At 70.7% G+C, this 47,644-nt stretch carries 42 protein-coding genes; 20 read left to right on the top strand and 22 right to left on the bottom strand.

Annotation, left to right across the window (positions count from 1 at the left end; translation table 11 throughout):
• Nucleotides 1-421: 421 nt before the first annotated feature.
• Together ACFQPS_RS14750 and ACFQPS_RS14745 are read right to left on the bottom strand one after the other, a co-directional pair.
• The gene (locus ACFQPS_RS14750) at nt 422-3,388 is read right to left on the bottom strand and encodes a TonB-dependent receptor domain-containing protein (protein WP_377359984.1); all 2,967 of its coding nucleotides are present in this window, start codon (nt 3,386-3,388) and stop codon (nt 422-424) included.
• Between the two features lie 331 nt (nt 3,389-3,719).
• Nucleotides 3,720-5,048 carry a YihY family inner membrane protein gene (locus ACFQPS_RS14745; RefSeq protein WP_377359983.1) on the bottom strand — a complete coding sequence of 443 codons (1,329 nt, stop codon included), beginning with the start codon at nt 5,046-5,048 and terminating at the stop codon, nt 3,720-3,722.
• A gap of 164 nt (nt 5,049-5,212) precedes the next feature.
• Between ACFQPS_RS14745 and fabI the strand changes: the two genes are divergently transcribed.
• The 5 genes from fabI (at nt 5,213) to ACFQPS_RS14720 (ending at nt 10,307) form a co-directional block, all read left to right on the top strand.
• Entirely contained in the window at nt 5,213-6,055 is an 843-nt protein-coding gene (fabI, locus tag ACFQPS_RS14740) for an enoyl-ACP reductase FabI (RefSeq protein ID WP_377359982.1), read from the top strand.
• A 32-nt stretch (nt 6,056-6,087) separates the two neighbouring features.
• Nucleotides 6,088-7,227 (top strand): chorismate synthase, encoded by a 1,140-nt coding sequence (gene aroC, locus ACFQPS_RS14735; protein WP_377359981.1) that lies wholly within the window; start codon nt 6,088-6,090, stop codon nt 7,225-7,227.
• 52 nt (nt 7,228-7,279) lie between these two features.
• A complete protein-coding gene (locus ACFQPS_RS14730) occupies nt 7,280-7,927 on the top strand; it encodes a 3'-5' exonuclease (protein ID WP_377359980.1) in 648 nt (215 codons plus the stop codon).
• A 114-nt stretch (nt 7,928-8,041) separates the two neighbouring features.
• Nucleotides 8,042-10,108 (top strand): carbon starvation CstA family protein, encoded by a 2,067-nt coding sequence (locus tag ACFQPS_RS14725; protein WP_377359979.1) that lies wholly within the window; start codon nt 8,042-8,044, stop codon nt 10,106-10,108.
• A 4-nt stretch (nt 10,109-10,112) separates the two neighbouring features.
• Nucleotides 10,113-10,307: a YbdD/YjiX family protein gene (locus ACFQPS_RS14720; RefSeq protein WP_377359978.1), complete on the top strand. Its 195-nt coding sequence runs from the start codon at nt 10,113-10,115 to the stop codon at nt 10,305-10,307.
• Here ACFQPS_RS14720 and ACFQPS_RS14715 read toward each other — a convergent pair.
• Both ACFQPS_RS14715 and pabB read right to left on the bottom strand, forming a co-directional pair.
• Nucleotides 10,282-11,085, bottom strand: a complete 804-nt coding sequence (locus ACFQPS_RS14715; protein ID WP_377359977.1) for an aminotransferase class IV — start codon at nt 11,083-11,085, stop codon at nt 10,282-10,284. The genes ACFQPS_RS14720 and ACFQPS_RS14715 overlap by 26 nt on opposite strands.
• Entirely contained in the window at nt 11,082-12,530 is a 1,449-nt protein-coding gene (pabB, locus tag ACFQPS_RS14710; protein ID WP_377359976.1) for an aminodeoxychorismate synthase component I, read from the bottom strand. The genes ACFQPS_RS14715 and pabB overlap by 4 nt, the downstream gene beginning before the upstream one ends.
• 263 nt (nt 12,531-12,793) lie before the next feature.
• Between pabB and sppA the strand changes: the two genes are divergently transcribed.
• The gene (gene sppA / locus ACFQPS_RS14705) at nt 12,794-14,581 is read left to right on the top strand and encodes a signal peptide peptidase SppA (RefSeq protein ID WP_377359975.1); all 1,788 of its coding nucleotides are present in this window, start codon (nt 12,794-12,796) and stop codon (nt 14,579-14,581) included.
• 65 nt (nt 14,582-14,646) lie between these two features.
• Here the strand turns inward: sppA and ACFQPS_RS14700 are convergent, their stop codons facing one another.
• The gene (locus ACFQPS_RS14700) at nt 14,647-15,396 is read right to left on the bottom strand and encodes a TlyA family RNA methyltransferase (RefSeq protein ID WP_377359974.1); all 750 of its coding nucleotides are present in this window, start codon (nt 15,394-15,396) and stop codon (nt 14,647-14,649) included.
• 55 nt (nt 15,397-15,451) lie between these two features.
• Here ACFQPS_RS14700 and ACFQPS_RS14695 point away from each other — a divergent pair, with 55 nt between their 5' ends.
• Genes ACFQPS_RS14695 through ACFQPS_RS14685 form a run of 3 tightly spaced genes read left to right on the top strand, consistent with a single transcriptional unit; the run spans nt 15,452 to nt 16,378 of the window.
• Nucleotides 15,452-15,607, top strand: a complete 156-nt coding sequence (locus tag ACFQPS_RS14695; RefSeq protein WP_377359973.1) for an entericidin A/B family lipoprotein — start codon at nt 15,452-15,454, stop codon at nt 15,605-15,607.
• Between the two features lie 55 nt (nt 15,608-15,662).
• Entirely contained in the window at nt 15,663-15,992 is a 330-nt protein-coding gene (locus tag ACFQPS_RS14690) for a nucleotidyltransferase domain-containing protein (protein WP_377359972.1), read from the top strand.
• Nucleotides 15,989-16,378, top strand: coding sequence for a HEPN domain-containing protein (locus ACFQPS_RS14685; protein WP_377359971.1), 390 nt, complete (start codon nt 15,989-15,991; stop codon nt 16,376-16,378). The genes ACFQPS_RS14690 and ACFQPS_RS14685 overlap by 4 nt, the downstream gene beginning before the upstream one ends.
• A gap of 92 nt (nt 16,379-16,470) precedes the next feature.
• On the opposite strand, the gene dxs is transcribed toward ACFQPS_RS14685, so the two are convergent.
• The 5 genes from dxs to ACFQPS_RS14660 form a co-directional block, all read right to left on the bottom strand.
• Nucleotides 16,471-18,399: a 1-deoxy-D-xylulose-5-phosphate synthase gene (gene dxs / locus ACFQPS_RS14680; protein WP_377359970.1), complete on the bottom strand. Its 1,929-nt coding sequence runs from the start codon at nt 18,397-18,399 to the stop codon at nt 16,471-16,473.
• A gap of 44 nt (nt 18,400-18,443) precedes the next feature.
• Entirely contained in the window at nt 18,444-19,343 is a 900-nt protein-coding gene (locus ACFQPS_RS14675) for a polyprenyl synthetase family protein (RefSeq protein WP_377359969.1), read from the bottom strand.
• 14 nt (nt 19,344-19,357) lie between these two features.
• Nucleotides 19,358-19,609 carry an exodeoxyribonuclease VII small subunit gene (locus ACFQPS_RS14670; protein WP_377359968.1) on the bottom strand — a complete coding sequence of 84 codons (252 nt, stop codon included), beginning with the start codon at nt 19,607-19,609 and terminating at the stop codon, nt 19,358-19,360.
• Nucleotides 19,610-19,667: 58 nt separating this feature from the next.
• Entirely contained in the window at nt 19,668-20,594 is a 927-nt protein-coding gene (locus ACFQPS_RS14665; protein ID WP_377359967.1) for a histone deacetylase family protein, read from the bottom strand.
• Nucleotides 20,595-20,705: 111 nt separating this feature from the next.
• Nucleotides 20,706-20,936 (bottom strand): sulfurtransferase TusA family protein, encoded by a 231-nt coding sequence (locus tag ACFQPS_RS14660; protein WP_377359966.1) that lies wholly within the window; start codon nt 20,934-20,936, stop codon nt 20,706-20,708.
• Between the two features lie 98 nt (nt 20,937-21,034).
• Here ACFQPS_RS14660 and ACFQPS_RS14655 point away from each other — a divergent pair, with 98 nt between their 5' ends.
• Entirely contained in the window at nt 21,035-21,391 is a 357-nt protein-coding gene (locus tag ACFQPS_RS14655) for an ArsR/SmtB family transcription factor (protein WP_377359965.1), read from the top strand.
• A gap of 18 nt (nt 21,392-21,409) precedes the next feature.
• On the opposite strand, the gene ACFQPS_RS14650 is transcribed toward ACFQPS_RS14655, so the two are convergent.
• Genes ACFQPS_RS14650 through rocD form a run of 3 tightly spaced genes read right to left on the bottom strand, consistent with a single transcriptional unit; the run spans nt 21,410 to nt 24,230 of the window.
• Nucleotides 21,410-21,907, bottom strand: a complete 498-nt coding sequence (locus ACFQPS_RS14650; protein ID WP_377359964.1) for an Lrp/AsnC family transcriptional regulator — start codon at nt 21,905-21,907, stop codon at nt 21,410-21,412.
• A gap of 58 nt (nt 21,908-21,965) precedes the next feature.
• On the bottom strand, nt 21,966-22,961 hold the full coding sequence (locus ACFQPS_RS14645) for a dimethylarginine dimethylaminohydrolase family protein (RefSeq protein ID WP_377359963.1): 996 nt from the start codon (nt 22,959-22,961) through the stop codon (nt 21,966-21,968).
• Nucleotides 22,962-22,991: 30 nt separating this feature from the next.
• A complete protein-coding gene (rocD, locus tag ACFQPS_RS14640) occupies nt 22,992-24,230 on the bottom strand; it encodes an ornithine--oxo-acid transaminase (protein ID WP_377359962.1) in 1,239 nt (412 codons plus the stop codon).
• 382 nt (nt 24,231-24,612) lie between these two features.
• Here rocD and ACFQPS_RS14635 point away from each other — a divergent pair, with 382 nt between their 5' ends.
• The 4 genes from ACFQPS_RS14635 to ACFQPS_RS14620 all read left to right on the top strand — a co-directional run bounded on the left by ACFQPS_RS14635 (nt 24,613) and on the right by ACFQPS_RS14620 (nt 29,308).
• A complete protein-coding gene (locus tag ACFQPS_RS14635) occupies nt 24,613-25,866 on the top strand; it encodes a murein hydrolase activator EnvC family protein (protein ID WP_377359961.1) in 1,254 nt (417 codons plus the stop codon).
• Nucleotide 25,867: 1 nt separating this feature from the next.
• Nucleotides 25,868-27,238: a S41 family peptidase gene (locus tag ACFQPS_RS14630; RefSeq protein ID WP_377359960.1), complete on the top strand. Its 1,371-nt coding sequence runs from the start codon at nt 25,868-25,870 to the stop codon at nt 27,236-27,238.
• A 19-nt stretch (nt 27,239-27,257) separates the two neighbouring features.
• Nucleotides 27,258-28,559 carry a divergent polysaccharide deacetylase family protein gene (locus tag ACFQPS_RS14625; RefSeq protein WP_377359959.1) on the top strand — a complete coding sequence of 434 codons (1,302 nt, stop codon included), beginning with the start codon at nt 27,258-27,260 and terminating at the stop codon, nt 28,557-28,559.
• Nucleotides 28,560-28,651: 92 nt separating this feature from the next.
• A complete protein-coding gene (locus ACFQPS_RS14620) occupies nt 28,652-29,308 on the top strand; it encodes a biliverdin-producing heme oxygenase (protein ID WP_377359958.1) in 657 nt (218 codons plus the stop codon).
• Between the two features lie 7 nt (nt 29,309-29,315).
• On the opposite strand, the gene ACFQPS_RS14615 is transcribed toward ACFQPS_RS14620, so the two are convergent.
• From ACFQPS_RS14615 to ACFQPS_RS14595, 5 genes are all read right to left on the bottom strand, one after another.
• The gene (locus ACFQPS_RS14615) at nt 29,316-29,756 is read right to left on the bottom strand and encodes an NUDIX hydrolase (protein ID WP_377359957.1); all 441 of its coding nucleotides are present in this window, start codon (nt 29,754-29,756) and stop codon (nt 29,316-29,318) included.
• 281 nt (nt 29,757-30,037) lie between these two features.
• The gene (locus ACFQPS_RS14610) at nt 30,038-31,093 is read right to left on the bottom strand and encodes a phosphotransferase (protein WP_377359956.1); all 1,056 of its coding nucleotides are present in this window, start codon (nt 31,091-31,093) and stop codon (nt 30,038-30,040) included.
• 14 nt (nt 31,094-31,107) lie between these two features.
• Nucleotides 31,108-31,893 carry an SDR family NAD(P)-dependent oxidoreductase gene (locus tag ACFQPS_RS14605; RefSeq protein WP_377359955.1) on the bottom strand — a complete coding sequence of 262 codons (786 nt, stop codon included), beginning with the start codon at nt 31,891-31,893 and terminating at the stop codon, nt 31,108-31,110.
• Nucleotides 31,894-31,970: 77 nt separating this feature from the next.
• A complete protein-coding gene (locus ACFQPS_RS14600; RefSeq protein WP_377359954.1) occupies nt 31,971-32,735 on the bottom strand; it encodes a glucose 1-dehydrogenase in 765 nt (254 codons plus the stop codon).
• A 146-nt stretch (nt 32,736-32,881) separates the two neighbouring features.
• A complete protein-coding gene (locus ACFQPS_RS14595; RefSeq protein WP_377359953.1) occupies nt 32,882-33,907 on the bottom strand; it encodes an NADP-dependent oxidoreductase in 1,026 nt (341 codons plus the stop codon).
• Between the two features lie 234 nt (nt 33,908-34,141).
• Between ACFQPS_RS14595 and ACFQPS_RS14590 the strand changes: the two genes are divergently transcribed.
• Nucleotides 34,142-36,238, top strand: a complete 2,097-nt coding sequence (locus tag ACFQPS_RS14590; RefSeq protein ID WP_377359952.1) for a 3-hydroxyacyl-CoA dehydrogenase NAD-binding domain-containing protein — start codon at nt 34,142-34,144, stop codon at nt 36,236-36,238.
• 128 nt (nt 36,239-36,366) lie between these two features.
• Here ACFQPS_RS14590 and ACFQPS_RS14585 read toward each other — a convergent pair whose 3' ends face one another.
• Both ACFQPS_RS14585 and phaR read right to left on the bottom strand, forming a co-directional pair.
• Nucleotides 36,367-36,648, bottom strand: a complete 282-nt coding sequence (locus ACFQPS_RS14585; protein ID WP_377359951.1) for a hypothetical protein — start codon at nt 36,646-36,648, stop codon at nt 36,367-36,369.
• Between the two features lie 117 nt (nt 36,649-36,765).
• Nucleotides 36,766-37,365: a polyhydroxyalkanoate synthesis repressor PhaR gene (gene phaR, locus ACFQPS_RS14580; protein ID WP_012565772.1), complete on the bottom strand. Its 600-nt coding sequence runs from the start codon at nt 37,363-37,365 to the stop codon at nt 36,766-36,768.
• A 465-nt stretch (nt 37,366-37,830) separates the two neighbouring features.
• Here phaR and ACFQPS_RS14575 point away from each other — a divergent pair, with 465 nt between their 5' ends.
• Nucleotides 37,831-39,072 (top strand): alpha/beta fold hydrolase, encoded by a 1,242-nt coding sequence (locus ACFQPS_RS14575; RefSeq protein WP_377359950.1) that lies wholly within the window; start codon nt 37,831-37,833, stop codon nt 39,070-39,072.
• Between the two features lie 31 nt (nt 39,073-39,103).
• Here the strand turns inward: ACFQPS_RS14575 and ACFQPS_RS14570 are convergent, their stop codons facing one another.
• Entirely contained in the window at nt 39,104-40,774 is a 1,671-nt protein-coding gene (locus ACFQPS_RS14570; protein ID WP_377359949.1) for a methyl-accepting chemotaxis protein, read from the bottom strand.
• Between the two features lie 210 nt (nt 40,775-40,984).
• Nucleotides 40,985-41,425, bottom strand: a complete 441-nt coding sequence (locus tag ACFQPS_RS14565; RefSeq protein ID WP_377359948.1) for an HIT domain-containing protein — start codon at nt 41,423-41,425, stop codon at nt 40,985-40,987.
• A 365-nt stretch (nt 41,426-41,790) separates the two neighbouring features.
• Between ACFQPS_RS14565 and ACFQPS_RS14560 the strand changes: the two genes are divergently transcribed.
• From ACFQPS_RS14560 to ACFQPS_RS14545, 4 genes are all read left to right on the top strand, one after another.
• A complete protein-coding gene (locus ACFQPS_RS14560; protein ID WP_377359947.1) occupies nt 41,791-44,418 on the top strand; it encodes a glycosyltransferase in 2,628 nt (875 codons plus the stop codon).
• A 418-nt stretch (nt 44,419-44,836) separates the two neighbouring features.
• On the top strand, nt 44,837-46,210 hold the full coding sequence (gene egtB, locus ACFQPS_RS14555; RefSeq protein ID WP_377359946.1) for an ergothioneine biosynthesis protein EgtB: 1,374 nt from the start codon (nt 44,837-44,839) through the stop codon (nt 46,208-46,210).
• 84 nt (nt 46,211-46,294) lie between these two features.
• Nucleotides 46,295-46,711 (top strand): nuclear transport factor 2 family protein, encoded by a 417-nt coding sequence (locus ACFQPS_RS14550; protein ID WP_377359945.1) that lies wholly within the window; start codon nt 46,295-46,297, stop codon nt 46,709-46,711.
• Nucleotides 46,712-47,206: 495 nt separating this feature from the next.
• On the top strand, nt 47,207-47,536 hold the full coding sequence (locus ACFQPS_RS14545) for a hypothetical protein (RefSeq protein WP_377359944.1): 330 nt from the start codon (nt 47,207-47,209) through the stop codon (nt 47,534-47,536).
• Nucleotides 47,537-47,644 lie beyond the last annotated feature (108 nt).

Raw genomic sequence — 47,644 nt, 5'->3', positions numbered from 1 at the left:
GAATGCGCAAACTTCTTCACCGCAGCAGGCTATGAGCCAGAGTGAGCGGAAAACGCTCTAGAACCACCGGACACCCATACAACGGCGTAACGGCAGCAATAAACTGCTGTGCAGATGAGGGACTTGACGCGACGTGATCCTTTACAGAAATAACCGCGAATGTGACGCCCTTCTCTTTGACGATTGCATGTAAGACGGGGTAGCGCATTGTCGTGCTCTCCGTATATCAGGGAGAACAGCCTATAGCGGCAACCCGAAAGAGTCGAATCGCTAACCCGTTAGTACCTTCGCGCGAATTCGAATGTATGCACGGCCCTTTCCGCACCTTCATGTGGGCTGGGTTTGCGAAGTATATAATAGCCATAAAAAAAGCGGCGGGACCGAAGTCCCGCCGCCAGTCGATCAGCGAAGGCTGCGCCGATCAGTACTTGGCCGTCAGACCGACGAACACGTAGCGGCCCATGGCATCCTGGTAGACCTGCGGCCAGGTGTTGCCGTTGCAGGGGCCGGTCGGGCAGTTGGCACTGCCGGTCAGCGGCGGGTCGCGGTCGAAGATGTTGTTGGCGCCGATACGCAGCGTGTACGACTCCAGGAACTGATAGGTGATCGTGGCGTCGAAGTAGTTCTGCGTGCCGAGCTTCAGGTCGGTGCCGGCGACCTGGGCCGGGTTGTTCAGGCCCGGCTGGTCGGAGGTCGCGTCCAGCTCAGCCTTGGAGTAGTAGCGCCACTGGGTGGACAGGGTCAGGCCGGTGATCGGGGTGGTCCAGGTCAGGCGGGCCTTGTGGCGCCACTCCGGATTCGGCGTGCCGCAGACCGTGCCGTAGTAGCCGGTGCAGTCATAGGCCTTGTCGTTCGGCAGCGGCTGGGTCTTCAGCGTGTCCAGCCAGGTGCCGGCCATGGTGAAGGCCAGCGAGCCGGCATTGTTCAGACCGACATCCTCCAGGTCGAGGGAGTAGTCGATGTTGACGTCGATGCCGGTGGTCTTCAGCGAGCCGGTGTTGAGCGTGGTGTTGGTGATGTAACCCTGGTCGGACAGCCACAGCGAACCGTTGGCGTCGCGGTTCACCAGACCGCAGAAGTACGGGTCCAGGGTCTCAAGGCAGCGGGAGATGATCAGGTCGGCGCCGATGCCGCTGATGTAGTCCTCCACCTTGATGTCGAAGTAGTCGAACGACACGGTCAGGCCCGGGGCGAACTCGGGGGTCAGCACCACGCCGATCGAGTAGGTGTCGGAGGTTTCCGGATCGAGGTTCGGGTTACCGCCGTTCTTACCGTTGTACTGGGAGGCCGGGTTCTCCTCGATGGCCAGCACCTGGGCCGCCGTCAGACCGAACGCCTGGGCGCACCGGGCGACCAGAGAGTCACCCGCGGACAGGCCGGCGCAGGGATCGGTCGAACCGTCGAGCTGCACGACCTGCGGATCGTACAGTTCGAGGATGTTCGGCGCACGGACGGCGCGCTGGAAGCTGCCGCGGAAGCGGAGATCGGAGACGGGCGACCAGATCAGGCCCGCCTTGTAGGCGTCCGTCGAACCGACCGAGGAATACTCCGAGTACCGGAAGCCGGCATCCAACTCCAGCGACTGGGCGAAGGGCTTGTCCTCGACCAGCGGGATACGGATTTCGCCGTAGATTTCCTTCGTGTCGAAGTCGCCCTCGACCGGCAGGCTGGCGCCACCCGACCCGTTCAGCAGGCCGGCGGCCGCCGTGTAGTCGGAGGCGGAGTCGAGATACTCGCTGCGGTATTCGATACCGAACGCCACGCCCACGCCGCTGGTCGCGAAGGGGGACACGACGCCGTAGTTGGTCAGATCACCCGCCAGCGAGCCGCTGATGATCATCTCCTCGGTGTTGCCGGTGGCGTAGCTGGGGGTCTCCAGATAATCCAGCGCCTCCTGCGTCACGCCACCGATCTTGAAGATGTTGTACGGCACGCAGCTCGTATCGGAACCGTCGATCGCCGCCTGGCAGACGATGTTGCCGTTGGCGTCGCGCCGCGCGATCAGCGCGTTGCGGATCTTCTGGGTCTGGAAGAAGCCGGTCTGTGCCCGGTTGAACGAGGTGGCGCCGTATTGCAGGTAGGCGTCGTAGTTCCACTCGTCGGTGATGTCGCCGCGGACACCCGTCACGAACCGGTAGGCGGAGTGACGCATGTCACCCTGGCGGCCGCCGCCCTCGATGTTGCGGCGGGCGATCGTGCCGGTGAAGTTGTTCCGGGTTCCCGCATTCGCGCCGCAGAGCTGCTGCTGCTGCGTCGGGGTCATGAACGGGTTGTCGCAGTTCACCGAGAAGGTGCCGGCGAAGATGCCGCCCGGCGCGATCTGGTAGATCGAGCGGTCGTCCATGTACATGACATCGGCATAGACGTCCGCCCACGGCTGGATCTCGTAATGGGCGAAGGCGCCCAGCACGTAACGCTCGTCCGGGCGCTGGTAGTAGTTCGTCGGGCCGAAGTTGTAGACGTCGGTGCTGGCGTTGCGGGGGCGGAAGGTGTTGCCCGGGCCGGCCGGATCGACGACCCAGCTACCGAAGCGGGCCGGATAGGCCGTGCCGGAACCGCCGCAGGTGAACACGTCGCCGGAATTCAGCGAACAGGAGCTGAAGTCGCGGTCGCCCTGGAGAACCGCCTTGATCTCGCGGTAGCCGGCATAGGCCGTCACGTTGCCCTTGCCGTCGGCGCTGTTGGCACCGATCACCAGGGTCGCCTCGGACTGCTCACCGTCCGTCACGTTGGAATCGGGAACGGCGAAGTCCGTCGGGACCGAGGCGGAAGCGGACTTCGCCCGGATGATCGACTGGATGCCGTCGCTCTCGTTGTGATGCATGTAGAAGCCATGCTGCACATCGACGCGGACGCCCTCGAAGTCGCGCTCCATGATGAAGTTCACGACGCCGGCGATGGCGTCGGAACCGTACACCGCCGAAGCGCCGCCGGTGTTGACATCAACGCGCTGGACCAGCGAGGACGGAATGAAGTTCAGGTCGGGCGACGGGACCGAGGGGTCGCCCGGCATCAGGCGCCGGCCGTCGATCAGGACCAGGGTGCGGGACGAACCGAGGCCGCGCAGGTTGACGGTCGCCGTACCGGTGGAGCCGTTGGAGACCTGCCCGCCCTGAGCGGCGAACGCCTGCGGCAGTGAGTTCACCAGGTCCTCGACGCGGGTCACGCCCTGGGCCTTGATGTCCTCACCGGTGACGGCGGTAACGGGGCTGGTGCTGACGAGGTTCGGCGCGCGGATGCGCGACCCCGTGACGACGATCTCCTCAAGAGCGCCCGCTTCCTGGGCGACCGCATGGACCGGGACCATCGCAGGCATGGCGATCGCGACGGCCGCGCCGGCCAGAAGGGCCGCGCGCCGCACCCGGCGTTGCGTGTCAGTCATCTTCATCCGTTCTTTTCCCTTTCCGTGAAGTCCACTGTCGCTCTCCATCCGCCGCTTGGGCGCGACGTTCGGGGGAGCTGTGGCTGCGGCTATACGCGCGGAGGGGTTCATGCCCCCCACATTCCGCATAGCTGGCTGCCTGAAATATCAGACGATCTTCACGTAGGCGCAACGCTTCGACAGAAGCCATAAGCAGATCCTGGGAAAGCGTTGCATTTTTGCATACCGGGAGGCGCTGTTTGTTTCTCCAACCCACCCGTCCGGGCAAGAGACGGCATGCGCCGGGCCGAACGGACCGGATCGCTACTTCTGATTGATTGAAACGATTGCGGGGCGGTCAGCCACGCCCCGGGGGCGCCGCCCGGCGGGGCAGCCGCCCGGCTGCTTCGGACTGCCCGGCGGGCGGATCGGCGAAAAGGTCGGCGAAACAGACGTCCAGAACCTCCCGGTCGGCCGCCTCGGCCCGGTCGAACAGATCGGCCAGCCGGTCCTGCCAGGGGGCGCTGAGATGGCCGACCGAGCGCAGGTTGCCCCGGATCGCCATGCCCAGGCTGTGGCGCAGGTCGTCCACGGTGGCATCGGAAAGGTTGCGCGTCGCCACCCAGGCGCCGGCACGGGTCCGCGCCACCCAGTGCGCGGCCTGGAGCTGCTCCAGCATGCCGTCGATGACGTTGGCACCCACCGGCACGCGGGTGGCCAGCGTGCCGCGGCGGACGCCGACGCCCAGGCGCGCGGCCCGCTGCAACTCGTGCAGGATCGCCACCGCGACGACGATCCGCTGCGCCGAGAGCAGACCCTCCGGGCCGACCTGGGTGATCTTGCCGGCCCGCCATTCCGGAAGCGTGGCCGTGATCTCCGCCCCGAACAGGACGACCGTCCAGACCGTGTAGAGCCAGAACAGGAAGATCGGGATGACCGACAGCGCGCCGTAGATCGTCTCATAGGTCGGGAAGGCGGCGATGTAGAGCGCGAAGCCGACCTTCGACACCTCCATGAGCACTGCCGCCGCGACCCCGCCGACCAGGGCGTCGAACCACTGCACCTCCCGATTCGGGAGCATCAGGAACATCAGCGTGAAGGCGGCCGCCTCCAGCAGGCCCGGCAGCATGAAGCGCAGAACGGTGACCGCGTCCCGCCCTGTGACCTGGAGATCGGCGACGACGCCCGAGGTGACGGAGAGGCTGGCCCCCAGCAGCAGCGGCATGATCGTCAGCACCGCCCAGAAGGACAGCAGGCGGATCACCAGCGGCCGCGGCTCGGTCGCGCGGAAGATCACGTTCAGCGCCGCCTCGACGGAGAAGAACAGCAGGATGGAGGTGATCGACAGGCCGATCACCCCGAACCCGGTGAGCGCCGCGGCGTTGCTGATGAACTGGTCGAAATAGGCCTGCACCTCGTCGCTGACGGACGGGGCCAGACTGTCGAAGATCAGCGCCCGCGCCGTGTCGCGCAGCCGCCCGTAGGCCGGAAAGGCGGAGAAGATGGCGAAGGTGACGGTCAGCAGCGGCACCAGCGCCAGCAGCGTCGTGTAGGTCAGCGAGGCGGCGATGGCGAAGCCGTTGTTGTTCCAGAAGCGCGGCACGGCATGGCGGACCACCCCGATGGCGTCGGGCAGCCGGCCCGGCAGCCGCCGCAGCAGCCCGCGCAGCCGCCCGGATGTCAGCACCGCCGCCCCCCGGCGGCATCCCCCGCCCCGGCCTGCGACCGCCGGGCGGGCGGCATCTGTTTGACCCCAAAGGACGTTCGTGTAGGATGCGCGCCGCTTTTCCGGGCCGGTTTCCGCGAAACGGCCCGCGCCAGGGCGATTCCACTCCCAGCGGAGCGCATTTTATGACGACCAGTTCCAGCCTCATGGCCGGCAAGCGCGGCCTGATCATGGGCGTTGCCAACGACCGTTCGATCGCCTGGGGTATCGCCCAGGCGGTGCGGGCCCAGGGGGCGCAGCTCGGATTCACCTATGTCGGCGACGCCCTGCTGAAGCGGGTCCGGCCGCTGGCCGAACAGGCCGGATCGGACCTGATCCTGCCCTGCGACGTGACCGACGAGGCCAGCATCGACGCCGCCTTCGCCGCCGTCAAGGAACGCTGGGGCGGGCTCGACTTCGTGGTGCATGCGATCGCCTTCTCCGACAAGAACGAGCTGGACGGTCTCTACCTCAACACCACCCGGGCCAATTTCGCCCGGACGCTGGACATCTCCTGCTACTCCTTCACCGCCGTGGCGCAGCGCGCCGTGCCGCTGATGCAGCCGGGCGGCAGCCTGCTGACGCTCAGCTACTACGGCGCCGAGCAGGTGATGCCGCACTACAACGTGATGGGCGTCGCCAAGGCCGCGCTGGAATCCAGCGTCATGTATCTGGCGAACGACCTCGGGCCGAAGGGCATCCGGGTCAACTCGATCTCCGCCGGCCCGATCAAGACCCTGGCCGCCAGCGGCATCGGCGACTTCCGCTTCATCCTGAAGTGGAACGAGCTGAACGCGCCGCTGCGCCGCAATGTCACCATCCAGGATGTCGGCAACGCGGCGCTGTTCCTGCTGTCCGACCTGGGCGGCGGGGTCACGGGCGAGAACCTGCACGTCGATGCCGGCTACCACACGGTCGGCATGGCCGCCGTGGACAGCGCGGCGGAGACGGCGAAGCTGCTCCAGAGCCTGGGCGGCGACGCCGGCTGATCCCGGCGGCCTGACACAAGGAAACCGCGACCGTGGCCGGCAACAGCTTCGGCACCCTGTTCCGCTTCACCACCTTCGGCGAGAGCCATGGCCCCGCCATCGGCTGCATCGTGGACGGGGTGCCGCCGCGCCTGCCGCTGGACGAAGCCTTCATCCAGGGCTTCCTTGACCGACGCAGGCCGGGCCAGTCCCGCTTCGTCACCCAGCGGCAGGAGCCGGACGCGGTCCGCATCCTGTCGGGCGTGTTCGAGGGGCTCACCACCGGCACGCCGGTGATGCTGGAGATCGTGAACCAGGACCAGCGCTCCCGCGATTACGGGGAGATCAAGGACAGGTTCCGGCCCGGCCATGCCGACTGGACCTATCAGGCCAAATACGGCATCCGCGACCACCGCGGCGGCGGCCGCTCCTCCGCGCGGGAGACGGCCAGCCGCGTCGCGGCCGGTGCCGTCGCCCGGCGGGTGCTGGAGACCGCCCCCGCCCCGCTGACGGTCCGCGGCGCCCTGGTCCAGATCGGCCCGCACAAGGTGGACCGCTCCCGCTGGGACTGGGCCGAGGTGGAGCGCAATCCCTTCTTCTGCCCCGACGCCGACACGGCGGCGCTGTGGGCCGACTATCTGGACGGCGTGCGCAAGGCAGGCTCCTCCATCGGCGCGGTGGTCGAGGTGGTGGCCTCGGGCGTGCCGGCCGGCTGGGGCGAACCGATCTACGACAAGCTGGACGGCGATCTGGCCCGCGCCATGATGACGATCAACGCCGTCAAGGGCGTGGAGATCGGCGCCGGCTTCGCCGCGGCCGAACTGTCGGGGGAGGAGAACGCCGACGAGATGCGGGCCGGCCCCGACGGGCGGCCGCTGTTCCTGTCCAACCGGGCGGGCGGCATCCTGGGCGGCATCAGCACCGGCCAGGACATCGTCGTGCGCTTCGCGGTGAAGCCCACCAGTTCCATCCTGACACCGCGCCGGACCATCGACACCGCCGGCCACGAGACGGAGATCGTCACCAAGGGCCGGCACGACCCCTGCGTCGGCATCCGGGCCGTACCGGTGGGTGAGGCCATGATGGCCTGCGTGCTGGCCGACCATTTCCTGCGCCACCGCGCCCTGGTCGGCGCCCCTGGCCCGGTCGGCGACGGCAGCCCGCTCGGCGACGGCGATCCGGTCGGCGGCTGACGCGGACGGCGCTTCCCTTCCGCGGCCCGGTCGGGTGTATGCTGGACCGGTCATGCCTGCCCCGCCTCCCCTCGTCGCCATCGATTTCGAGACCGCCAACGAACAGCGCGCCAGCGCCTGTTCCATCGGGCTGTGCCGGGTGGAGAACGGGCAGGTGGTGCGGACGGCCGAGTATCTGATCCGGCCGCCGGAGCTGCGCTTCACCCCCTTCACCATCGCCATCCACGGCATCCGGCCGGAGGACGTGGCCGACGCGCCGGAGTTCCCGGATGTCTGGGACGCCCTGCGCCCGGACCTGGAAGGGGCGGTCCTGCTGGCCCACAATGCCAGCTTCGACATGGGCGTGCTGTGCGCCATGCTGGGGACCTACGGGCTGGCAGTGCCGGTCCACGGCTATCTCTGCACCCTGGTGGCGGCACGGCGGGCCTGGCCGGATCTTGAGAAGCACAGGCTGAACCATCTGGCCCGGCAGTTCGGCATCGAGCTGGAGCATCACCGCGCCGGCAGCGACGCCCGCGCCTGCGCCGGAATCGCGCTGCGGGCCATGGCCGACTGCGGCGCCGCCGACCCGGCGGAACTGGCGGCGGTGCTGGGGATCGGGCTCGGCGCCCTGGGGCCGGACGCGCACCAGCCCTGCCGCGCCCTGCCCCGCCGGGCCCAGCCTGCCGCGAGGCCTGTCCGCACAGCGGTGACGCACTGAGCCGCCGCGGGTGGTCAGCCATGCCATGGCGTCGCACCTTCCATCCCTGTAGCCTGTTCTACCCTGGATGACCCGCGACGTCGGGCAGGCCGTAGGGAGAGGAACGGAACGATCATGTCTGCGGTGATGCGCAATCTGGTCTGGGTCATCATCGGCGTGCTGGGCGCCGTCTGTCTGGGCGTCATCGCCCTGAACCGGGGGGAGACGATCAACGCCTTCTGGTTCATTGCCGCGGCGGCGGGTGTCTACGCCGTCGCCTACCGTCTCTATGCGGGCTGGATCGCCGCCCGCGTGATGTCGGCCGACCCCGGCCGCGCCACCCCGGCGCATCTGCTGAACGACGGGCGGGACTATGTTCCGACCCACCGCTGGATCACCTTCGGCCACCATTTCGCCGCCATCGCCGGCGCGGGTCCGCTGGTCGGCCCGACGCTGGCGGCGCAGTTCGGCTACCTGCCGGGAACGCTGTGGCTGCTGGCCGGCGCCGTGCTGGGCGGCTGCGTGCAGGACATGATCATCCTGTGGTGTTCGACCCGGCGCAACGGCCGCACCCTGGGCCAGATGGCGCGCGACGAGATGGGGCCGATTGCCGGCACCGCCGCCCTGATCGGCACGCTGCTGATCATGGTGCTGATCGTCGCCGTTCTGGGGCTCGTCGTCGTCAACGCCATGAAGCACAGCCCCTGGGGCACCTTCACGGTGGCGATGACCATCCCCATCGCCATCCTGGTCGGCATCTACATGCGCACCATCCGCCCCGGCCGGGTGCTGGAAGGATCGCTGATCGGCCTCTTCCTGCTGCTGGCGGCCACGGTCGGCGGCGGCTGGGTGGCGCAGCATCCGGTGCTGGGGCCGCTGTTCGACTTCGACGGGCCGGAACTGGCGCTGATGGTGATCGGCTACGGTCTGGTGGCCGCCATCCTGCCGGTCTGGCTGCTGCTGGCGCCGCGCGACTACATCAGCACCTTCATCAAGATCGGCGCCATCCTGCTGCTGGCCTTCGCCGTCGTCATCCTGCGGCCGGACATGCACATGCCGGCCCTGACCCGCTTCGTGGACGGCACCGGCCCGGTCGTGGCGGGCAGCATCTATCCCTTCCTCTTCATCACCATCGCCTGCGGTGCCGTCTCCGGCTTCCATGCCCTGATCTCCTCCGGCACGACGCCGAAGATGATCGCCAACGAGGCCGACCTGCGGCTGGTCGGCTACGGCAGCATGGCGATGGAGAGCTTCGTCGGTATCATGGCCCTGGTCGCCGCCTGCGTGCTGGAGCCGGGAGTCTACTTCGCCATCAACAGCGCCGCCGGCGTCGTCGGCGCCACGGCGGAACAGGCCACGGCCACCATCACCGGCTGGGGCTTCCCGGTGACGCCGGAACGGATGCACGAGCTGGCCGCCGCCATGGGCGAGAGCACGCTGTTCCACCGCACCGGCGGCGCACCGTCGCTGGCGGTGGGCATGGCGACGATCTTCGCCGGCGCCTTCGGCCAGGGCCTGCTGGCCGTCTGGTACCACTTCGCCATCATGTTCGAGGCGCTGTTCATCCTGACGGCGGTGGACGCCGGCACCCGCGTCGGCCGCTTCATGCTCCAGGACATGCTGGGCAACATCTGGCGGCCGCTGGGCGACACCGCCTCCTACCCGTCCACGGTCCTCTGCTCGGCCGTGTTCGTCGCCATGTGGGGCTATTTCCTCTATATCGGCGTCATCGACCCGCTGGGCGGCATCAACATCCTCTGGCCGCTGTTCGGCATCTCCAACCAGATGCTGGCGGCCATCGCGCTGGCCGTGGCCTCCACCATCCTGGTGAAGTCGGGCAAGCTCCGCTACGTCTGGGTCACGGCGGCACCGGCCGCCTTCCTGGCGGTGACGACGACCGTCGCGGCCTGGGAGAAGCTGTTCTCCGCCGACCCGCGCGTCGGCTTCCTGGCCGGGGCGGACGCGCTGGCGGCGAAGCTGGCGGCCGGCACCCTGCCGGCGGCGCAGCTCGCCGCCGCACCGAAGCTGATCTTCAACCAGCGGCTGGACGCGGCGCTGACGGTCTTCTTCGTCATCGTGCTCTGGGTCACCATCGTGGAGGCCGTCCGCATCTCCCGCCGGCACATCGCCGGCCGGTCTGTGCCGCCGCTGACGGAGACGCCGCGGGTGCCGATGGGCGCCGTTCCGGCGGCGGGGGACTGACCCCATGGCGATGGCGGGGCCGGCCTCCTTCCTGCGCACGGCATGGCAGGCATTGCGGGAGATCTCCGGCGACGATGCCTATGACCGCTACCTGGAGCGGCACGCCGCCACCCACCCCGAGGAACCGCCGCTGGACCGGGAGGCCTTCTACCTCTCGGAGCTGGACCGGCGGTTCAGCGGGGTGAGCCGCTGCTGCTGAGCGGCGGGGCGCCGGGCGGAAGGGCGGTGTCCGACAACAGCCCCGCCACCTCGCGCACGCCCAGCGCCGTGGTCAGGACGATGGCATCGGCGCGGTGCAGGTCGGCCACGGTCACCGGCCGCTCCGCCGCGTCCCAGGCCTCCGCCAGCACGGCGCGCATGGTGCCGGGCAGCGCCCCCTCGCTCACCGGCGGGGTGACCCAGCCGCAGTCCAGCCGCAGGAACAGGTTCGCGGCACTGGCCTCCGCCACCCGTCCGGCGGTGTTCAGCAGCACGGCGTCGTCCGCCCCGGCCGCCGCCGCCTCCCGCCTTGCCAGGATGGAATCCAGGTAGTTCAGGCTCTTCACCCGGCTGAGCGGGGAGTGCTCGTTGCGCCGGGTGGTGCGCGCCACCAGCAGCCGCGCGGGCGGCGGGGGTGGCGGCAGCGGACCCGCCGTCAGCAGCAGCGTCGGCCGCGGCGGCACCGGCCGCGGCAGCCCGCGCGGTCCCGGCCCGGCCGTCAGCGTCAGCCGCACCGCCGCGTCCGCCAGCCCGTTGGCCCGCACCACCTGCTCCAGCGCATCGGCCAGGGCGTCGTCGCCGGCCGGCACCGGCAGGCCGAGGATGTCCGCACCCGCCCGCAGCCGGGCAAAGTGTGCCTCTAGCCGGAGCGCCCGGCCGCCGCGGACGCAGATCGTCTCGAACAGCCCGTCGCCCAGCAACAGGCCCCGGTCCCCCGGATCGACCCGCGCCTCCCCCGCCGGCCGCAGGCACCCGTCAAGCCAGAGGATGGGGGTCATTCCGCCGCCTCCTGCCCGCCGGCGGCCGCGGCGGGGGGCCAGGGCGCGGGGGGCCAGGGCATGGTGGGGTCGAGGGCGAGCAGGACGGCGCGGGCCTTGGTCAGGCTCTCCTGGTATTCCGCCTCCGGGTCGCTGTCGGCGACGATGCCGCCGCCGGCCTGGACCTGCACCCGGTCACCGGCGGCGCAGAGGGTGCGGATGACGATGGAGCTGTCCATCGCCCCGTCCCAGCCGATCCAGACGACCGAGCCGCAGTAGGGGCCGCGGCGGGCGGGTTCCAGCTCGCGGATGATCTGCATGGCCCGGATCTTGGGCGCCCCGGTGATGGAGCCGCCGGGAAAGGCGGCGCGCAGCAGGTCCACCGGCCCCAGGCCGGGGCGCAGCCGCGCCTCCACCACCGAGACCAGATGGTGGACCGTGCGGTAGCTCTCCAGCGCCATGAGGGCGGGCACGCGGACGCTGCCCACCGCCGCCACCCGCGACAGGTCGTTGCGCAGCAGGTCCACGATCATCAGGTTCTCCGCCCGGTCCTTGCCGCTGGCCAGCAGGTCGGCGGCAAGGGCTGCGTCGGCCTCCGGCGTGGCCCCGCGCGGGCGGGTCCCCTTGATCGGCCGCGTCTCGATGCGGCCGTCCGCCGTGAGCGAGAGGAACCGCTCGGGCGAGCCCGAGGCCACCACCCGGCCGCCGCCGAGGTCGAGACAGGCGCTGAACGGTGCGGCGGTGCGCCGGCGCAGGGCGCGGTAAGCCCGCCAGGGCGTCGCCCCCGGCGCCAGCCGGCCGAGGAAGCGCTGGGTGTAATTGACCTGATAGACGTCACCGGCGCGGATGTAGTCCAGGATGCGGGCGATGGCGGCGCGGAACCGCTCGGGCGTCTGCTCCGCCTGCCAGCCGGGCGGGGCCAGCAGGCTCTCCCCCTCCCCGCCCCCGGCCTCGTCCGCCGCCGCTTCCGCCGCCAGGGCGGCGCCCCGCCGGAGGTCGTCCGCCAGTGCCTGCGCCCGGACACGGTCGGGGCCGATCACCCAGGCCCGCCCTGCCGCATGGTCGAAGGCCGCCGCCGTGTCGTAGAGCCCCACCGCCATGTCGGGGAACGGCAGCCCCGCGGCCTGCGGCGGCGGCAGCCGTTCCAGCCGTCCGCCCGCTTCGTAGCCCAGGATGCCGACGGCCCCGCCCTGGAAGGGCGGCAGTCCCGGCACCGCCGGCCGCCGGCCACGGGCCAGCAGCGCCTCCAGCAAGGCGAAGGGATCGGCCCCACAGGCGTCCGGGGCCACGCCGTCCAGCGTCACGCCGGCCGGCCCCGCCTCCAGCCACGCCACCGGATCGGCCACGATATAGGAGAAACGGCCGCGGTCGGGTGACGCGGCCCCGTCCAGCAGCAGGGCGCGGGGCCGCCCGGCCAGGGCGGTGAAGGCGTCCGCCGGATCGAACGGCGGCAGGTCCAGGATCACGGGGACTCCAGGATCACGGGGGCTGCGGTCATGGCGGCGACCTTAGCCGCGTGGCCCCGGGCCGCCAAGCGCCGCCGGGACGCCCGCCTGCATGCCTGGGGACACGCCAACTGCGCGACGAGCGAAACCGTTCGGCAACCGGCGCGTAACCGAACGGGGCTGGCGTGGTCCGCGCCTTTGTGGTGGGATGTCCCCGCCGGAAGAGGAACCAGTCCAGGTCCGGCCCCGCCCGCCCTTTCCAACCGGATACGACATTACCCGCCATGATGAAGGTCATCGTCAGGATATTCGCCGTGATCGGCCTGCTTGCCGTCCTGCTGGTCGGCGGCGCGGTCGCCATCGGCATGATGCTGTCGCCGGGCCGTCCGACCCTGCCCGACAGCGTCGTGCTGGAACTGGATCTGGAGAAGCCCCTGTCGGAACAGGCGCCGGGCAACCCCTTCGCCGCCCTGTCCTCGGACCAGAAGGCCACCCTGCACGACGTGGTCGCCACCCTGGACCGCGCCGCCCGCGACCCGCGGGTGAAGGGGCTGATCGCCCATGCCGGTACGGCCGAGGGCGGCGTCGCCACCCTTCAGGAGCTGCGCGACGCCGTCGAGCGCTTCCGCGCCGCTGGCAAGTTCGCCCTGGTCCATGCCGAGACGTTCGGCGAATTCTCCCCCGGGATGCAGTCCTACTATCTCGCCACCGCGTTCGACGAGATCTGGCTGCAACCGGTCGGCACCCTGGGCATCACCGGCGTCCTCTCGGAGCGGCCGCTGCTGCGCGGCACGCTGGAGAAGCTGAAGATCGAGCCGCAGATCGACAAGCGCTACGAATACAAGACCGCGGCCGAGCAGTTCATGGAGCGGGAGCCGACCCCGGCCAACAAGGAAATGACGGAGTCGCTGATCGGCGATCTCTACGAACAGATGGTCGCCGGCATCGCGGCCGACCGCAAGCTGCCCATCGACGCCGTGAACGCCGCCGTGGACCGCGCCCCCCTGCTGGACAAGGAGGCGCTGGAACTGAAGCTGGTGGACCGGCTCGGCTACTATGACGAGCTGGTGGACGCGGCCAAGGAGCGCACCCGCTCCGACAAGGGCACGGCGAAGACAGTGGCGCTGACCGACTACCGCGACGCCGCGGAGGAGACCGACGCGCAGGCCCCGGTCGTCGCCCTGGTCGTGGGCGAGGGCGGCATTACCCGCGGCGAGAGCGACAGCAACCCGGTGACGGGCAGCGAAGGCTTCGGCGCCACGGATGTCGCCAAGGCGATCAACGCCGCCGCCGCCGACAGCAGCGTCAAGGCCATCCTGTTCCGCGTGAACAGCCCCGGCGGCTCCGCCGTCGGGTCGGAGGTCGTGCGCCGGGCGGTGAAGCGGGCGCGCGAGCAGGGCAAGCCGGTGATCGTCTCCATGGGCGATCTCGCGGCCTCGGGCGGCTACTGGGTGTCGATGGACGCCGACCGCATCGTGGCCCAGCCGGGCACCTTCACCGGCTCCATCGGCGTGCTGGGCGGCAAGATGGTCACCAGCGGGCTGACGGACATGCTGGGGGTCAGCTACGGGATGACCTCCCGCGGCAAGAACGCCACCATGTGGACGACGCAGCAGCCCTACACCCCGGCCGAGCTGGACCGCCGCGCCGCCCTGCTGGACGACATCTACGTCCAGTTCACCGCCGGCGTCTCGGCCGGCCGCAACCTGCCGCTGGAGAAGGTGCAGGAGGTGGCCAAGGGCCGTGTCTGGACCGGCCGGCAGGCCAAGGAGATCGGGCTGGTCGATGCGCTGGGTGGCTACGCCACGGCGCTCGCCCAGACGCGGGAGGTCATGGGGCTGAGCGCCGACGCGCCGGTCCGGGTCGCCCTCTTCCCGAAGCCGAAGTCGCAGTTCGAGCTGATCATGAGCCTGTTCGACGGCGGGGCCCGGGTGCAGCTCGGCCAGTGGGTGCTGGCCGACGCGCTGGCCGAGTACCGGCCGCTGCTGACCCAGGTGGAGCCGCTGCTGCGGGCCACCCGGACGGAGGAACAGACCGTGCTGATGCCACCGGTCGGCATCGCCGGCCACTGAGGTCACGGCTGACCGCCCCGCCGGGACCCGTCCCGGCGGGGCGGTGGCGCCTCTGCGCCCCTGCCCTATCCGTCCCGGCGGCCGCCGATCAGGAACTCGCGGTTGCCCTCCGGTCCCTGGATCGGGCTCTCCGCGATCCCCAGCACACGCCAGCCCGGCAGCCCGGCCAGCCAGCCGCCGATGCGCTCGCAGACCTCCTGGTGCAGCTCCGGCTCGCGCACCACGCCGCCCTTGCCGACACGGCCCTTGCCGACCTCGAACTGCGGCTTGATCAGCGCGACCAGCCCCGCCCCCGGCCGGGCCAGCGCCAGCGGTGCCGGCAGCACCGTCTCCAGCCCGATGAAGCTGGCATCGCAGACCACCAGATCCACCGGCTCGGGCACCTGCTCCGCCGACAGGTGACGGGCGTTGGTCTTTTCCAGCACGACAACGCGCGGGTCCTCGCGCAGCTTCCAGGCAAGCTGGCCGTGGCCGACATCCACGGCGTAGACGCGCGCCGCCCCGCGGGAGAGCAGCACGTCCGTGAAGCCGCCGGTGGAGGCGCCGACATCCAGGCAGACCAGACCCGTCGGGTCGATCCCGAAGGTGTCCAGCCCCTTCACCAGCTTCAGCCCGCCGCGGCTGACCCAGGGATGCTCCTGTCCCTTCACCGTCAGCGGCTGGTCCGCCGCCAGCGTGTCGCCGGCCTTGTCGATCCGCCGCGTGCCGGTGAAGACGAGACCGGCCAGGACCAGCGCCTGGGCCTTGCTGCGGCTTTCCGCGAGGCCGCGGTCCACCAGGGCCTGGTCCACCCGTGTCTTCGGCACTTTGGACATGGTTCGCACGTTCGTGGTAAGGGGGCCGTTCGGGTTTCCATCCGCCGGGACAGCCATGCAGCGCACGCCACGCCCCCGCATCGCCGCCGCCCTCACGCTGGCCGCGGCCATCCTCGCCCTTGCCGCCTGCAACACCGTCGAGGGCATCGGCAAGGATATCCAGAAGGCCGGACAGGCCATCGAGGGCGCCGGGCAGAAGGGGAAGAAGTAGCCGGCCGCCGGGACCCGGTCAAACCCGCGTCTCCCCGCGCCGGGGCAGCGGTGCTATGCTGCGCCCCATGGACGCGCGCATCCGCCCCATCCTGGACGAACTGAAGGCCGGGCTCGTGGAGCTGTACGGCGACCGGCTGGACCGCGTCATCCTCTACGGCAGCCAGGCCCGCGGCGACGCCCGCCCGGACAGCGACATCGACGTGCTGGTGGTGCTGCGGGGGGCGTTCGACCGGGCGGCGGAACAGCGCCAACTCGCCCGGCTGGCGGTGCCGATCGAACTGCGGGACAGGGTCATCATCTCGCCCGTGCTGCGGACGGTGGATGAGATTGATCAGCACCATCCCTTCTACCGGAACGTCCTGCGCGACGGGATGCGGCTGTGACGACCGGGCCGTCCGTCCAGCTCCTGCTGGCACGGGCGGAGCAGACCCTGGCGGCGGCCCGTTACACCCTCGCCGGCGGTTTCGCCGGGACCGCACTGAACCGGGCCTACTGCGCCATGTTCTATGCGGCGTCCGCGGCGCTGGCCGCTCTGGACCTGTTTCCACGGACGCATGCCGGGGTGCGGACCCTGCTGGGCCAGCGGCTGGTGCTGACCGGCCGTCTGTCGCTCGACGCCATGGAACGCTACAGCGCCGCCTTCGCCGCCCGGATGGAGACTGACTATTCCGGACGCGATCCTTCGGAGCAGGAGACGCGGAGCTATGTCGAGGATGCGACGCTTTTCCTGGCCGAAATCCGGGCTCTGCTGGCGGCGGACGGCCGCTGACCGGTCTCCCGGCACGACAAAGGCCGCGCCGGAGGGGGCCGGCGCGGCCTTTGCGCATCCGATGAAGCGTATCCGTTGACGCCGGAACCCGGTCAGGCCCGCGCCGCCGGGGCCTCCGCCGCCAGACCCGTGCCCAGCGCCTTCAGCGCCGTCTCCACGATGTGGCGGGCGTTCAGCCCGGCCTCGTCGTACTGCTTGGCCGGCGCGTCCTGGTCCTGGAAGATGTCGGGCAGCACCATCGGCCGCACCTTCAGGCCCTGGTCGAGGAGGCCGGCCTGCGCCAGGAAGTGCAGCACGTAGCTGCCGAACCCGCCGATCGAGCCCTCCTCGATGGTGATCAGCACCTCGTGCTCCTGCGCCAGCCGGCGGATCAGCGCCTCGTCGATCGGCTTGGCGAAGCGGGCGTCCGCCACGGTGGTGGAGAGGCCGCGGGCGTTCAGATCCTCCGCCGCCAGCAGCGCCTCCTGCAAGCGGGTGCCGAGCGACAGGATGGCGACCTTCGTGCCCTCCTTCACGATGCGACCCTTGCCGATCTCCAGCACCTGGCCGCGCTCCGGCATCTCCAGGCCGACGCCCTCCCCGCGCGGATAGCGCACGGCGATGGGGCCGTGGTCGTAGGCCGCCGCGGTGGCGACCATGTGCTTCAGCTCGGCCTCGTCCGCCGCCGCCATGATGACGATGTTCGGCACGCAGCCGAGATAGGCCACGTCGAAGGCGCCGGCATGGGTGCAGCCATCCGACCCGACCAGACCGGCGCGGTCGATGGCGAAGCGCACCGGCAGGTTCTGGATGCAGACGTCGTGGACCACCTGGTCGTAGGCGCGTTGCAGGAAGGTCGAATAGATGGCGCAGAACGGCTTCAGCCCCTCCGACGCGAGGCCGGCGGCGAAGGTGACCGCGTGCTGCTCGGCGATGCCGACATCGTAGGTGCGGTCGGGGAAGCGCTTCTCGAACAGGTCCAGGCCGGTGCCCGACGGCATGGCCGCCGTGATGGCGACGACGCGGCTGTCGGCCTCGGCCTCCTGGATCAGGCTGTCGGCGAAGACCCGGGTGTAGCTCGGCGCGTTCGCCTTCGCCTTCGCCTGGGCGCCGGTGATGACGTCGAACTTGCTGACGGCGTGCAGCTTGTCGGCGGACCGCTCGGCCGGGCCGTAGCCGCGGCCCTTCTGGGTCACGGCATGGATCAGGACGGGGCCGGTGCCCTGGTCGTCGCGGATGTTCTCCAGGACCGGCAGCAGGTGGTCCAGGTTGTGACCGTCGATGGGCCCGACATAGTAGAAGCCCATCTCCTCGAACAGCGTGCCGCCGGTGACGAAGCCGCGGGCGTACTCCTCGGCCCGGCGGGCGGCCTCCTGCAAGGGCCGCGGCAGCCGCTCGGCCACCTGCTTGCCCAGCTCGCGCAGACCGCGGTACTGGCGCGACGAGATCAGCCGCGACAGGTAGCCGCTCATCGCGCCCACGGGCGGGGCGATGGACATGTCGTTGTCGTTCAGGATGACGATCAGGCGGCTGTTCATCGCGCCCGCGTTGTTCATGGCCTCGTAGGCCATGCCGGCGCTGATGGAGCCGTCACCGATGACGCAGATGACGTGGTTCTTGTGGCCGAGCTGGTCGCGCCCCACCGCCATGCCCAGGGCAGCGGAGATGCTGGTCGAGCTGTGCCCGGCGCCGAACGGGTCGTACTCGCTCTCCGCCCGCTTGGTGAAGCCCGACAGGCCGCCGCCCATACGCAGGGTGCGGATGCGGTCGCGCCGCCCGGTCAGGATCTTGTGCGGGTAGCACTGGTGACCGACGTCCCAGATCAGCCGGTCCGCCGGGGTGTTGAAGGCATAGTGGATGGCGACGGTCAGCTCGACCACGCCCAGCCCGGCACCCAGATGGCCGCCGGTCACGGAGACGGCGTTGATCGTCTCCGTGCGCAGCTCGTCCGCAAGCTGCCGCAACTGCGAGGGGTCGAGCTTGCGCAGATCCTCCGGCGTATTGACCGTATCGAGCAACGGCGTCTTCGACTCCACCATCATCCCATTCCTTCCACCAAGCGCCGGGCCGCCGTCTGCGGGGGGCATCACGAACGCCGATCGACAACGTAGCGGGCGACCTGCTTCAGCATGTCCGCCCGGCCCTCGAAAATGTCCAGGTGCGCCATCGCCTGGTCGGCGAGGCGGCCTGCCTGCTCGCGCGCCCGTTCAACGCCCAGGATCGAGACGAAGGTGGCCTTGTTGGCGCCCTCGTCGCGGCCCACGGACTTCCCGGTCTCGGCCTCGGTCCCCTCGACGTCCAGCAGGTCGTCGGCGATCTGGAAGGCGAGGCCCAGGTCGTGCGCGTATGCTTGAAGCGCATGATGCTGCGGCGGGGAAGCGCGACCTAGGATCGCACCGGCCGTCGCGGAGAAGGCGATCAGCTCCCCGGTCTTCAGGCGCTGCAACCGGGTGATGGCGCCGATGTCGAAGGTCTGGTGCTCGGCCATCAGGTCCAGCATCTGGCCGCCGACCATGCCGCGCGGGCCGGCCGCCTTGGCCAGGGCGGAGACGAGACGGCAGCGCACCTGCGCATCCTCGTGCGTCTCCGGATCGGCCAGAATCTCGAAGGCCACGGTCAGCAGGGCGTCGCCCGCCAGGATCGCCGTGGCCTCGTCATACTCCAGATGCAGGGTCGGGCGGCCGCGGCGCAGGTCGGAATCGTCCATGGCCGGCAGATCGTCATGGACCAGGCTGTAGCAGTGGATGAACTCCACCGCCGCGGCGGCGCGCAGGGCGCAGGCCGGGTTCACCCCGAACAGGCGCGCGCTTTCCATGACCAGGAAGGGACGCAGCCTCTTGCCACCGCCGAGGCAGCCGTAGCGCATCGCCTCGAACAGGCGGGCTTCGGGCAGGTCGACACGGGGCAACAGGACGTCGATGGCGGCTTCCACCTGTTCGACGGTGTCGGCCATGGCGGCGGTGAGGGTCTTGGACAAGCTGGGCATCCGGAAAAAAGGCGTCAGTCGAGCCGCGCCGGTTCGGCGGCAAGCGCGCCGTCGGCCGCGACGGTGATGCGGTCCACCTTCTGCTGCGCATCGCGGAGTTTCATCTCGCAATGCCGCTTCAGGAGCGTCCCGCGTTCATAGAATCGAATGGCGTCGTCCAGCCGGGCCTTGCCCTCCTCAAGCTGGCGCACGATGCGCTCCAGCTCGGTAAGGGCGTCCTCGAAGGACAGGGCCGCGATCTCGGACGGCAGACTGGAATCGGTCATGTCGGCAGGTTCCGTTGCGGAGCCGGAGACTCTATGACCACTGGCGCATCACCGCAAGCTAGACCGCCATCAGCGCCTTGACGTGGACGGCGGCGGAGTTGGCCAAGGCGCGCAGATCGTAGCCGCCTTCGAGGACGGACACCATGCGACCTGCTGCGTGCTTCGCCGCCATCTCCCCCAGCTTCTCCGTCACCCAGGCGAAATCGTCCTCCATCAGATGCAGGCCGGCCATGGGGTCGCGGCTGTGCGCGTCGAACCCGGCGGAGATCAGCAGAATCTCCGGCCGGAAGGCGTCCAGCCGCGGCAGCAGCTTGGTCTGCACCGCGTGGCGGAACTCCGGGCTGCCGGACATCGGCCCCAGACAGGCGTTCACCACGTTCTCGTAGTCGCCGTGCTCCCGTGCGGAGCCCGTGCCGGGATAGAGCGGCCACTGGTGGGTGGAGAGATAGAGCAGGGACGGGTCGTGCTGGCAGTAGGTCTGGGTGCCGTTGCCGTGGTGGACATCGAAGTCGATGATGGCCACCCGGCGCATCCCGCGGGCCCGGGCATGGGCCGCCCCGACCGCGACATTGTTGAACAGGCAGAAGCCCATGGCCTTGTCGGGCTCGGCATGGTGGCCGGGCGGGCGGACGGCGCAGAAGGCGTTGCGGGCCTCCCCCGCCAGCACGGCGTCAATGGCGGCGCAGACGGCGCCGGCCGAGCGCAGCGCGGCTTCCCAGGAGCCGGGAGAGACCAGGGTATCGGCATCCAGGGTGGCGTAGCCGCTCTGCGGCATCGCCGCTTCCAGACTGTCGAGGTAGCTGGCCGGGTGGACGCGCTCAAGCTGCTCCCGCGTCACGCGGGGAGCCTCGCGCCGGTCCAGGAACATGAAGGCCTCATCCTCCAGCGCCCGCAGCACCGCCCGCAGCCGCTCCTGGCATTCGGGATGCCCCTCGCCCGTGTCGTGATCGAGACAGGCGGAGTGGGTGAACAACGCCGTATGCATCGTTTTTCCTGGGTGGCTTCCTCCACCCGCATCATCCCGCAAACGGCGTCGGGATTCATGAAGAATCTGTGATGGGCCCGGGATGGCCCCGACGGCCGTCGGGGCCGGACGTCAGCCGCCGCGCCGGATACGGAAGCCGAAGACGCCGTCCCGGTCCTCCCGTCCCAGCAGGACATGGCCGGCGGCGGCACAGAACGCCTCGAAGTCGCGCGGGGCGGCGGGATCGCTGGCACTGACCGCCAGCACCTGGCCCGGCGCCATGCCGCTCAGCACCTTGCGCGCCCGCAGGACCGGAAGCGGGCAGACCAGGCCGGTGCAGTCCAGGCTGCGGTCGGCATCCATCGGGGGGAGTTTCCCTTGTTTCTGTTCGCGCGAAGGATGTTTCTCTTAATTTTTCCGGACCCGCTTGACCGGACGGCCATGCGACCGATTTCCCTGACATGAATGTGAACGTCCTCAAAGTCAACGCACGCCGGGCCGCCGCCTTGCTCAAGGCGATGGCGAACGAGCGCCGCATCCTGATCCTCTGCCACCTCATGGAGCAGGAGCGGTCGGTGGGTGAGCTGGAACGTCTGGTGGGCCTCTCGCAGTCGGCCCTGTCGCAGCACCTTGCCCGGCTGCGCCGGGACAAGCTGGTGCGGACACGCCGCAGCGCCCAGACGATCTACTACTCGCTGAACGGCGACGCCGCCCCGCTCATCATGGCCTCGCTCCTGGAGCTGTTCGGGAGCGAAGGCGCGCGCGCGCGCCGCGACGGCAAGAGCCCGCCCTGCGCGCCGGAGCCGGTGGGGTTCTGACCCCGCCCGCTCCCGGCCCTATCCCGCGGATGCCGGTCCCTCGGCGGCGAAGATGGGATAGCGGCCGAAGTCGCGCACCGGCCGCAGCACCACGTTGGTGACGATGCGGGCGACCCCCAGTTCGGGGTCGTCGATCCAGCCCGTCGTCAGGTCCTGATAGGCGTCCAGGTCCTCGCACACCAGCTTGGCGATGTAGTCGAAGGGGCCGCTGACCTCGAAGCACTCGATCACCTCGGGCGTGTCGCGCAGGCGGCGCTCGAAGCGGTGCCGCGCGTCCCTGCCCTGCTTCTCCAGCGCCACCTGGGCCAGCACGAAGACGCAGGACTGCAACTTGCGCACGTCCACCAGCGCCTGGTAGCGGACGATCAGCCCCTCCTTCTCCAGCCGGCGCACCCGTTCCAGGCAGGGGCGGGGCGACAGCCCGACCCGCTCGGACAGGGCCTGGTTGGTGATGCGCCCGTCGTCCTGGAGTTCCTGGAGGATTCTCAGGTCGATCTGGTCCAGCCTGCGTCGCATGGTCCCCCGTCGTGCCGCACCGCCGCCACGGGGAGCGAGCTTGTCCGATGCCGCCGGATCAGTCCAGCAGTGCCGGCTGTACCGCCACCTCGGCCACCGTCTCCGGCGCCGCCGCGGCAGCCCGGACCGAGCGGCGGTCGAGCCGCAGGGTCAGGCAGAAGGCGGACCCGCCGGACAGCCCGAAGCTGCGGATCGGCACCTCGTGGACGCGGTAGCCGCGCTCGGCCAGTGCCGCCTTGAGATCGTCCGACGCCTCGGCCAGCACCACGTCGCGGCCGAGATTGACGGCGTTGGCGGCCAGCCGCACGGCATCCGCCTCCGGCACCGCGATCAGCCGGTCCGCCCCGATCCGCTCGCGCAGCCGGCCGCGGCCCTCGGCGGAGAAGGCGCCCGGCACGTACAGCACCTCGCCTCCCGAGAGCGGACAGAGGGCCGTGTCCATGTGGTAGAAGCGCGGGTCCACCAGTTCCAGCGGCTCCACCTCCTCCCCGAACAGGTCGGCCACGACCGCGGCGGCCTCCCGGTCGGAGCGGAAGCCATGGCCCAGGAAGAAGACGCCCCGCCCGGCATCGTGGACGCAGTCGCCCGCCCCCTCCAGGCAGAGGCCCGGCGGCATGTCGTGGACCGCATCCAGCAGGCCGCGGCTGGCCAGCCCGTCGAAGAAGCGGCGGAAGTGCGGCTCCTCCGGCCGGCGCTCGGGATGGCGGAAGCGGGCGACCAGCGCCTTGCCGTCCAGCACGACCGCGGCATTGGCGGTGAAGACCAGATCGGGCAGGCCGGGGTGCGGGGCCACCAGCTCGACGGCCGCGCCGAGCTGGTGCAGGCGGTTGCGCAGCGCCGACCAGCCGGCGGCGGCGGCCCCGCTCAGCTCCGCCCGCCGAGACTCCCACTCGTCGGGGCGCATCCAGGGATTGATGGTGTAGCTGACCTCGAAATGGTCGGGGGCGCACATGATGATCCGCGGCCGGGCGGGCTCGGGCCAGGCGGACTCAGGCCGGGCGGACTCAGGCTGGGCGGAAGGCCACAGGCCGGGGGCGGTCGCGTCGATGGTCACGGTCGTCCTCGCGTCGGAAGGGGGGCCGGGTCAGGTCACGTCGGGCCCGGCCGCAAGGGCGGCGAGCGCCTCCTCCAGCCGGTCGATGCCGTGGTCCAGGGTTTCGCGGTCGATCACCAGCGGCGGGGCCAGCCGGATCACGGTCTCGTGCGTCTCCTTGCTGAGCACGCCGCGGCGCATCAGCGCCTCGCAGACGGCGCGGGCGGAGGCGCGGGCCGGGTCGATCTCGACCCCGACCCAGAGGCCGCGGCCGCGCACCTCCCGCACCAGGGGCGAGTCGATCCGGCGCAGCCGCTCCATCATATGGGCGCCCAGCTCGGCGGAGCGGGCCACCAGCCCCTCCTCCTCGATCACCGCCAGGGCGGCCTCGCCCACGGCCGCGGCCAGCGGGTTGCCGCCGAAGGTGGAGCCGTGGTTGCCCGGCTCGAACATGTCGATCAGCCCGCGCCGCGCCACGAAGGCGGAGACCGGCATCACCCCGCCGCCCAGCGCCTTGCCCAGGCACAGCCCGTCGGGGCGGATGCCCTCATGCTCGAAGGCGAACCAGGCGCCGGTGCGGCCCAGGCCGGACTGCACCTCGTCCAGGATCAGCAGCACGCCGTGGCGGTCGCAGATCTCGCGCAGCCGCCGCAGATAGCCCTCGGGCGGGACGACGATCCCGGCCTCGCCCTGGATCGGCTCCACCAGCACGGCGGCGGTGTGCGGGCCGATGGCGGCCTCCACCGCCGCCGCGTCGCCGAAGGGCACCGCCCGGAAGCCGGGGGCGAAGGGGCCGAAGCCGTCGCGGTAGTCGGCTTCGGAGGAGAAGCCGACGATCGTCGTGGTGCGGCCGTGGAAGTTGCCCTCGGCCACGATGATCTCCGCCCGGCCGTCGGGGATGCCCTTGACCCGGTGGCCCCAGCGCCGCGCCGCCTTGATCGCCGTCTCCACCGCCTCCGCTCCGGTGTTCATGGGGCAGGCGGCGTCCAGCCCCGCCAGGGTGCAGAGACGGGCCAGAAACGGGCCCAGACGGTCGGTGTGGAAGGCGCGGGAGACGATGGCCACCCGCCCGGCCTGCTGCTGGAGCGCGTCGAGCACCCTCGGATGGCCGTGGCCGACATTGACCGCCGAATAGGCGCTCATCATGTCCAGGTAGCGGCGGCCGTCGGAGTCCCAGAGCCAGACGCCCTTGGCCCGGTTGATGACGACCGGCAGCGGCCGGTAGTTGCGGGCGCACCAGCGCGCCTCAATGGCGATCGCGCCGCCCGCCGGTCCGAAGCTGCCGTCCATCCGCCCCTCCCGCCTGCCGTGTCCGGGCCTGTCGTGCCGGCCCCTTCGGGACAGCATGGCACGGGGGCGGCAGCCGAAACGGCCGAAGTGGCTGCCATGGGCGACAGGTCCGGGCCGCGGGCCCCGCCATGGGCGACGGTTCCGGCCGCCGCGACGATGCGGCCCCTTGCCGGCGCGGACCGTGCCGGGGCATGGCGCACCCCCATTTCGCCGGCGGTTTCCGACGCGCCGGAAAGCAGGCGTTAACCAGGAACCGGGTTCAGTCGGGGGGCGGGGAGAACGGTCCGCCGCGGGAACGGTCCGATGCGGACAGCGCAATCGACGGCGGTCGGCCGGCCGCCTACACTCCGCCGCGCACGATACCCCGGAAGGAAAGGCGCCGATGGCAACGGGTCCAGCACGGAAGAGACGGGTCGCCACGGCGGGCGCCGGCCTGCTGGCCGCCCTGCTGGCCGGGCCGGCCGTGCTGGCCGACACCAGGCAGCCCGATCCGCAGCGCGAACTGGACCGGGTGCAGCAGGACCTGAAGGCGGGCGAGGCGCAGCGCCGACAGCTCGACTCCGCCGCCGAGGCGCTGGAGGCCGAACTGGCGGACCTGCGCGCCCGGGCAGTGCAGGCCGCCACGGAGCAGCGCCGGCAGGAGGATGCCCTGGCCCATGCCGAGGCCGCCCTGGACGCCGTCGCCCGCGACGAGGCGGAGCGCAGCCGCCGCATCGATGCCGACCGCGAGGCCATGGCGGAGCTGCTGGGCGCGCTGCAACGACTGTCGCGCCTGCCGCCGGAGGCGATGGTCGCGCGGCCGGAGCGGCCGGCCGACACGGTGCGTAGCGCGCTGCTGCTGCGCGCCCTGGTGCCGGAACTGAAGACCCGGGCCGACGGGCTGGCGGCCGACCTGGAGAAGCTGGCCGAAGTGCGCACGGATCTGGCGGCCCGCCGCGACGCGGCGGCGACGGCGGCGGCAACCCTGGGCAGGCAGCAGCGGGAGATGGCCGTGCTGGTGGCCCGGCGGGAGGAGCTGTCGCGCAGCACCGCCGCCGAACGCAAGGCGCTGGACACGAAACTGGCCGGACTGGCCGCCAAGGCAGGCGACCTCAAGGATCTGGTGGACCGGTTGGAGGACGAGCGCCGGGAGCGGGACCGCAAGGCCGCAGCGGAGGCGGCCCGCCGCGCCGCGGCGGAAGCCGAGCGCGAAAAGCGCGCGCGGGACAGCGTCGCCGCCCTGGGCCGCGCCACCGGCGTGCCCAGATTGACCGGCATGATCATGCCGGTGGCCGGTGAGGTGACGACCCGCTACGGTCAGGCCGACGCCTTCGGCGGCACCAGCCGCGGCCTGACCTTCAAGGGTCGGTCCGGCGCCGTGGTGGTGGCCCCCTATGACGGGTCGGTCCTGTTCGCCGGTCCCTTCAAGGGGTATGGGCTGATCTTGATCGTGGAACATGCCAATGGATATCATTCCCTCTTGGCGGGCTTGGGCAGGATCGACAGTCAGGTCGGCCAGCGTGTACTGACGGGCGAACCTGTGGGCGCCATGGCCACCGATGGGTCTCAATCCCTGTATTTCGAACTGCGGCGGGGCGGTCAGCCGATCAACCCCCTGCGCGGCTTTGCGCCCTCCGACGGCAAAGGACAAGGTTGACATGAGGAAGTTCCTGACATCGGTCGCCACCGTGGCGCTGCTGTTCACCGCGCCGGCCTGCGCCGTCGCCCAGTCGAAGCAGCCGGCCAAGTCCGACACCTACAAGCAGCTTGACCTGTTCGTGGACGTGTTCGAGCGGGTGCGCTCCGAATATGTGGAGCAGGTCTCGGACGAAGAGCTGATCGAGGCAGCGATCAACGGCATGCTGACCTCGCTGGACCCGCATTCCAGCTACCTGGACCGCAAGAACTTCACCGACATGCAGGTGCAGACCCGCGGCGAGTTCGGCGGGCTGGGCATCGAGGTCACGCAGGAGAACGGGGTCGTCAAGGTGGTGTCGCCGATCGACGACACGCCGGCCTACCGCGCCGGCATCCTGCCGGGCGACTACATCACCCACATCAACGACGAGGCCGTGCTCGGCATGTCGGTGAGCGACGCCGTGGAGAAGATGCGCGGGCCGTCGGGCACCGACATCAGGATCACCGTCCGCCGCGCCGACCAGGCCGAACCGTTGCAGTTCACCCTGACCCGCGCGGTCATCAAGGTGCAGTCGGTGCGCTACCGCGTGGAGGCGGAGAACATCGGCTACATCCGCATCTCCAGCTTCAACGAACAGACCCAGCCGGGCCTGGAGAAGGCCATCGCCAAGATCGAGGAGCAGGTCGGCAACAAGCTGGTCGGCTATGTCATCGACCTGCGCAACAACCCCGGTGGCCTGCTGGAGCAGGCGATCTCCGTCTCCGACACCTTCCTGGAGCGCGGTGAGATCGTCTCCACCCGCGGCCGCAAGAACGGCAGCGGCGAGCGCTACAACGCCAAGTCGGGCGATCTGGCCCGCGGCAAGCCCATCGTCGTGCTGGTGAATGGCGGTTCCGCCTCGGCGTCGGAGATCGTGGCCGGCGCCTTGCAGGACCACCACCGGGCGATCATCCTGGGCACCCAGTCCTTCGGCAAGGGCTCGGTCCAGACCATCATCCCGTTGCAGGGCCAGGGCGCCATGCGGCTGACGACGGCGCGCTATTACACGCCGTCGGGCCGCTCGATCCAGCAGCTCGGCATCAGCCCGGACATCGAGGTGCAACCCGCCCGGCTGGAGGAGATCCAGCAGGGCCAGCGCCGGCGCGAGGCGGACCTGCCGCATGCCCTGCGCAATCCCGACCGGCCCGCGGGTCAGCCGCAGCCGGCCGCCCCGGCCGCTCCCGCCGCACCGCAGGCTCCGGCCGGCGGCGAGGTGCAGGCCCCGGCAGCCCCCCAGCCGACCACGGCCCAGGCCCCCGGTCAGGAACAGCCCTTCGACTACCAGCTCGCCCGGGCGGTGGACCTCCTGCGCGGAGTCGCTCTGTTCGCGCAGAGCAAGTCCATCAACTGACGTTCCGCGACCGCGACCCGTGGCCCTGTTCCGGTTCCGAGCCAAGGCGGCCGCCGGCGCCCCGGCCCCCGACGAGATCGACCTCGTCGGGGACGGGGGTGGCATGACCGACGGGTCCCTCTCCGACAGCGCCTCGGTGCTGGCCAGCCGTTTCGGCCTGCGCCGGGGCAAGGCCGCCGCAACGACCGGCCCGGACTCGGGCTCCTACATCGACCTGGACACGTCGGCCGTCGCACGGCCGGCGCGCTCCCTCGCCTTTCCGCTGGCGGTGGCCGCCCTCGTCCTGGCCGTCGCCGGGATGCTCGTCTGGCTGTCTCTCAAGGCCCCCGACACGCTGGCCCGGATGGAGGCCGCAGCCAGCGGGCCGGTCCTGCGCACGCCCGTGCTGGCCGTGGACGGCACACCCCGCTTCCCCGACGCCATTGCTGAGGCACCGCCCGCCGCCGAGCCCGCGACCGGGACACCGGAAACGCCGGCCCCCGAACCCGCCGTGGACCCGGTGGACCTGCCGGTGACCCTGAGCCCGTCGCGGAATCCCGCGTTGCAGGAACGGACCCGGGCCGGCCTGCTGCCCCGGATCGGGGAGGACGGGGTGGCGCCCTGGCAGTTCTACGCCCGGCCCTTCCCGCAGGAGGACCCGCGCCCCCGCATCGCCATCGTGCTGATCGATCTGGGCCTGTCGCAGACGATGCTGGAAAGCGCCATCGACCGGCTGCCGGGGGCGGTGACCTTCGCCTTCCCGGCGGGCCTGACCGGCGTGCAGGAGATGATCGACCGCTCCCGCACGAACGGGCACGAGGTCCTGCTCCAGATCCCGATGGAGCCGGAGGGCTATCCCCGCAACGATCCCGGCCCCGGCACGCTGCTGACCCGGCTGACCGACCAGGACAATCTGGGCCGGCTGGAGAAGGCGCTGGCGGCGGCCTCGGGCTATGTCGGGCTGACCAGCCCCAGCGGCACCCGCTTCACCGCGGAGGGCGACCATCTGCGCGCCGTGCTGCAACAGCTCAAGCGGCGCGGGCTGGTCTTCGTGGATGCCTGGATGACGCCGCGGAGCACCGCCACCCGGCTGTCCACCGAGCTGGGCCTGCCGCGCGCCGCCAGCGACCTGCTGGTGGACCGGGTGGCCAGCGCCGGCGGCATCGACGCCCAGTTGCAGGAGCTGGAACGGCTGGCCCGGGCCAACGGCGCGGCGGTCGGCTTCGCCCAGCCCTTCCCCGCGACGATGGAGCGGCTGGCCGCCTGGGCGGCCGGTCTGCGGGACCGCGGCATCGTGCTGGCCCCCGTGACGGCGGTGCTGAACCGGCAGGCCGACCGCTGAGGACGGGGCCGCCGCGATGACCCTTTTTTTATCGCACGCACTTGGAACTCCGCCTGTCGGAGCGTAGGGTCAGCGCACCATACGGAAGAAGAATGGACCGTATCATGATCGAGGCGGGCTCGACGGGACCGGAGGCCGTCAGGACTCCCCCGCGGAAGACCGACCTGCCGGTGAGGCTCCGCCTCGCCACCCGCGACCAGCATGTGGCCCTGGAGGCGCAGGTCGATCCCGAGCGGCGCCTGCGCACGCTGGATGGCTATCTTGGCTGGCTGGGCATCCTGTTGGGCTTCCATCGCCCGCTCGAGTCGGTGCTGGGCGGCCTCGACTGGTCGGAAACGGGGCTGGATTTCGACCAGCGCCGCCGCGCCGCCCTGCTGGCCGCCGACCTGGAGGATCTGGGCATGGACCCGGACTCGGTGCCGGACTGCCGCGACCTGCCACCGGTGGACGGGCTGGCGCGGGCCTTCGGCGCGCTCTACGTGCTGGAGGGATCGACCCTGGGCGGTCAGGTGGTGGTGCGCCAGTACGGGGAGCTGTTCGGCGGCCTGGGTGGCCGGGCCATGCGCTACTACACCTCCTACGGCGCCAATATCGGGCGGCAGTGGCGGGCCTTCCAGCAGGCGCTGGCCACCGCCTGCGCCGATCAGGAGGCGGAGGAGACCGCCTGCATCGCCGCCGCGCAGGAGACGTTCGACGCGCTCCACGCCTGGGTGGCGCGGTGCGACGCGGCGGCGCCCCGGCCCGTCTGATCCGGCCCTAATCCACCGTCGGCATGCCCAGGCGGAGCAGCAGGTCCACCAGTCCCGTCTCGGAGATGTGCAGCGCCGCCTGCGATGGCGACATCCAGCGGCGCTGGCGCTCCTTGGCCTCGGGCCAGTCTTCCAGCTCCTCCCTCACCTCAAGAGCGTAGACCTTGACATCGCACGGAACCGTCCGGCCCGTGCTCAGGCGCTTGAAATACTGGTACGAGCCGATCGGCTTCGGCGCCGCGACGCCGCGCACGCCCGCCTCCTCATAGGCTTCGAGCGCGGCCACGCCGGGCCCGTCGAGGTCCTTCTCGGTCCAGCCCTTGGGCAGAATCCACCGGCGCGTCTCGCGGGATGTCACCAGCAGCACGCGCAGATGGCCGTCCTCCATCTGGTACGGCAGGGCGGCCACCTGCATTCTCTTCTTCTTGGCCGCCTGCTTCTTCGCCACAGCCCCTCCTGACGTCGGGATGAGCCCGCCCGTGCCCAGGATAGCGTCTCCGGGGCAGGCTCTACATAAATCCGATTCCTTGCCGAAACCTAAGGATAGGGTGAGCGATCCCACGCTGTAACGAAAATGTCAAATTCGTTAACGGGACCCGTCGTCACAGGGTCGGACGCGGCAGGAAGCGCCGTGCGCCGGTCCGGCATCCCTGTCCGGCAGGGGCGGGCCGCGACCGGCGGACCGGGGCGCAACGTCACCGTCGCCGCGACTCGCCCCCCCTTTCCGGGTCAGACCCGGTCGGAGATCAACGACCAGCCGATCCCGGCCGTGACGCGCGCCACCTCGCCATAGCCGATGGCGCGGCGGTCGGCGGCGTTGCCCTGCAAGGCCCGGGCATAGACCCCCTGGCAGATGCTGGCAATGCGGAAGAAGGAGAAGGCCATGTAGAAGGGCCAGTCGGGGATGCCGCCGCGGCCCGTGCGGCGGCAGTAGGCGGCGACATACTCCTCCTCCGTCGGGATGCCCTGGGCCTTGAGGTCGATGCCCTTCAGGCCCGGGAACTCCTTCACCCCCGCCGGCAGGTGCCAGGCCATGCAGTTGTAGGCGAGGTCGCTGAGCGGGTGGCCCAGGGTCGCCAGCTCCCAGTCCAGGATGGCGACGACGCGGGGTTCGTCGCTATCCACCACCAGGTTGCCCAGGCGGAAGTCGCCGTGCGCGATGGTCGTCTCGTCGCCCGCCGGGATGTTCTGCGGCAGCCACGCGACCAGCCGGTCCATGGCCGGGATCTCGTCCGTGCGGGCGGCGAGGTACTGCCTGGTCCAGCGGTCCACCTGCCGGGCCACGTACTGCTCCGGCCGGCCGAAATCGCCCAGCCCGCAGGCCTGCCAGTCCACCTGGTGCAGCGCCGCCAGGGTGGCGTTCATGCTGTCGTAGAGGGCCGTCCGCTCCGCCGGCGCGAGGTCGGGCAGGGTCACGTCGGTGAAGATGCGGCCGTCGATGTAGTCCATCACGTAGAACGGGGTGCCGATGACGCCCTCGTCCTCGCAGAGCAGGCGGACGGTCGGCACCGGCGCCGCCGTGTCGCGCAGCGCCCGCATGGCGCGGTATTCCCGCTCGACCATGTGGGCGCTGGGCAGCAGCTTGCCGGGCGGCTTCTTGCGCAGCACGTAGCGCGCCGACGGGGTGGTGACGAGGAAGGTCGGGTTCGACTGCCCGCCCTGGAACTGCCGGATCTCCGCCGGCTCCTGGAACTCCGGCAGGGCGGTGGAGAGATAGCGCCACAGCGCCGCCTCGTCGAAGCGGTGCTGCGGCAGGACGTCGATCAGGACGGCGCCGGACGCCATGGCCGTCTCCCCGCCTAGACCGTCAAGGGATCGCCGATGGTGGCGCCGCCGTCCACCACGAGCGTCTGGCCGGTCAGGTAGCCGCCCGCGGGCGACGCCAGCATCAGGGCCACGCCAGCGATCTCCACCGGCCGGCCGAAGCGGCCGAGCGGGGTCTTGCGCATCGTCGCCTTGGCGATCTCCGGATTGTCGGTCAGGGCCTTGGCGAAGTCCGTCTCGATGATGCCGGGCGCGATGGCGTTGATGCGGACTCCGGCGCGGCCGTACTCGACGGCAAGGTTGCGCACCAGCGCCGCCTCCGCCGCCTTGGAGATGCCGTAGGCGCCGATCACCGGGTTGCCGCGCAGACCGGCGATGGAGGACAGCACGATGACGCTGCCGCCCTTCCGCTCCGCCATCTCCGGCATCACCATGTTGCACAGCCACCAGGTGCTGCGCAGGTTGGTGCCCATGATCTTGTCCCAGGCGTCGTCGCTGACGGCGATCAGGGGGCCGTAGACCGGGTTGATGGCAGCGTTCGCCACCAGGATGTCGACGGAACCGAAGGCCGCCTTCGTCTCGGCGACCAGCCGCTCCAGATCCTCCTTGCGGCCGATGTTGCAGGCCACCGCGATGGCGGTGCCGGCGCCGTGCTCGGCGTTGATGGCGTCGCGCACCTGTTCGCAGGCGTCCAGCTTGCGTGAGGAGATCACCACGCGGGCGCCGGCGCGGGCATACTCCTCGGCGATGGCGCGGCCGATGCCGCGGGAGGAGCCGGTGATGAGGGCGACCTTGCCGGTGAGGTCGAACAGCGGATGCATCGGGTCGTTCCCTTCCTTCTTATGATTGCAGACTTGTGCTTGCTGGCCTGGTCCGGATGACGGTCCGGACGGGCGGATCAGCGGGCCGTCAGGCCGCCGTCCACGACATACTCGCCGCCGGTCATGAACCCGGCCTCGTCGGACAGCAGGAAGACGATCATGGCGGCGGCGTCCTCCGGCTCGCCCAGCCGGCCCATCGGGGCGGCGCGCGAGAGCATCTTGTGCGCCATGGCCGGGTCGGGGGCCGTGTCGATCATCATCTGCACCATGGGCGTCATCAGGAACGACGGGTGGACGGAGTTCACCCGGATGCCGTTCTTCTGCTCGGCGCACCAGACGGCGACGGACTTGGTCAGCAGCCGCACCGCCCCCTTGGACGAGCAGTAGGCCGTCAGGTCCGGCGCGCCGATCAGCCCGGCGACGGAGGACAGGTTGACGATGGACCCGCCGCCCGTCTCCCGCATCGCCAGGATGCCGTGCTTGCAGCCCAGGAAGACGCCCTCGGTGTTGACCGCATGGACGAAGCGCCAGTCCTCCAGGCTCGTCTCCACGATGGAGCCGCGCACCCCGATGCCGGCATTGTTGACCAGCCCGTCCAGCCGGCCGTGGTGGCGCAGCACGGCGTCCACCACGTCCTGCCAGCGCGCCTCGTCGCGCACGTCCTGTTCCAGGAACAGGGTGCCGTGGCCGATCTCGGCCGCCGCCTGCTCGCCCCGGGCGGCGCTCAGGTCGGTGATGACGACCCGGGCGCCCTCGCGGGCGGCCAGCCGCGCGGTGGCGGAGCCGATGCCGCCCGCCCCGCCGGTGATGAGGATGACCTTGTCCTTGAGACGGCCCGTCATGGGCGTTCCTCCCGTGTTGCCGGCCGGTGGGGTCCGGCCTTTCGTTCTGCGCGTCGTTCCGCGGATGCGTGCCGCTCCGCCTGCCGGGTCCGTTTCTGTCAGGCCCTTATCGCGTCGAACCCTTATCGCCTCAGGCCCTTATCGCGTCAGGTCCGGTCGGGACCTACGCGGACCAGCAGCTTGCCGAAATTGCGGCCCTGGAGCAGGCCGATGAACGCCTCCGGCGCCTTCTCCAGACCCTCCACCACGTCCTCGCGGTACTTTATCCGGCCGTCGCGCAGCCAGCCGCCCATGTCGTGGTGGAAATCCGCCATGCGGTGCCAGCGGTCGGAGACGATGAAGCCCTGCACCTTCAGCCGACGGGTCAGCACCAGCCCCATGAGCTGCGGCACCCGGTTCGGCCCCGGCGGCAGTTCGGTGTCGTTGTAGTTGGCGATGCGGCCGCAGACGGGCACGCGGGCGAAATTGTTCAGGAGCGCCATGCAGGCGTCCGCCACGTCGCCGCCGACATTGTCGAAATAGACGTCGATGCCGCCGGGGCAGGCTTCCTTCAGGCGTTGCATGAAGTCCGGCGCCTTGTAGTCCACGCAGGCATCGAACCCCAGCGTGCCGGTGACGTAGTCGCACTTGTCCTTGCCGCCGGCGATGCCCACGGCGCGGCAACCCTTGATCCGGGCGATCTGGCCGACGACGGAGCCCACCGCCCCGGCCGCGGCGGAGACGACGACCGTCTCTCCGTTGCGCGGCTCGCCGATGTCCAGCAGGCCGACATAGGCGGTCAGCCCCGGCATGCCCAGCGTGCCCAGCGCCAGACTGGGCGGGAAGGCGCCGGGGTCCAGCTTCTGCACGGCCTTGAGCCCGGCGACGGCGTATTCCTGCCAGCCGGTCTGGGCCAGCACCAGATCGCCGGGCCCGAACCCCTCGGCGTTCGACTGCACCACCTCGCAGACGGTGCCGCCGACCATGACGTCGCCGATCTCCACCGGCTGGGCATAGGATTTCGCGGCGCTCATGCGGCCGCGCATGTAGGGGTCCAGCGACAGCCAGACGGTCCGCAACAGCACCTGGTCAGGGCCGGGCGTCGGAACCGGCCCCTCCTCCAGCCGGAAGGTCTCCGGCGTCGGCATCCCCTGCGGCCGTTCGGCCAGCACGATACGACGGTTCACGGGCATGCTTCGTTTCCTTTCCCAAGTTTCTGCGCCGGTGCGGCTTTCTGGCCGGCTTCTCGGCGGCAGGCGCGGCACGATAGACCAGAGCGACCCCGGAACGATAGCGTCCACCAGGGATGTCCGCCCAGCGGGCCGCCCTCCGGAGAAGTCACCCTCTCCGCCGCGCGTGCGCTTGACCGTGGCGCGGCCGATCCTGTCTGTTCCTGGCAAACGCGAACCAAGACGGGTGAGGAAACCATGACCCAGGTCGTGCAGTACAGCCGCCGCGGCGCCGTCGGCGTCATCCTGGTGGAGAATCCGCCGGTCAACGCCCTGTCGCAGGCGGTGCGCCAGGGCCTGCTGGACGCGCTGCGGCAGGGGCTGGAGGATGACGGCGCCCGGGCGCTGGTGCTGGCCGGCGGTGGCCGCACCTTCATCGCCGGGGCCGACATCGCCGAATTCGGCCGGCCGCTGGCCGCGCCCGACCTGAACGACGTCATCGCCGCCTTCGAGGACGCCGCGAAGCCGGTGGTCGCCGCCATCCACGGCACCGCCCTTGGCGGCGGGCTGGAGGTGGCGCTGGGCTGCCACTACCGCGTGGCGGTGGCGAAGGCCATGGTCGGCCTGCCGGAAGTGAAGCTGGGCATCCTGCCCGGAGCCGGCGGCACGCAGCGTCTACCCCGGCTGGTCGGCGCCCATGTGGCGCTGACCATGATCACCAGCGGCGAGTTCGTGCCCGCCCCCAAGGCGCACGAGCTGGGCATCCTGGATGCCATCGTGGAGGGCGATCCGGTGGACGGCGCCGTGCGCTTCGCCGAGGCGCTGGACCCGGCCGGGCCGCACCCGCGGGTGCGCGACCGGGCCGAGCGCATCGCCGCCGACCGCGGCAGCGCCGTCTTCGACGAGAAGCGCCGCGCCCTGGAGAAGACGGCGCGCGGCCTGTTCGCGCCGCAGCGCTGCGTGGACGCCGTGCAGGCCGCGGCCGAGCTGCCCTTCGAGGAGGGGCTGAAGCGCGAGCGCGAGCTGTTCGGCCAGTGCATGGCGCATCCGCAGTCGAAGGCGCTGATCCATGTCTTCTTCGCCGAGCGGGCCATCGGCAAGATCCCCGACGTGCCGGCCGACACGCCGGCGCGGCCGGTGGCGACGGCGGCCGTGCTGGGGGCCGGCACCATGGGCGGCGGCATCGCCATGAACTTCGCCAACGCCGGCATCCCCGTCACGCTGCTGGAAACCTCGCAGGAGGCGCTGGACCGCGGCCTCGCCACCATCGCCCGCAATTACGCCGGCACCGTCGCCAAAGGCCGGCTGACCCAGGCGGAGATGGAGCGGCGCCTGTCGCTCATCACCCCCACCCTGGACATGGCCGCCCTGGCCGAGGCCGACATGGTGGTGGAGGCGGTGTTCGAGGACATGGCCGTGAAGCAGGACGTGTTCCGCCGGCTGGACGCCGTCGCGAAGCCGGGCGCCGTGCTGGCGACCAACACCTCGACCCTGGACATCGATGCCATCGCCGCCGTCACCTCCCGTCCCGCGGACGTGATCGGCATGCACTTCTTCTCCCCGGCCAACGTGATGAAGCTGCTGGAGGTCGTGCGCGGCAGCGCCACGGCCAAGGACGTCATCGCCACGGCGATGCAGACCGGCCGGAAGATCGGCAAGGTCTCCGTCCTGGTCGGCAACTGCGACGGCTTCGTCGGCAACCGCATGCTGATGCCGTACAGCCGGCAGGCGGAGCTGCTGGTGGAGGAAGGCGCCTGGCCGGAGCAGGTGGACAAGGCGCTACAGGACTGGGGCATGGCCATGGGTCCCTTCGCCATGGGCGATCTGGCCGGGGTGGACGTGACCTGGCGCATCCGCCAGCGCCGGCTGGCGGAGGGCAAGGCCGCCGGTTCGCCCCTGACCGACCGGCTCTACCTGATGGAGCGCTACGGCCAGAAGACCGGCGCCGGCTGGTATCGCTACGAGGCGGGATCGCGCACGCCGCTGCCCGACGACGCGGTGAAGCGGATGATCGAGAACCACCGCGAAACCCACCAGATCCGGCCGCGCGCCATCTCCGACGAGGAGATCGTGAAGCGGATGATCTACGCCCTGGTGAACGAAGGGGCCAAGGCGCTGGAGGAGGGCATGGCCCTGCGGGCGTCGGACATCGACGTCATCTATCTCTACGGCTACGGCTTCCCGGCATGGCGGGGCGGCCCGATGCACTACGCCGACAGCGTCGGCCTGCCCGCGGTGCTGGCCGACATCCGCGCCTTCCAGCAGCACTCCGGCGCCGAATGGACACCCGCCCCGCTGCTGGAGCGGCTGGCCGCCGAGGGCGGCAGCTTCGCCGCCCACGACCGCCGGCGGTAGGCCCGGGCACGCTCCCCACGGCTGCGCACCCTGCCCGCACATCGGACAGGGTGCGCACCACCGGGGCGGGATCCGTTGCGGAGTGTTGCGCAGCCTGTGGATAAGTCCGGCTCCCCCGGCTGGCCGGATCAGACCTCCACCTCATGCCCCGCGGCGCCGTCCAGGGCGGCGGCCCGGCGATAGGCGGCGCAGGCGCGGCGGTGGGCCGGGAGATCGGGCGCCGGGCGGCGGGGCGGCGGAAGCGCCTCCGGCTCCAGCGTCACGAACTCGGCGTCGATGACCGGCGGTTCCCCGGCGCCACAGCCTCCACGGCCATGGACATCACGGACGGCGTGGCGGCGCGGGACCGGGGAACCGGACCGCGCATCGCGGGGGAGCAGACGGGAGAGCGGAAAGCCGATGGCACGCATGCCCCCAGCCTAGGCGGCGGCGGGGCGGCCCGCGCGGGCGCAGACGGCGGCGCTCCCGTTCCGGTGGCGGCAGGACCGAAGGGCGGGGAACCCCGCCCTACCCCGCCCGGAAGGGGATCAGGACCCCTTGTTGCGCGTCAGGGTTTCGAGCTGGCTCTGCAACTCGTCCAGGCGCTGCTGCAACTCGGAGAACTTGTCGTCCGCGCCCTTGCGGAACTCCCCCGCCGGGCTGTCCGGCTTCGGCGGCTCTGCCCCGGCGAAGGGGGCGAACATGCGCATGGCCCGCTCGAACATGGCGATGTTCTGCTTGCCCATCTCCTCGAACGGTCCGAACGGGAACATGCCACCGAACGCGTTCTGGAAATAGTCGCGCATCTTCTCCTGGTTGCGGGTGAACGACTGCATGCTGTACTCCAGGTACCGGGGCACCAGCCACTGCATGTTGTCGCCGTAGAAGCTGATCAACTGGCGGAGGAACGGGATGGGCAGCAGGTTCTGACCCTTCGCCTCCTCCTCCACGATGATCTGGGTCAGTACCGAACGGGTGATGTCATCCCCCGTCTTGGCGTCGTACACCACGAAATCCGTCCCCTCCTTGACCATCTGGCAGAGATGGTCGAGGGTCACATAGCTGCTGGTCGCGGTGTTGTAGAGCCGCCGGTTAGCATACTTCTTGATCGTGACCGGCGCGGGCTTGCTATCTTCTTTATCGGCCATATCGGGGCGCTTTCCGGCAATGTGCGTCGTCCTTGGTAGAAGTACGCGATGCAGCGGTCCCGGCGCAAGCATCCCGCATTGGCGAACAGGCCCTGCCGCAGCGCCCGCGCAGCCGGAACACCGGCAGCCGGCGCCGCTGCGCCTAGGGGGGACGGAACCCGGCGGGGAGAGGATGCCGGAAGGCAGGAACCATGACGCAGAGCGACGACCGCGCCCCCGGGGGGCAGCAACCGCCGCGGGAGGAACCGCCCTCGCTGGAGGAGCTGGCCCGGCGCTGCCTGGACCTGTGGCAGGACCAGTGGATGGCGCTGGCCACCGATCCGGAGATGGCGGACATGGCCGTCCGCACGGCACAGCATGTCGCCCGCACCCTGGAGCAGGCCACCCGTCTGACCGCCGCCGCCTTCGCTGTTCCGCCCGGCGCGATGACGCCCTGGGGCGTGCCCGAACGGGAGGGCCGACCCGATGACCCCCGTCCCGCCGCCCCCGCCGCCCCTGCGGCGGCGCCAGGGTCCGCGGCCGCTGGGGCTGCATCTGGCGGCGAGTCTGAGCGTGCTGCTGAGCTGTCCCGCCGGATTGCCCTTCTTGAGGAGCGGATCGCTGCCCTGGCGGCCGGAGCTGCGGGAGCGAGCGACGGCGTTGCAGCCGCACCTCGCGGCCGTCGGGGCGGACGCCCTCGCCCGCGCCGTCGACCGGGAGATGCGCCACCGGCTGGACCGGCTGCTGACGGGGATTGAGCGCTACCGCCGGCACCCCTACCACCGCGACCTGGAGGACCCGCCCACCGTCTGGGCGGAAGGCCCGGCGCGGCTGCTGGATTTCGGCGGGTGGGGCGCGCCGGCCCTGTTCGTGCCGTCGCTGGTCAACCGCGGCTACATCCTGGACCTGTCGCGCCACAGGAGCCTGCTGCGCTGGCTGGCCGGCAACGGGGTACGCCCCCTGTTGCTGGACTGGGGCCGGCCGGGCGCGGCGGAGCGCAGCTTCGACCTGACGGAGGTGATCGCCGGCCGGCTGACCCGCGCCCTGGATGCCGCGCGCCGGCACCTGGACGGGCGCCGGCCGGCCCTGGTCGGCTACTGCATGGGCGGGCTGCTGGCGGCGGCCGCGGCCGGGCGCCGGCCCGAGGATGTGGCGGCGCTGGTGGCGCTGGCGACGCCCTGGGACTTCCATGCCGACGATCCGGCCGGCGCGGGGCGGACGGCGGCCTTGCTGCCGGCCTTCGAGCCCGCCCTCGTCACCCTGGGCGAACTGCCGGTGGACGCGATCCAGACCCTGTTTCTGATGCTGGACCCGCTGCTGGGACTGAAGAAGTTCAGCCGCTTTGCCGACCTGCCGGAGGGTTCGGAGGAGGCCGACGATTTCGTGGCGCTGGAGGACTGGCTGAATGACGGGGTGCCGCTGCCAGCCCCGGTGGCGCGGGAATGCCTGGGCGGCTGGTACGGTCGCAACGATCCTGGCCGGGGCCGCTGGCAAGTGGCGGGGGCGCCGGTCGAGCCGGGCAGGCTGGCCCTGCCCGCCCTGGTGGTGGTGCCGGCGCGCGACCGCATCGTGCCGCCGGCCTCCGCCGCCGCCCTGGCAGCCGCGATCCCGGGGGCCGAGCGCTGGGACCCGCCGCTGGGCCATATCGGCATGGTCGTCAGCGGCGGAGCCGAGGCGAAGCTATGGCGCCCCTTGCGGGACTGGCTGGTGCGGACGGTGCCGGCCTGATGCTCCTGCCTGAAGCCCCTGCCCTCTCCGGTCAGGCGGCGCGGATCGCGGCCAGGAACGTCTCCACCCGGGCGCGCAGGGTTTCCGACTGCTGCGCCAGCTCCCGCGCGGCGCCGAGCACCTGACTGGAGGCGGCGCCGGTCTGCCCGGCCGCTTCCAGCACCTGCTCGACATTGCCGGAGACGCCCTCCGTGCCGAGGGCGGCCTGGGCAACGTTGCGGCTGATCTCCGAGGTCGCGGCCTCCTGCTCTTCCATCGCGGCGGCGATGGAGGAGGAGATTTCGTTGACCGCTTCGACCGTCCGGCTGATGCCGCGGATGGCGGCGACGACCTCGGCCGAGACGGACTGCACGGCCGCGATCTGCTGCCCGATCTCCTCCGTCGCCTTCGCCGTCTGGTTCGCCAGCGCCTTGACCTCCGCCGCCACGACGGCGAAGCCCTTGCCCGCTTCCCCGGCGCGGGCCGCCTCGATCGTGGCGTTCAGCGCCAGCAGGTTGGTCTGGCCGGCGATCTCCTGGATGAGCTGCACGACGGTCCCGATCCGGTCGGTCGCGGCAGAGAGGCCGGCGACGGAGCGGTTCGTCTGGCGCAGATCCTCGGTCGCCTGATCGGCCACGGTCTTGGAGCGGACGACCTGTTCCGCAATGTCGCGGATGCTCGCCGTCATCTCCTCCGAGGCGGCGGCGACGGTCCGCACATTGCCCGTCGTCTGACCGGCGGCCGCAGCCGCGGCGCCGGCCTGCCGGCTCGTCTCCTCGGCGATGGAGGCCATCGACTGCGCCGTGGAGTCCAGTTCCGTCGCAGCGGCGCCGACGGCGCGCAGCACCGCGGCGGCCTCCTGGTCGAAGCCGCGGACCAGCCGGTCCACCTCCGCCGCCCGGCGCTCCTTGGCGGCGCGCTCCGCCTCCTGCGCCTGGGCCAGACGCTCGCTCTCCAGCAGTCCGTCGCGGAAGATCCGCAAGGCACGGGCCATGGCCGCCACCTCGTCGCGCCCCTCGGCCCCGGCGACCTCGACCCGCAGGTCGCCGCCGGCCATGCGGCCCATCACCGCGGTGATGCCGTTGAGCGGGCGCAACACCTTCCGCAGCACCGTGTAGAGAGCGAAGGCGACCGCGATGAAGCCAAGCAGGGTGAGCCCGGCCATGAGCAGGCGGAACCGGCCGGAGACGACCTCGTTGGCCTGATATTCCTGGTCGGCGACGCGGAGCTGAAGGTCGATGAGGGCGGAGACAGCCTCGCTGACCGGGTCGATGACGGGATAGAGGTCCTTCTCGGCAAGCCGGACCAGGGCGCCGTCGTCCCGGGCGGCCAGGATGCGCAGCAGGTCGGCCACCATGGCATCGGCCGGTCCCAGCCGCCGCTGCACCTCCATGGCCAGCGCCTTCTCCTCCGGCACCATCCAGGTGGCCATGTAGGCGTCCCAGTGTTCCCGGATGCCGGCCTTGGCCGTCTTCACCGACGCCGCTCCCTGATCCCAGGTCAGGCTGCCGCCCCGGACCTTGTGGACGGCGTCCACGATGTTCACGGCGTAGAGGTCGGCCACGATCTTGAGATCGCGCAGCGGCACGACACGGTCGGAATAGATCGTGCCGATGCGACGATGGGAGTCGCCGAGGCCCGCCCATCCCGCGGCCGCTACGGCAAGGATGGTGACGGCAAGGATGCCGATGGCGGCCAGAAGCTTGGCACGGATCGTCGCCATGGTTTCCACTCCGGGATCTGTAGCGATGGAGATCAATTAACTGTGTCTTTGGTAGACCCCCATACGAACGTAGGGGATCGGCCCGCCCCAAAGAGATTAGGTCTGTCGATCCCGTGTGATAAGGTATCGAAAGTTGCCATAGTCTTAAGGATAAGCCCTCCAGTCACCCTCGGGACCTGGTCGCCTTCGGTCCGGCATCCGGCCGCACCGTCAGTCCGCTCGCGGAGCAGGGGGCGCCGTCAGCGCCGCGGCCAGCCGTGCGGCCAGCGCCTCCCCCTCCCCCTCGGCATAGGGTTCCTGCACACCGCTGCCCCAGACCGGCCCCGGCCAAGCGGGATCGCCGATCCGGCGGGCGACGACATGGAGGTGGAGCTGCGGGACGAGATTGCCGAGCGCCCCGACATTCAGCTTGTCCGGCCGCACCGCCGCCTCCAGCACGGCGGAGGCCTGCGCCGTCTCCTCCATCAGCAGCGCCCGGTCGGCGGCGTCCAGCCGGTGGATCTCCCGCGCTCCGGGGAGGCGCGGCACCAGGATCAGCCAGGGAAAGGCGCGGTTGGCCATCAGCAGCACACGGCAGAGCGGCAGGTCCGTCACGGGCAGCGTGTCCGCCGCGAGCCGGGGATGCAGGTCAAAACCGTCGGGTGTCGTCATCGGGGTCGCAATCTTGTCACGGGATCATACGGGCATCGGCGGCATTCACGGCGCAGGTCTGTGCGACTGCGGAAAACGCATCACTCCTCGAAAGAAGTACCGCTGGACGTATTTCCGGCGATGCTTATCCTGTTATTCCGGCGGTGACAGGGGCCGAGCCATGCCGATGCGACAAGGCTGGGCTCCGGCGGTCGCCGTGGGGCAATCACGGAAATACCGGATTCGGCTGCCACATCGGGACGATCGGTCGGGATGACCGGCCGGAAAGCCCCCGGCGGGGCGGGTCTGATGCGGTTGCGGGTCGGCGCCCGGTCCATCCGGTGCCGCCGCCGGCGTGGGGAACTGGGGCTCTGTAAGGACGGCATATGCGCAAGATCCTGACGATGCGCGGCTCAGCCTGGGCCGTGCTGGTGCTGCTCGTGCTGGGCAACATCGGCGCCTGGGCCTTTTCCAACCGCCCGGCCATGCCCGAGCGCCCCTGGTCCGGCACCATCGCCGGCGTCGCCTTCAACCCCTACAAGGTCGGCCAGGACCCGACGGAGGGCAAGCACCCCTCCCGCCAGGACATCGCCGGCGACCTGGACGTGGTGGCGCCCTATGTGCTGTCGGTGCGGACCTATTCCGCGCTGGACGGGCTGGAGGCGATCCCCGAACTGGCCGCCCAGCGCGGCCTGCTGACGACGGCGGGCGCCTGGATCAGCCAGGATCCCGGCGCCAACGAGCAGCAGATCAACGCGCTCGTCCGCATCGCGCGGCGCAACGACAACGTCAAGCGCGTGATGGTCGGCAACGAGGTCATGTACCGCGGCGACCTGGAGGTCGAACAGCTCATCGACTACGTGCAGCGGGTGAAGCGGCAGGTGGACGTTCCCGTCTCCACCGCCGAGCCGCCCTATGTCTGGCACGAGCATCCGGAGCTGGCCGAGGCGGTGGACTTCATCACCATCCACCTGCTGCCGTACTGGGAGAAGGTCCCGATCGAGCAGGCGATGGACCAGATCCTGACCGAGTACAACCGGATCAAGACCGCCTATCCCGACAAGCACATCCTGATCGGCGAGGTCGGCTGGCCGTCGGACGGTCCCTACCGCGGCGGGGCGGAGGCCAGTCTGGTGAACCAGGCGACCTTCATCCGCAGCTTCCTGAATCTCGCCGGGGAGCAGCGCTGGGACTTCTACATCATGGAGGCGTTCGACCAGCCCTGGAAGCGGGTGCTGGGCGGCCCCGTGGAGGCCAACTGGGGCATCTGGAACGCCGACCGCCAGCTCAAGTTCCCCATGGACGGCAGCGTCTGGGAGGTGCCGGGCTGGCCCGTGCTGTGCGCCATCGCCACCGCCCTGGCCTTCCTGCCGATCTTCTGGTTCGTGCTGCGGCGCGACGACCTGAAGCCGGCCGGTCAGTTCTTCTACGGCGCCCTGATCCAGACGGTGGCCTCGGCCCTGGTCTGGACCTGGACGGAGGCCGTGACCGCGGGCATGGGCCCGCTCTCCACCATCGTCTTCGCGCTGCTGCTGACGGCGCAGATCATCCTGCTGGCCGTCATGCTGATCGACGGGCTGGAACTGACGGAGGTGGTCTGGACGCAGAACTGGAAGCGCCGGTTCGAGCCGATCCGCGGCGACAGTTCGGGCTATGCGCCCAAGGTCTCCATCCATGTGCCCTGCTACAACGAGCCGGCGCACATGGTGATGCAGACGCTGGACGCGCTCGCCCGCATGACCTACCCGAACTTCGAAGTCCTGGTGATCGACAACAACACCAGGGACGAGGAGGTCTGGAAGCCGCTGGAGGCGCACTGCCGCAAGCTGGGCGCCAACTTCCGCTTCTTCCACCTGCCGAAATGGCCGGGCTACAAAGCCGGCGCGCTCAACTTCGGCATCGCCATGACGGCGCCGGACGCCGAGGTGATCGCCGTCATCGACAGCGACTATCAGGTGAAGCCGGACTGGCTGTCCGCCACGGTTCCCTACTTCCGTAATCCCAAGGTCGCCTTCGTGCAGTCGCCGCAGGACTACCGGGAGTGGAACGACCATCCGTTCCACCGGATGATCAACTGGGAGTACCAGGGCTTCTTCAAGATCGGCATGATCCAGCGCAACGAGCGCAACGCGATCATCCAGCACGGCACCATGACCCTGATCCGCACCCAGGTGCTGAAGGATGTGGGCTGGTGGGCCGAGTGGTGCATCTGCGAGGATGCCGAGCTGGGCCTGCGCCTGTTCGAGCAGGGCTACGAGTCCGTCTACATGCCCGACAGCTTCGGTCAGGGCCTCGTGCCGGACAGCTTCGCCGGCTACAAGACGCAGCGTTTCCGCTGGGCCTACGGTGCGGTGCAGATCATCAAGCGCCACTGGCGGGAGTTCCTGCCCGGCGGCAAGCGCCTGACCTTCGGCCAGAAGTACCATTTCGTCACCGGCTGGCTGCCCTGGTTCGCGGACGCCGCGCACATGGCCTTCGTGATCGGCGGCGTCTTCTGGTCGGCGGGGTTGCTGCTGCTGCCGCGCTATTTCGAGCTGCCGCCGACCGTGTTCCTGTTCCCCACCCTGTCGGTCTTCTTCTTCAAGGTGATCTGCGGCCTCTGGCTCTACGAGGCGCGGGTGCAGTGCAGCCTGCTGGACAAGATCAGCGCCGCGGTCGCCGGCATGGCGCTGACCCACACGGTCGGGCGCGCCGTCTGGCAGGGCCTGTTCACGCAGGGGCGGCCCTTCGTCCGCACGCCCAAGTGCGAGGACCAGCCGGCCCTGATCCAGGGCTTCCTCAACGCCAAGGAGGAGGTCTACCTGATGCTGGGGCTGTGGATCGCCGCCGCGGCCGTGGCGTGGCGCATCGGCGGCGACAACCGCGACGCCTACATCTGGTCGCTGATGCTGGTGGTGCAGTCGCTGCCCTACATCGCGGCACTGGTCGTCTCCTGCCTCAACGTCCTGCCGAAGGGCCGCGACGCCACCGGCGACGCCCTGCCGGCCCCGGCCGGGGCCTCGGGCGCCGACTGACCCGCGGGGGCGCCCCTCTTCCGCCTTCCCACCGGACCCCGCCCGCGCTCCCCGCGGGCGGGGAGCCTGCGGCGGAGTGTCCCGGACCATGGGGAGCCTGCGGGTGTATCATGCGTGCCACGGCAAAAGCCGCGGAGCCGGACAGGTGGTCCCGGCAGGCAGTGCCCCGCCCCCTTCCCGGACACTCAGGGTCCGGGGGCCGGCGCTGCACCGCCGGGTCAGCACCCCCGGGAGTGCTCCCGCCAAAGGGAGCCGGACATCCGATTGAACTGAGCGAATCCTGATCCGCGCACTGGTCCTGTTGCATTCCGATGACGTTCAATCATCGGGAGCATGATCCGCCGCGCCCGGCGAGGTCGGTCGTCGGCGGCCCCCACGGGAACGATCCCGCGCGGGGACGACAGGGGAGATCGCACCGATGATCACGCCCGACCCGGCCATGGCCGGTCCCACCTTCCCGCCCCCGCGGCGCGCGGCCCCCGGTGACACCGCCGCCGCCGCCCAGCCGCCGCCAGCCGCGCCGGCCGCGGCTTCGGCCGCCGAGCCGCGGCCGCTGCTGGCCGCCCGCTTCCGGCGCATCCGCACCGTGACCGGCCAGCTCGCGGCGCCGCTGACGCCGGAGGACCAGATGGTCCAGTCGGCACCGGAGACGAGCCCCGTGAAGTGGCATCTGGCGCACACCTCCTGGTTCCTGGAGCGCCATGTGCTGGAACGGTTCGCGTCCGGCTACCGCGCCTTCGACGACCGCTTCGCCTTCCTCTTCAACACCTGCGTGGAGCCGCAGCCGACCTGCCATCCCGCCGCTGCGCGCGGCCTGCTCTCCCGACCCGGCCACGAGGAGCTGCGGCAGTACCGCGACCATGTGAACGCCGCCGTGCTGCGTCTGATCGACGAGACGCCGGACGCCGAGTGGGCCGGCGTCGCCCGCCGCATCGAGCTGGCCCTCCAGCATGAGCAGTACTGCCAGGAGCGGCTGCTGGCCGACGCCAAGCATGCCTTCTGGTCCAACCCGCTGCGCCCGACCTACCAGCCGCCGCAGCCCGCGGCCCTGGCGGCGGCCGCGGGGCAGAGCTGGATGGTGCATCCGGGCGGTCCGGAGGGGATCGGGCATGACGGGTCCGGCGTCGCCTTCGACCTGGAGGAGCCACGCCACGTCGTCTGGCTGGAGCCGTTCCGCCTGTCCGGCCGGCTGGTCACCAATGCCGAGTACCTGGAGTTCATCGAGGACGGCGGCTATGCCGACGCGGCTCTCTGGGATCCCGAGGGCTGGACGACGGCCCAGCGCGAGGGCTGGCGGGCACCGCTCTACTGGTTCAAGCGGGGGCCGGACTGGTTCCAGTTCACCCTGTCCGGGACACGGCTGCTGGACGGCGAGGAACCCGTCTGCCATGTGAGCTGGTACGAGGCCGCCGCCTTCGCCCGCTGGGACGGGCGGCGCCTGCCGACCGAGGCGGAATGGGAAGTGGCGGCGCAGCCGCTGCGCCGGACCGGCAACCTGCTGGACTACGGGCGGCTGCACCCGGCGGTGGCGGCCTGCGCCGGGGACGGCCCCTGGCAGCTCTACGGCGACTGCTGGGAATGGACGTCCAGCCCGCTGGTCCCCTATCCGCGCTGGTCGCCCAGCGACAAGGCCGTGGGCGAACATGCCGGCCTGCCCGCCGCCGGGCGCATGGTGCTGAAGGGCGGCAGCGCGCTGACGCCGGGCGATCTGGTGCGGGCCAGCTTCCGCCACCATCTGACGCCCTCATCCCGCTGGCACATGACGGGTATCCGGTTGGCGGAGGATGTCTGAGGCAACCGCGTCCGTGCACCCCGCCCCGCGACCCGCTATCATAATAGAGTGTTCGCGGAGAAAAGGACAGGCGGGGCGGGCGTCATGGACGAGCGGGATCGGGTGCTGGAGGTCAACCGGCGGTTCTACGCAGCCTTCCTGGGCCGCGAGCTGCCGGGGATGGAGGCCGTGTGGGCCTGGGCCCACCCGGTCGCCTGCATCCATCCCGGCTGGCACCCCATGACCGACCGCGAGGAAATCCTGCGGAGCTGGCGGGAGATCTTCACCACGAGACGCACACTGGAGATCCGCATCGAGAGGGAGCAGGTGCTGCAACTGACGGCGGACACTGCCCTGGTCATCTGCCAGGAGGAGGTCAGCATCGGGCTGACGGCCGCCTGCAACGGGTTCGTGCTGGAGGACGGCGTCTGGCGTCTGGCACTGCATCACGCCACGCCGCTGGCGCGCATCCGGCCCGGGGATGTGGCCCGACCCCACTCCGGTCCGCCTGTCCTGCACTGACCGCACCGGCAGGCCCCGGCCCCCTCTGGCCCGCATCCGGAGGTGGATCTGTGGCCGGATCGGGACTCCGCGCGCAACAACCTTGCCGCAAGACCCGGCCGGATACTCGAATCCAAGTAATCGGCCGTCACCGCAAACGCTCACTACTTGGGGAAGCCACCCCCGCTCCGTGAAGACCACTGCGGCGTCGGGCCGCACGAATCCGGTGTGGGGCCAGCATTGCGCGCGGTGCGGCACCCCGGCAGGTGTATTTTTCAGCGGGCGGACATTATATCTCTCGTCAAGGTCATCGGGAAAGTCGTCCGGCACAGGCCGTCCGATGGCAGATCACGGCGGAGTGTCCGGAGTGCAACCTGCGGGAGCGCCAGGGTATCGGCGCACCAGGGCGGTCGGTGGGTGGCAGGTGGAGACCGGGCGGAGCGCCGGCAAATCACCCGGGCGGAAACCTGGGGAAATGCACGGGCGACGACCATTCAGTTCTGAAAGGAAGTTGGAATGAACGGGAACACGAAGTGTTCGGATTTCCTGGTCAGCCTGCATGGCGACCTCCCGATGCGCGGTGTGGCGGTGACGCTGGGCGACATGCCTGTCGGCGTCGATGTCACCGAGGCGATGGCCGAGGCGGCGCAGGGCACGGCTTTCGCGCTGGAGCGGGTGTGCGGCGACGGCTACGGCCGGATGGTCGCGTATTTCCGTCTGGCGACCCTGGAGAATGACGGCGACGAGCCGGTCATGGCGCTGTTGCAGTCCGTCTCGGGGCACTGCCGCTGGCTGTCCATGGAGAAGATGACCAGCCGCGTCCTGCCGGAAGTCTGGGCTGCCTGATCCGACATGACGGTTCCCGCCCCGGCCCGGTGCCGGGGCGGTCTGGTGCGGCCGCGCCGGGGACGCCCGGGCGGCCGTCGTCGTTTCCGCCCCCCCTCTTCCCTGCCG

Origin of the sequence: Rhodocista pekingensis, assembly GCF_042665545.1 — a bacterium.
Taxonomy (GTDB): Bacteria; Pseudomonadota; Alphaproteobacteria; order Azospirillales; family Azospirillaceae; genus Rhodocista; species Rhodocista pekingensis.
This window is presented reverse-complemented; position numbering and strand designations above follow the sequence as displayed.

Excerpts from the sequence above, each read along its gene's own strand:
- ACFQPS_RS14595 (WP_377359953.1), bottom strand. The coding sequence starts at position 33,907 with ATGCCCGTGAACCGTCGTATCGTGCTGGCCGAACGGCCGCAGGGGATG.
- fabI (WP_377359982.1), top strand. The coding sequence starts at position 5,213 with ATGACGACCAGTTCCAGCCTCATGGCCGGCAAGCGCGGCCTGATCATG.
- ACFQPS_RS14700 (WP_377359974.1), bottom strand. The coding sequence starts at position 15,396 with ATGTCCAAAGTGCCGAAGACACGGGTGGACCAGGCCCTGGTGGACCGC.
- ACFQPS_RS14585 (WP_377359951.1), bottom strand. The coding sequence starts at position 36,648 with ATGCGTGCCATCGGCTTTCCGCTCTCCCGTCTGCTCCCCCGCGATGCG.
- ACFQPS_RS14590 (WP_377359952.1), top strand. The coding sequence starts at position 34,142 with ATGACCCAGGTCGTGCAGTACAGCCGCCGCGGCGCCGTCGGCGTCATC.
- ACFQPS_RS14560 (WP_377359947.1), top strand. The coding sequence starts at position 41,791 with ATGCGCAAGATCCTGACGATGCGCGGCTCAGCCTGGGCCGTGCTGGTG.
- ACFQPS_RS14750 (WP_377359984.1), bottom strand. The coding sequence starts at position 3,388 with ATGAAGATGACTGACACGCAACGCCGGGTGCGGCGCGCGGCCCTTCTG.
- ACFQPS_RS14725 (WP_377359979.1), top strand. The coding sequence starts at position 8,042 with ATGTCTGCGGTGATGCGCAATCTGGTCTGGGTCATCATCGGCGTGCTG.
- ACFQPS_RS14600 (WP_377359954.1), bottom strand. The coding sequence starts at position 32,735 with ATGACGGGCCGTCTCAAGGACAAGGTCATCCTCATCACCGGCGGGGCG.
- ACFQPS_RS14690 (WP_377359972.1), top strand. The coding sequence starts at position 15,663 with ATGCTGCGCCCCATGGACGCGCGCATCCGCCCCATCCTGGACGAACTG.
- ACFQPS_RS14655 (WP_377359965.1), top strand. The coding sequence starts at position 21,035 with ATGAATGTGAACGTCCTCAAAGTCAACGCACGCCGGGCCGCCGCCTTG.
- ACFQPS_RS14720 (WP_377359978.1), top strand. The coding sequence starts at position 10,113 with ATGGCGATGGCGGGGCCGGCCTCCTTCCTGCGCACGGCATGGCAGGCA.
- ACFQPS_RS14650 (WP_377359964.1), bottom strand. The coding sequence starts at position 21,907 with ATGCGACGCAGGCTGGACCAGATCGACCTGAGAATCCTCCAGGAACTC.
- ACFQPS_RS14730 (WP_377359980.1), top strand. The coding sequence starts at position 7,280 with ATGCCTGCCCCGCCTCCCCTCGTCGCCATCGATTTCGAGACCGCCAAC.
- ACFQPS_RS14575 (WP_377359950.1), top strand. The coding sequence starts at position 37,831 with ATGACCCCCGTCCCGCCGCCCCCGCCGCCCCTGCGGCGGCGCCAGGGT.
- ACFQPS_RS14620 (WP_377359958.1), top strand. The coding sequence starts at position 28,652 with ATGGACCGTATCATGATCGAGGCGGGCTCGACGGGACCGGAGGCCGTC.
- ACFQPS_RS14545 (WP_377359944.1), top strand. The coding sequence starts at position 47,207 with ATGAACGGGAACACGAAGTGTTCGGATTTCCTGGTCAGCCTGCATGGC.
- ACFQPS_RS14605 (WP_377359955.1), bottom strand. The coding sequence starts at position 31,893 with ATGCATCCGCTGTTCGACCTCACCGGCAAGGTCGCCCTCATCACCGGC.
- ACFQPS_RS14630 (WP_377359960.1), top strand. The coding sequence starts at position 25,868 with ATGAGGAAGTTCCTGACATCGGTCGCCACCGTGGCGCTGCTGTTCACC.
- ACFQPS_RS14610 (WP_377359956.1), bottom strand. The coding sequence starts at position 31,093 with ATGGCGTCCGGCGCCGTCCTGATCGACGTCCTGCCGCAGCACCGCTTC.
- ACFQPS_RS14570 (WP_377359949.1), bottom strand. The coding sequence starts at position 40,774 with ATGGCGACGATCCGTGCCAAGCTTCTGGCCGCCATCGGCATCCTTGCC.
- ACFQPS_RS14715 (WP_377359977.1), bottom strand. The coding sequence starts at position 11,085 with ATGACCCCCATCCTCTGGCTTGACGGGTGCCTGCGGCCGGCGGGGGAG.
- ACFQPS_RS14695 (WP_377359973.1), top strand. The coding sequence starts at position 15,452 with ATGCAGCGCACGCCACGCCCCCGCATCGCCGCCGCCCTCACGCTGGCC.
- ACFQPS_RS14565 (WP_377359948.1), bottom strand. The coding sequence starts at position 41,425 with ATGACGACACCCGACGGTTTTGACCTGCATCCCCGGCTCGCGGCGGAC.
- phaR (WP_012565772.1), bottom strand. The coding sequence starts at position 37,365 with ATGGCCGATAAAGAAGATAGCAAGCCCGCGCCGGTCACGATCAAGAAG.
- egtB (WP_377359946.1), top strand. The coding sequence starts at position 44,837 with ATGATCACGCCCGACCCGGCCATGGCCGGTCCCACCTTCCCGCCCCCG.
- ACFQPS_RS14670 (WP_377359968.1), bottom strand. The coding sequence starts at position 19,609 with ATGACCGATTCCAGTCTGCCGTCCGAGATCGCGGCCCTGTCCTTCGAG.
- ACFQPS_RS14660 (WP_377359966.1), bottom strand. The coding sequence starts at position 20,936 with ATGGATGCCGACCGCAGCCTGGACTGCACCGGCCTGGTCTGCCCGCTT.
- dxs (WP_377359970.1), bottom strand. The coding sequence starts at position 18,399 with ATGATGGTGGAGTCGAAGACGCCGTTGCTCGATACGGTCAATACGCCG.
- ACFQPS_RS14635 (WP_377359961.1), top strand. The coding sequence starts at position 24,613 with ATGGCAACGGGTCCAGCACGGAAGAGACGGGTCGCCACGGCGGGCGCC.
- rocD (WP_377359962.1), bottom strand. The coding sequence starts at position 24,230 with ATGGACGGCAGCTTCGGACCGGCGGGCGGCGCGATCGCCATTGAGGCG.
- ACFQPS_RS14550 (WP_377359945.1), top strand. The coding sequence starts at position 46,295 with ATGGACGAGCGGGATCGGGTGCTGGAGGTCAACCGGCGGTTCTACGCA.
- ACFQPS_RS14665 (WP_377359967.1), bottom strand. The coding sequence starts at position 20,594 with ATGCATACGGCGTTGTTCACCCACTCCGCCTGTCTCGATCACGACACG.
- ACFQPS_RS14675 (WP_377359969.1), bottom strand. The coding sequence starts at position 19,343 with ATGCCCAGCTTGTCCAAGACCCTCACCGCCGCCATGGCCGACACCGTC.
- sppA (WP_377359975.1), top strand. The coding sequence starts at position 12,794 with ATGATGAAGGTCATCGTCAGGATATTCGCCGTGATCGGCCTGCTTGCC.